Consider the following 57,671-nt stretch of genomic DNA (forward strand, 5'->3'; position numbering starts at 1 on the left):
AACGCACCATCCGAGGGGGCAGCCGCTGGTCGACTCACGCTTGGGGCATCGCAGTCGATTACGATCCGGATCGCAACCGTCTCCGCTGGGGTCGAGACCGGGCCCATTTCGCGAAGCCAGCCTATGAGAAATGGTGGCAGCTGTGGGAGGAGGAAGGCTGGGTCAGCCTAGGCCGGATCAAGAACTACGATTGGATGCACGTGCAAGCGGCCAAGCGCTGAGAGCCAGCCTAGCCCCGGGCGCCCAAGGCTTGGAACAAGCGGACGCTCGCATCGAACTGCAATCCCCGAATCTGGGCGGCTCTCCGTTCGGCATCCAATTCCTCTCTCAGGGCATCGAGCACTTCGATGGAATCGACCTTGCCCTCGCGGTAACGCGTTAGGGATAGCTGGGAAGCGCGGGTCGAGGCCTTCACGGCCCGCCGCTGCGCCGCATACTCGGCCGCCAGGGCCTGCCGGTCGACCAGGGCGTCTTCCACCTCCTGCAAGGCCACGAGCATCGTTTGTTCATAGTTCGAAATGGCTTCCTCGTGAGCCGCTCGGCGCTCTTGGAGATTGGCGCGGAGTCGGCCTCCTTGGAAAAAAGGCAGGGTGACTTCCGGGCCCAGGGTGAAGGTGCGGCTACTCCATTCCAGAAATTCATCCGTGCTGATGCTGGAGAGCCCACCGGAGCCAATCAGATTGAAGCGTGGAAAGAAATCTCGCCGAGCGACTTCCACGCGAGCTTCAGCCGCCTGGATTTGCGCGAGAGCCTGCGCGACGTCAGGACGCGCGCTCAGCGTCTCGAAGGGCAGGCCGGTTTGGATCCGGGGCAGCACCCTCGGCGGGGGAGCACTTGCCAGCGAAAAGTCGCTGGGCGCTTGGCCGGAAAGAACGGCCAAGGCATTCGCGAGGCGACGGCGTCCTCCCTGCACTTGGAACTTCTCGGCTTGCCGTGTGGCGAGTTCAGCCTCGGCCCGTGCCACCTCCAAGTCCGTGGCCCGTCCTGTCGCCTGGCGATTTTGCGCGATCTCAAGGCTTTCTTGCCGGGTCTGGATGGCGTTTTTTAAAATGCGCTCCTCCTGGTCCAAGAAGCGAAGGGCAAAGTAATTTCGTGCGAGCTGGCTCTGAAGCGATAAGCGCAAGTCCGCGGTGGCCGCTTCCACCGAGAAGGCATCGGCCTGGGCCGCTTGGCTCAGTTTGCGGACCCTTCCCCAAAGGTCGATTTCCCAGCTGAGGGCGGCGCCGCCCTGGTATTGGGTGAGCGGGTTGGGCCCGAATTGGGCGTTGGGATCGGCTTCCGAGAGTCGATTCCGACTGAGGCTTCCTTCACCCGAAAGACTGGGAAAGAGATCCGCCCTCGCCACGCCCAAAGCCGCATAGGCTTGCTCGATCCTCGCGAGGCTGGCCCGGAGGTCGAGGTTGCGGGTGCTCACTCCCTCGACCAGCTCATTTAGATGGGCATCCTGATAGAGCGTCCACCACTGATCGGGCAAATGGCGGGCCCCTTGGGCCCTCGTTTCTTTCCAGTGAACCGGGGCTTGGAAGTCGGAAGTTTCCAAGGGAGCCAGCAACTGGCAGCCACTCAAGCAGGGCAGAAGGAGAAGGGCGGCGAAAGCTTTCATGATTTCAGGCAGTGCGATACTTGCGAGCGACCACCAGCCGGTAAAGCGCCGGAGTGAAGACGGCCGCCAAAAGAGTGGCCCCGCCCACTCCTCCCGCCAGCACGATGGCAAGCGGTGGCCAGAATTGGCCTCCTATCAGCAGCAAGAGCGGTAGGAAACTCCCGATGGTGGTGAGCGTGGTGCTCACGAGGTGTCGGCCGATTCCCATGATCTGCCGAGTCATGGCATCGATCTCTCCTCGCTTCGCCTGGGGGTCGGCGTAGAGGGCGGCCAGGGCCACGATGTTGTCATTGAAAGTCAGACCGACCAATCCGATGCAACCTAAAATGGTGTTGAAGCTGACCGGAAAATCCATGACCCAAGTGGCCAGTAGCCCATAGCCCACCGCCAAAGGAGCCGTCAGCAGAAGGATGCCCGCCACGCGGACACTCCGGAAGGAAAGAATGAGAATCGCGATCGTGAGCGTGACAATGACCGGCAGATAGAGCTGCAAATTGCCAAGGGCCTCCGCTTGGTTCTCGGATTCCCCGCCCACTTGGAGGCGATACCCGGCCGGTGGCTGGAAGCCGGATTCCTCCAGCTCTTGCAGGACCTGCTGGGTGATCTCGATCGGAAGGGCTCCCACCTGGGAATAGCCCCGCACGAAGTTGACCCGTTCTCCATTGAAGCGCGTGATCGCTCCCGCTTCGGGGCGCAGTTCAAAGCCTCCTACCGTGCGAAGCGGGACCGGCTCGCCCTCGTCATTGATCAAACGCAGGTCGGCCACTCCATCGATTTCCCGCCGTCGCTCGCTCGGCACCCGCACCCGAATGGGCAGTTCCTCGACCGCCTCGATCAAGCTCCCCCCTTGCAGGCCTTCCAAGTGGGTTTGCAACTGGTCGGCAATCGATTGCAGGCTGAGACCCGCTGTGAGAGCGCGCTCTTCCTGCGCATTGAACCACAGTTTGGGCTCCCCTCGTTTCAGGGTGGATTCCACGTGGAGGATATCGGGATGCTCTCCGAGACGTCGCTGGACCTCATCGCCCAGCGCTTGGAGGGTGGCGATGTCGGGGCCGAGAAGGCGAATCTCCACATCCGCAGGAGCCGGTGGCCCTTGGGCGAACTTGCTGACCCGGACGAGCGCTTCGGGGAAGGCTTCGTCGAGTCGTTTTTGCAAGCTAGGCACCAGTCGATCGACCGATTCAAAGGAATCTGCCTTGATGGCGGCCATGGCGTAGTTCGGCGAGTTGTCCCGATTCTCAATCAGATTGTAGTAGACGGGAGGGAAGGTCGCTCCGGCCAACCAATGGACATGTTCGATTCCCGCTTCCTCGCGAATGAGAGCCTCCATCTCGGCCGTGACCGCCACCGTCCGTTCGAGAGACGTGACAGTCGGAAGATCAAATTGCACCGTGAACATATCGCGGTCGGTCCGCGGGAAAAATTGGCTGCCGAGACCAGCCGCCGCCATGAAGCCCAGAATCGGGACGGAGATCCCAATCAAAAGGCCTAGCCAAGGACGCTGGATGGACTGCCGGATGAGGCCTTGCATGGCGCGCGTGAACCAGGGCGCGCTCACCCCCTCGCGCAGCCAACGCCACCTTCGTCTCCCACCGCCCGTCTTGGGGAGAGACGAGAACAGACCCGCCATGGCAGCGATTAAGGTTAGCGAAATCACGAAGGAGAGACTGATGGCTAAGATGACGCTGTTCCCGATCGAGCCCACAAAGTCGCCCGCATTGCCCGGCAACAAGAGAATGGGGAGGAAGGCCAAAACCGAAGTCAGGGTCGAGGACAGCAGGGGCACGAAAAGATGCTCGATGGCCGCGATGACCGCCTCCCGGCGGCTCTTTCCTTTCTCGAGGTATTTGCGGACCTCGTCGGTGATGACAATGGCGGTATCGATCAAGAGCCCCAGGGCGATGATCATGCCGAAAATCGACATCTGATGCAGCTTCCCTCCTTGGAGCGAAAGCGCGAAGAGCACCGCCGCGGCCGTCAGGGGGAGAGCCGTGCTCACGATGAGCGAGCGCCGCCAACCCATTGTCAAAAGAATCACCACCAGCACCACGCCTGCGCCCAAAAAGAGATTGCCCACCAAGTCGCTCAAGCGGGCCTCGGTGTAGACATTCTGCCGGTAGAGCACCTCGGCTGAGATCCGACCGCCGAGATTGGCTTGGAAGTCGGCCAAGACTTGGTCGGCCGCCCCATCCCACTGGTCCACCCGCCCCCCGTCCTCCACCCGGGCCGCCACCAAGATGGCTCGTTGCCCGTCGGCAAAGGCCACCTGTTCGGGAGGATCCGTCCAGGAACGGGTCACTTGGGCGATGTCCGCTAGCCGGATGGTGCGCGACTGGTCCTCACTCTGGAAAACGATGACCTCCCGCACCCGCGCCAGAGAATCCAAGCGCCCATCCACCTCCACCAAAAGGTTGGCGGCCCCTCCTCGCACCAAGCCCGCTGGGACCTTGACATCGGCTCGACGAAGCGCCTCGGCCACGTCGCGGGAGGTCAACTGCCGTTGAGCCAACTCCTCCGGTTGGATTTCCACCGTGATCTCCTCAGAGGGCTTGCCGTAAACTCGCACCAGTTGCGTCCCGCTCACCCCGCGGAGCCGATCAGCCAAATCCTCGGCCCGCCGAGCCAAAATCCCCAACTGCTCCTCCCCTTTGGCCGCCTCGGCCCAGCGCAGTGCCACCAGGAGCGTGTAGGCCACCGTACTCCGCTTGTTGTCGAAGTCGGGCGGCAGAACTTCAGAGGGAAACTCCTGGGCGGCGGCGTCGACGGCATCGCGGATCTCCGAAGCGATCGGTTCCACCATGTCACTTTGAACCGCGTCCTTGTATTCGATCGTGATGAGCGAGATGCCCGAGCGGGAGGTCGACTGGATTTCTTTGATTTGAGAAATCTCTTCCAGTTCGGACTCGATTTTCTCGGTCACCAGGGCCTCGACCCGGTCGGCCGAGGCTCCTGGAAAGACCGTCAAGACCTGCGCGCTTCGATTGGTGATGACCGGGTCTTCCAAGCGAGGCAGCCCATTAATGGCTGAGAGCCCCGCCACCAAGGTCACCGCAATCCCCAGCGCCAGGAGATAGCGATTATCGAAAAAAATCGCAGTCAGCTTGTTGGAGGCGCCCGCACTCATGACCCGGCCGAAGAAAGCGAACTTTCAGATTGCCTCTCCACGCGGGCGATTTTGACCCGCTGCCCCGGCGCCAACTTGTGAAGGCCTGCCGCCAAAACCTGATCGCCGGTCTGGAGCGGCCCCCGCACGAAGACCTGGTCTGCATACTCGTAGATCAGCTCGATATCGACCGGCTCCAAGCGATGAGCGCCCTCGGCGGCCTCCGGGTCGGGAACGACCAAAAAACAGCCCCACAGTCCACGATTCCCTTCGGTCAGCGCATCCCGGGGCAGAAAGAACCCCTCGCCCGCTACCTCCTCTCGCTGCCGGACAGTCAGGATATCCCCGTCTCGCGCTCTCAGCCCCTCCTGCGCCAGCGACGCGATGACATCGATGGTCTGCGTGCGGGGATCACGTTGTGGCAAGACGCGCAGGATGGGCAAGTCCACCTCCGTTCCATCGGGAAGCTCTGCCCGGAGCGAAGGCCCGCTTCGCCAATCCGCTTCTTGCGCCACCGGCAGGGCGATGCGCGCTTCCAATTGGCCGGTTTCCAGCAGCTCCAAAACAGCTTGATTCGGCGACAGGATGCTCCCCTCATCGGCGGCCCTCTCCACGATGACCCCGGCGTAGGGCGCCCGTAAGACACTCTTTCGGAGATCGACCTCGACGCTGGCCAACTGGGCCTCAATCCGGCGCACCGCCGCCCGCGCAGAATCCCGCTCTTCCAGCGAAGACTCCAGCTCTTGCGCTGCCACCGCGCCGCTCTTGACCAAGCGGGCGTCTCGCTCCCAGACACCCTCAGTGAAGTCTTTCCGAGCGGTCGCCTCCACCAGGGAAGCCAACAGTTCATCGCGACTTGCTTCCAAACGCTCTTGGTCGATGGCCGCCAAAGTCTGCCCCTCTTGCACCGCCTCGCCCTCCTCGACCTCCACCGAAAGAAGGGTTCCCGAGATCTCGAAGCCGAGGGAAGTGCGCCGCCTGGCCTCGACCACCCCTACGTATTTATTCACCACCGGAAAACTCTTCGCTTGCACCAGTTCCACCACCGCCACGGGATTGAGCCGCATGGTCGGAACCTCTTCTCCCTCGTCCGCTGGCCCGGAACAACCCCCTGCCAAGAGGGCTCCCAAGAAAAAAATGGATCGGAGTGACTTCATTTTACTTTTTGACTGTGAGTAACTTAGAACAAAAAAGGAGAACCGTTAGGAGCGGAGCGCGATCTGAGAAAAATCGGAAAGCTCGCTCTGAATGCGTTCCTTGGTGGCCTCGTAATCATGCTCCTCCGCGGAAGGCCCCCAGCCCACGCCATCGAGATAGCGGCAATAGTTATCGAAGAGATACCGGAGAGGCTCTCGGGCATATTTTTCGGAAAAAGACCCCTCCTCAGCGATCAGAAACGCACCTTTGGAAAGACTAATCAGGCCCCAGACAATCTGGTCCGGCTGGGGAGCATCCTTTGCTAGCTCGCCCTGAGCCGCAGCGTCTTCGGCCACCGCCACCGCCAGCTCAAAACACCGGTCAAAAGTCTGGAAGAAGTAGGCCTGCCGTTCCTCTGAACACTTCGACCAGATCGAGGGCGAGCGCACCAGCTGCACCAGCGGGAAACCGTGCGGAAAATTTTGCGCCAGCATGCGATCCGCCATGGCGAAGGCCGTAATGCGCTCTCGGGTCAGCCCTTTGAAGTCATGGGCCGCTTTGAAGGATTCCCAGCGGAGCGTGGCGTGATAGTTGACCACCCCCAAAACGAGATCTTCCTTGCTCTTGAAGTGATGATAAAGCGTAGCTTTGGAGTATTCCACTTGCTCCGCCAACTCGTCCAAATTCAGACCGAGGTAGCCATGGGAGGCCAGCAGACCATCCGCCGCCTTGACCACCATCTCCTCGCGAGCAAGAAATTCGCGCTCTTTTCTCTCAGAAATGCCCATTTTGACTCGCGGTTGATTTCTGACTACGAGTTAGACCGGCTTTCCAGATGCCCGCCGAATGCTTTCGAAGCGATCTCCCTCCCCGCTCTCTGGAACAGGGCCTGCCCCCAGGATGAAGCTTGCGTGAAGAGGGCGGGCACGGCATGCTTTTCTCATGAGAATGCTCTCCTTGTCCTTCCTGGCGCTCGCGGTGACGGCCTCCTCCCAAGAGCTGCCGACCCTCTCTTGGGAAAGTGAACAAAACGCGGGTGTCCCCCTCGCGGAAGGCCCCGAGCAGACTGTCCGGCTGCGGGTCAACCAATCGGCCATCACGATCGCCCTCGCGGCCCCGGTTTCGGTGGCCGAACTGGCCCCGGCGGAGTTTGAGGATGGCCAAGTGCCTGCCCAGGCCGTGACCGCGGCCTTTGGCTGGTGGGCCGGTCTCGGCCAAGCATACTACGCCACCTGGGAGAGCCCCATCCTGACCGTCTACCTCCAGGAAATCCAAGAGCTGGGCGAGGAACTCCCCGCCGAGCAACTTTTGCAGATCAAAGTGGATCAACGGGGCCAAGCGACCGTCCTGGACGACAAGTAGCCGCTCTCTAAATCCTTCCTCGACCCCCTCCGCGTCTCGGGTGTAGAGACAGACATGGCTCGTGTTCTCCCCCTGTTTTTCCTGACCTGCTCGCTCTTTCTGGCGGCTTGCGAGAAGAAGGAACCGCCCCCTGCGGCGCCGTCTCAGGAAACCAGCCTTCCCCGGCCCCCTGATCGCCCCCCTTTCCACCAGGAACTCTTCCTGGAAGCCGCCCTCAACGGCAACCTGGCCGTCATCGAAGAAGGTCTCCGACGTGGGAACCAGTTGGAAGCCGAGGGGGAAGGCCAGCGCACCGTCCTCATGCAGGCCTCCTTCAACGGCCACAGCGAAGTCGTTCGCCTGCTCCTGAAGGCGGGGGCCAACGTCGCTCACCGGGACGCCGCCCGCCGGACCTCGCTCATGTATGCCTGCACGGGCGACAACATGGACACCATTCGCCTCCTTCTTCGGCATGGGGCCGAGGTCAATGCCGTGGATGGCGAGGAGCAATTCAGTCCTCTCATGTATGCCGCAGCCGAAGGTCTCGCGAGCGTGGTCTCCCTGCTCTTGGAAAAGGGAGCGGACCCGGAGCATCGCGACCGCGATGGCGATACGGCTGCCGATTTCGCCAGACGAGCCGGGCATCTCGCAGTCGCCAAATTGATCGAAGAAGCGGCTGGTTGAATGGGCTGCCCGCCACCCCTCATGGCCTCCTTCCCGGAAATCCCCACTCCGCCCCAGCTCTTTCGTCAATTTGACGAAGGACGCATCGCTCACGAAGAGCTTCTCGCCAAGCTGCGGGAGCACGCCCTTCTCTTGATCGAAGAAATGGAGGAGAATCACGCCCATCCCCTGCGCGCCTTCTTCGATGCGCAACTGGCTCGGCACGCAGCCGCGGTCCTTCGGCGCAAGCACGGCGAGCCCGCCGTTCGTGAAATCCTGGCCGCCTTGGCTCAGCTGGAAGGCTTCCCCCCGGCGCACCTCCTTTGGAATGCGGAGGATCGCAGCGTCCCGCTTCCCACGCTTTTGCGCCAACGCCAAGAACCCGTCTTCCGCATCCTTCACCTGGAAGCCAAGGCCCAATTGGCGTCCATCGAAGTTGAGTGGGGTCGTTCTTCTCGCAAACACAGCACGCGGGAGCGCTTCGAGCTCCGGCGCGACTGGGAAGGCCGTCTTCGCGTGGTCCGACGGAATCCTGCTTGAAAGCTCGCCCTCCGCAAGCCAACCTCTCGCGCCTTGGCCCTCTCGCCGCCAAGCGATCACCTGCAAGCCGAACTTTCTCATGGGACGCGCCTTCGAATACCGCCGCAAATCCAAAGAAGCCCGCTGGGACAAAATGTCGAAGGTCTTCCCGAAATTGGCCAAGAGCATCACCATCGCGGTCAAGGAAGGCGGCGGCCCCGACCCGGAGTCGAACTCCAAGCTCCGTCTCGCGATCGCCAACGCCAAGGCAGAGAACATGCCCAAAGACAATGTTGACAAGGCCATTGCCCGGGCCACGGGCAAGGACGCCGCCGAAATCGTCGAAATCCACTATGAAGGCAAAGGCCCGCATGGGAGCATGCTCTGGGTCGAGTGCGCCGCCGACAACACCAACCGAACCGTGGCCAGCCTCAAAACCATCCTCAACAAGAACGGTGGCGAAATGGTCAACTCAGGGGCCCTCAGTTTCCTCTTCACCCGGAAAGCCGTGGTGGAATTCCAAACCACTAGCGAAATGGATTTGGAAGAAGTGGAATTGGAACTCATCGATCACGGGCTGGAAGACTTTGTCGAGCACCAAGGCCTCGTCACCGTGACCGGAGAATTCACCGCCTTCGGCGCTCTGACCGAAGCGGTGGAAAAGCTGGGAATCACGACCACCAAAACCAGCCTCAAAATGCTCCCGACCTCGCCCATCGAATTGAGCGAGGCCCAGATGGAAGAGGTGGAGAGCCTGATCGACAAGCTGGAAGACGACGAGGACGTGCAGGCCGTCTACACCAACATCGCGTAAGCCCACGCCTCCGCCTCATACCAAGCTGCAGAATTGGCTGGTAGAATGGCCGAGTGGATTTCGGGCCAGACCAAGGCGCGACGAGGGCGCGGTGCAAGCACCGTAACCGAGGAGCAACGCTGGGCTGGCTCGAAAGACACCGGCTCTCCCTTCCCCGCGCTTCAGCGCCTCTTCCCCACAACACCTTCCCTCCATTCTTCCAGTGAATTCTGGAGGTTGGTATCAGAAAAGCCTCTCGGGATACTCTCCGGAATCGATGAGCTTTTGGATGCTAGCGATCACCTGTGGTCGATCCTCTTGGTAGGTCACGCCGAACCATGGGCTCTCTGTTTTCCGCACTCGAACTTCCGCCTTCCCATCCTGGATGAACTTGTCCACCTCCGCCGGGACATACCACTCGCTCGTGAGCTCCCCGCCTCTGGCCCGCAAAAACTCCACGAAAGAACGCTCCAGGAGCTGGAAGAAGCTGGGACGGAAAAGCCAGAAATTCATGGAAGCGAGCTCCTCTCCCGTGAGAGCGCACTCCTGGCCCTCCTCCTCATTGTAGACCCCTCCTTCTTTCGCCACGATCTTGGTCATCTCCTTAACCGAGGTGAGAAAGCCCCGCTCGTTGGCACGACAGATCCCACGGGCGACCGAGCCATACTCCGACAAGGTGTTTTTCAGTTGGAATCCCACCATTCCATACTGGGCCTTCTCGGACTCATCCCGCTCTTGGGACAGCTCTGCCACCGCCACTTCAAAAGCCTTCCGCCCATAAAAGTCATCCGCGTTCAGCATGGCAAAGGGTTCCTGGATCAGCTCACGTGCAGCCAAAACCGCATGCGCCGTGCCCCAAGGCTTCTCTCGACCTTCTGGCACAGCAAAGCCCGCCGGCACATCTTCCAGAGTTTGGAAAGCGAAGTCCACCGGGACCCGCCCTTCATACTTGGCTGTCACCTTCTCGCGAAAGGCCTGCTCAAAGTCCCGGCGGATCACAAAAACCACCTTCCCGAAGCCGGCCCGCCGAGCATCGAAGACCGAGTAGTCCATCATGACCTCACCATGCGGCCCCATGGCGTCGAGCTGCTTGAGCCCGCCATAGCGGCTTCCCATGCCAGCAGCCAAAAGGAGGAGAGTAGGCTTCACCGGGGCTGCCTACCCATCCTGGGGCAGGCACGCAAGATTCAAGTGAAACCAAGATCCCCTCCCCTCCGGCGCTTGGCCCCTGATACCAAGCTGCAGAATTGGCTGGTAGAATGGCCGAGTGGATTTCGGGCCAGACCAAGGCGCGACGAGGGCGCGGTGCAGGCACCGTAACCGAAGAGCAACGCAGGGCTGGCTCGAAAGACACCGGCTCTTCCTTCCCTGCGCTTCAGCGCCTCTTCCCCATAACACCTCCCCTCCATTCTTCCAGTGAATTCTGGAGGTTGGTATTAGAAGACCGCTTCCCACTCGGCCGGTCGGAAGCCCGAAAGAGCCGTTTTCCCTTGAATCACAAAAGGGCGTTTCACGAGGTTTCCGTGCGTCGAAAGCGCCTCCAAGATTTCCGCCTCGCTGGCCTGGGAAAAGGTTGCTTTCCAGCCATCGCGATAATCCTGGCTCGAGGTATTGGTGATCTTGCGCCAATTTCCGGCAGCCGCCACCAGGCCCACTCGCAGTTCGGCCACGCTCGGGGGCGTTTCTCGAATAGGGATTTCCTCGAAATCGACTCCCCGTGCCTCCAACCACTTCTTCGCCTTGCCGCAGGTCGAACACTTGGCGTAGCCATAGAGTTTCCAACTCATCCCGCAGCCAAGCAAGGATGCACTGAGACCACAAGATTTTTCATTGTGACCAAGGAGGGCTTTCGCTAGCTGTCGAAGTGGCTTCCAAAATCGGCATTCTCGACTCCGGGGTCGGCGGGCTCTCGGTCCTGCGGGAAATCCGGAAGAAGCTTCCTGGAAATCCACTGGTCTACGTGGGCGATTCCGCCTGGTGCCCCTATGGCCCGAAGGCTCCCTTGACCATCCAAAAACGCGTCTTCTCGATCGTCGATTTTTTGATCGCCCAAGGATGCGACCTGCTGGTGGTCGCCTGCAACTCCGCCACCCTCTCCGCAGTGGAGGCTCTCCGGGCCTCCTACCTCCTGCCTTTCGTCGGGATGGAACCTGCCATCAAACCGGGAGTGGCCGCTACCAAAAGCGGGGTCATCGGCGTTTTGGCGACCGAAGCCTCGCTGGCCGGGGAACGGTATCATCAACTCGTCCACCAACACGGCCCAGGCGTGCGCATTCTCACGCGACCCGCGCCCGAATTTGTCGAGCTCGTGGAAGCGGGCCTCCTGGCGGGCAGCCAAGTCGAGAGCGCCGTCCACCAACACCTGGACCCGCTCTTACATGAGGGAGCCGACACCCTCGTCTTAGGCTGCACCCACTATCCTTTTTTGCGACCTGTCATGCAAGCGATCGCGGGAAACCACCTCACCATCCTGGACACCGGCCAAGCGGTCGCCGAACAGACCGCGCGGCTCGCCAAGCCGGGTGCCGGGCAGGCCTCGGAAATCGTCTTCTACACCACCGCCGACCCCCCGGAAATGAATCGTCTTCTCCCCCTCCTCTTGCCAGAAATGCCGCCACCCCCTCCCGCACGCCTCCTCGCACTCTAAGGGCCACTCTAGGGGCACTTCGCATCATGGTCTCAGTAGTTGTGAGACTCTTGAAGTCGCTTCACGGCATCAAAGTGCGGATCGAAAAGATCCTTCCAAGCCTCGGCCGAAAGAAGTCCCCGGTGGTGGAAGAAAATCACTTGGGCCAGGCGCCTCCCGAGTGAGGACTCCAAAAAAGAAAGCAGGGGAAAGCCCGGCCTCTCCATTTGGTCCCAGGCCCATCGGAGCAGCCCCTTGAAGCGAAAGTGCGGAACTTCTTTTTGCAGACGCTCTCCCGGAAGGGCGCCCCTTCCTTCCAAGTGATCGGCTGCCAGAATTCCAGCCCGTCGGCCGATTTCGATCGCTGGGTGGATTCCACCGCCCGTCAGGGGGGAGACCAGGCCGGCGGCGTCTCCCAGGAGGCAAACTCTCCCTGCGAAGCGACGACGCAAGGGGCCGCCGCAGGGAATTCGTCCGCCTCGGCGACCGACCTCTTCCGCCTCCCGCAGGTCAAAAACCTCACCTACCGTCTCCCAGAATGGCTGCCATTTTGGCGGCCTGCCACTTTGGCTAGCCAGGCCCACTTGGCACACCTGCCCCACCCCTGGAACGACCCAGCCGATGTAGCCTGGCGCCAGCTTTTGGTCGACAAAGACGTGCAGGAATCGGGGATCGACGCCCCGGACGCCTTGCAGCTCGACTTCCACTCCCAAGAGATGCCGACGATTTGAACTCAACCCAAAAAACTTGGCCACACTCGACCGCTCCCCATCTGCGCCCATCAGGAGCTGGGCTCGCAGCTTGCCGTGGCGGGTTTCCAGTCGGACTCCCTTCGAGTCCTGCTGCCCTCGAATGACCGTCTCGCCGCACCGGACCTCGGCCCCGACCGCCAAAGCGCGCGCTTCCATCCAACGGAGGACAGCCGGCGTGTCGGTCGCAAAAAAAGCATAACCCCGCCTCGCCAGCTCGATCGACTTGCCCTGGGGCAGCCAAATCTTGACTCCTTCGATCCGTCGCAAAAGCGCAGACGGGATGTCCAATTGGTCGGCCACTTCCTTGACCAAAATGCCGGTCGTCCGCACGCCCCTCCCCACCTCTTTTTTTCTCTCCAAGACCACGGTCTCCAGGCCCCGGGCCGCGGCCGCTTGGGCACAGGCCAATCCAGAAAAACTTCCTCCAACTATGGCGAGGTGGCACGGTTCACGAAGAATCATCTCTTCGGTGAGACCACCCCTTGGGCAAGCCGTTCAAAGAAGCTGGAATTTTTTGCCCGATTTTCCATTGCAGGGAAAGCGGCCTTCCAACGAATGTAGCACCTCATGCAACTCAAATCCCTCCTCCCCCTCCTTCTCAGCGTCCCTCTTCTCGGCCAAGCGCAGGAGATCGAAACCTTGCTGGCCGGGGTTCGCATCGTCTACCAGGATATGGCGGACGACTTCAAGAATTTCCGCACCTTCAATGCTCAGAACGGCCTGGCTTTCTCGATCGGTCTTCGCGGGACCGGGTCGACGCGCTTGATCGATTTTGAAAAGGAGACCTCGACGATCCATTTGCTGACCTCGGATCAGGCCGAGCCGATCGCTCTTCAACCCGGCTTTCCTTCCCGCTTTTCCGATGACGCGCGAGCCGCCCGGATTGAATTCAAGAGCGACGCGCTGCCGCCCGCTGAGGCCTCTTTTTATCGTCTGGAGGGGTCGATCTCTCTTCTGGTCGCCCAAGATCAAGAAACCATCTTGAGCGCAGCCACGCCCTTTGAGAAAGGATCGACGGTCTCCTTGGGCGAGGATCTGGTCTTCAAAATCGAAAAGCTGGGCAAACCGCAATGGGGCGAAATGCCGGTCCAAGTCTCCCTCCAAATTGCTCGCGACATCCCCGAAATCGCCGCCTTCCGCTTCTTCGATGGAACGGGCAAGAAGCTCGAAATGAAAGAGGCCGGTAGCAGCCGGATGGGGATGTTCAACAAGGTCACTGTCACGCGCACTTTCAATCTCGCCGAGAAGCCCGAAGCCCTCATCGTGGAGGTCGATGTTTGGCAAAATTTGCAAAAGCAGGAAGTCCCCGTGGCCCTGGCCGTGCCGTTTCCGACCCCATGAGGCCCTTGCTCCTGCTCTTGGCAGCCCCGGTCGCCGCCTCCGCCTTCACCGGGACCGTGGTCCTGGAGCAAAGCGTGGCCGGTCAAGAAGCGGAAATGGTGCGCGAGTTTGCTCCCTCCAAGATCACCCTCCACTTCGGCCAGGACGCCTTCCGCCAGGATGAAGTGGGCGGCCTCAATGAGGGCAGTTATCTTCTGCAAAAAGGCTTTCCCAGCGCCCTCAAGCTGAAACACGCCGAGCGGACATCCGTCCTCGGGAAAGCCAGCCCTCTGGCAAGGCCCGCCAGCGCGGGAGGGGAGTCCCTGCCACCTGCCCCCACGGAGTTGGAAGCGACCGAGGAGGTCATCGAGGTGGCCGGCTACCCTGCTCGCAAATTCCGCGTTGTGAGCGCCCCGGAAATTCGCGAAGACGCGGTCGCCTACGTTTGGATCAGTCAAGAGGTGGAGTGGCCGGCCACCGCCTGGGCCTTTGAATTTGAGGTCAGTCGCGTCCTCACCCCCACCTTGCTCAACCTCTCAGTGGAGTCGGGCACCATTCTGAAACTTGAAGTGACCGAAGACCACACCACCCTGACCACCGTGGTGACCTCGCTGGAGGAGAAGGAGCTGGCTCCTTCTCTTTTCCAGAAGCCTCTCGACTACACCGGAGCAGACTTCCCACCCCGATCAGAAAAGTCGCCCCCCCTGGACCCCTCTCAAGAGGCTTGGGGGGAACTCGATGCCGAAAGGGTCAATGGCCTGAAGATGACCATGATCCTGATGCCCGCTGGCGAATTTGTCATGGGGAGCCCGGCCGAGGAACCCCAGCGCAAAGAGAATGAGGCGCTGGTGGCCGTAGCGCTCACGCGCCCCTTTTACCTCTCGGCCACCGAGGTGACCCAAAGCCAGTGGCGGGAGGTCATGGGCAGCGAATCACCCTCCAAAAGTGTGGGCGATTCCCTCCCAGTCGAAAGCGTGTCTTGGGAGCAAGCCGTGAACTTCTGCCAAACGCTCTCCGCTTTGGAAGGCTGGACCTATCGTTTGCCGACGGAAGCGGAATGGGAATACGCCGCCCGGGCAGGGCAGACCTTCGACTTTGCTTCCATGGACACGGCCCAATTCAGAGACTGGCTCAAGGAACGAGCCTGGTTCTACGACAATGCCCAGTTCAAAACTCGCGAGGTCGCCCAGCTGCGAGCCAACCCCTGGGGCCTCTACGACATGCTGGGGAATGTGGCCGAATGGACCTCTTCCGGCTACCAAAAGACTTCTCCCGCGGGCCCGCTTCAGGATCCGCTCGGGGCGGATTCGGATCACAAAGTCGTCCGAGGGGGCGATTGGGTGGCGAGCTTTGACTGGATCCGACCGGCCGCTCGCAGCAGTCGCTTGCAAAGCGAGCCCAAGGCCACCATTGGATTCCGAGTGGCCAGCGATCCCCGGCCGATCGAGTGATTCAAGTCCAGCCGAGCAGGTCCTGCACCGCCTCCCGCTCGCTCTCGAGTTCGGCAACCGAAGCTCGAATTTTTTCCTGGGAAAACGCGTTCAGCTCGATCCCTTCCACCACCTGCCAGACGCCATCGGCTGGGACCGCGATGGGGAGTCCCACCACCAGGCCAGGCTCGATGCCATAGCTCCCGTCCGAGACCACCGCCACGCTCGTCCAATCTCCCTCCGGCGTGCCCAAGGTGAGAGACCGGACGGTATCGATGATGGCCGAAGCGGCGGAAGCGGCCGAGGAAGCCCCGCGGGCCTCAATGATGGCGGCCCCTCGCTTTTGCACCGTGGGCAAAAAGGTCTCCTGGAGCCAAGTCTCGTCCCCAATGACCTCGGCCGCGCTCACGCCCGCGATCCGCGCATGGTAGAAATCAGGGTATTGGGTGGCGGAATGATTGCCCCAAATCGCCAAATGGCTGACGGCGCTCACAGGACGGCCGGCTTTGGCGGCCAACTGGGACTTGGCACGATTCTCATCCAAGCGGGTCATGGCAAACCAGCGATCGGCCGGCAAGCGCTTGGCCTGTTTTTGGGCGATGAGACAGTTCGTGTTGCAGGGATTGCCCACTACGAGAACCCGACAATCATCGGCCGCGTTCTCGTCGATGGCCCGGCCCTGCCCGGTGAAGATGCCGCCATTGATGACCAAAAGATCTCCCCGCTCCATCCCTGCCTGACGGGGCACGCTACCAATGAGCCAGGCCCAGTTGGCGTCCGCGAATCCTTCTGCCAGCTCGCTCGTGGCGACGATTTCCTGAACCAGAGGGAAGGCCCCATCCTCCAGCTCCATCACGACACCCTGGAGGGCCTTCATCCTGGGCTCGATTTCAATCAACCGCAGGCGGACTGGCTGGTCCGGCCCGAAGACCGCCCCGGAAGCCAAGCGGAACAAAAGCGCGTAGCCGATTTGGCCGGCCGCGCCGGTGACAGAAATGGTGAGGGGTGCGGGGCTCATTCGCTCCTTCGATAAGAACTTTCGGGAGCCCCAGCAAGGTCATTTTTGCGCAGGCCGCAGCCTTTTCATGGCAGGCCGAGGATTTGCTCAATCCGCAAGCACCACAGGTGGATGACCACTTTCATGGCTTCCTGGATGCGGGCCGTTGGCTGAACGGGAATGAGAATTTCCACGTCAGCCAGGCCCGAGGCTTGGCCGCCATCGCGACCAACCACAGCCACCGTTTTCAAGCCCATTTCGCGAGCCTGGGCCAGAGCGCGAAGGACATTCAGCGAATTCCCACTGGTCGAAAACCCCACCAGAACATCCCCCGCTTTGCCCAAGCCCGCCACTTGGCGCGCAAAGACTTCCTCGAAAGCGTAATCGTTGGCCACGGCCGTCAGCATCGAGCCATCCAAAGAGAGTGGGAAGGCCGCCAAACTCCGCCGATCCTGATCAAAGCGACAGAGCAGCTCCGTCGTGAAGTGCGCGCTATCGACGGCACTCCCGCCGTTGCCACAGGCCAGGATCTTTCCACCTCGGTCCAAGCTCTCGCCCATCAGTTGGGCGGCGGCTTCGATCTGCTCTTTGAGTTCCTTGAGAGAGGCGATGGCGGCCAAAGCCTCGTCGATGGCCTGATCGAGAGTTTCCAAATGGTTCATGATTTGCACTGGGGAAGGCCGCGCCCTGTTTCTTCCACCAGCCTCCGCAAGCTGGCGCCCATGTTTGTCCAATGAGGGTTGCGCAGAAAATCCCGCACCGTCGGGCGCAGCCGCGTCGACCAGTTCTCATCGGCCGACATGCCGGGGACATTGAATCGATCCGTCGAACTCAGGAAATCCGTCATCATGATGACGGCATAGCGGGCGTTGGAGGCGAACAAGCCGCGAATCAGCTGCTGGCGGACTTCTTCATCGAAGCGCGGCACGATGTCCCCCTGCCATTCGCACCCAGCGAATCGGGCCAAGGCATGCAGCTCCCGGGCGGAGTCCTCCGCCCCTTCCTCCTCGTCCAGGATCTGTTTGCGGTGGTTTTCCCAGATGGCCTTGAGCGGCGGGTGGTCGTGGGTCGCGTAAGTCGTGAAAGAGATTTCCGGGTAGTCCTGGCCGGGGCAGACCTGCCCCTCTTCGCCATATTCCCACTGCGGAATCTTCATTCCTGGAATTCCTAAGGTCTCCAAGCTGGGACGGACATAGGGGGGCACCATCCCGAGGTCTTCCGCCACGATCTCCGCCTGGCCTGCCGCCTCCTGGATCACCCGAAGAAAGCGCTCCCCCTGAGAACGATTGGCGGCGCAGCGCTCTTGGCTGTCGTCGGCCTGGGGCCAAAAACCAGGCACGCGACCGCCATTCTCCGTCGCGGCTTCCTCCCAAGAAAGATCCAGGAAATGTTCATTTCGCTCGGGCCGCCAAGGGAAGCGGTAAATGCGGTAGAAGCCGAGCGCGTGATCGATTCGGAAGATATCAAAGATATCCGTCAGCTTGCCTATGCGCCGTCGCCACCAGGCAAAGCCTTGGTCCTCCATGACCTCCCATCGATAAAGCGGAATGCCCCAATTTTGTCCCCATTTTTGGGTGAAACGATCCTCTTTGAAATAAGCCTCGGGGGGCGCGCCGCCGCTCCATTCCAAGTCGAAGAGCTCGGGCTGGGCAAAGACGTCCGCACTGTAATAGCTCACTCCAAAGGGCACATCTCCCATCAAGCGGACGCCCGCCTGCTCCGCATAACGGCGAACGGCCCGCCACTGTCGACTGGCCACCCATTGCACATAGGCGAAGAAGTCGAGTCGCGCGCGAAGCTCCTGGCGATCCGCCACGAACTCTCTCGCTCGCGCGATGGTGCCGTACTCCTCCGGCCATTGGTCCCAGGCGGCCGACCCCTCTTCTCGCTCCATCAAGCAGCGGAAAAGACAATAGTCGGCCAGCCAGGCTTGCTCCTCTTTCTGAAAGAGGGCGAAGGATTGGCCGCGATCGCTTTCCTGCCCGAGGTGCTTCTCCTGGAAGTGCCGAAAGGCTCGATCCAGAAGACTCAACTTGAGTCGGCGAACCCGCTCATACCGCACCGAGCCGGAGCGAAGTTCCAGCAAGTTCTCGCCCACGATCACTTCCGAAAAAGCCTCCTCCGTCAGGTCGGGGAGAGCACCCGGAGACAAATCGAGGGTCAGAGGATCGAGCGCCACCGCACTGATAGCGTTGTAGGGGCTATTGTCGGCCCCCGTCTCCGTGATCGGCAAAAACTGAAGAACGCCGATTTGCGTCTCGGCCGCCCAGTCGATGAACTGCTGGACGCCACTGGTATCACCGATCCCCAGATCGTAACGCCGGCGAATGGCAAAGACCGGGACGAGGACGCCCGCAGCTTTGGAGGGGGATGGGGTCATGTTCAGTTCAGGGAGGGAGTGGTGGCAAAGGCGCAAGCCTTTGCCGCTGCTGCATACGTCCTTGCCGGAAAAAATCCAATCTTCTCTCGCCCGCCTTCCCCCCGGCAAGCGAACTGCTTTTGCTGCGCCGCCCTCACCATGTCGTTTTTCTCCTCGCCCCTGGCCCCACCGCTCGCGATCGGAAGCCCTCTCCCGGAAAAAAACGTCACCCTCCACGACGGCACGCAAGCCTCGCTCGTCAGCTTGGCCGGGGGGCCGCGGACTCTCTTCTACTTCTTCCCCAAAGCCGGCACCCCGGTTTGCACCGCCCAGGCCTGCTCCTTTCGCGATGAAGCGCAAGACTTGGCCGATTTGGAATTGACGGTTCTAGGCATCAGCGGGGACTCTCCCGCGGCCTTGGCCCGCTTCCGGGAAAAACGAAGCCTTCCCTTCTCGCTTATTTCGGACGAGGAGGGCGAGCTCGCGAGCGCTTTTGGAGTGTCCCGTCTCCTTGGCTGGCCGGCGCGAAAAAGCTTTCTCTTTCAAGGTGGCCACTTGGTATGGAAGGACACCCAACCCTCCCCCGGCAAACAAGTCGCAAAGATTCGCCAGGCCATCTTGATGAACCCGTGATCGACAAAGCCCTCGGCCCATGACACCCTTTCCAAACACAGAGCGTAGAGCAGTCAGATGATCAACGACATGATGCAACCAAAGCGAGTGAACATCATCGGAGCCGGTCCGGGGGGGCTGGCTTCGGCGATGCTCTTGGCCAAAGCCGGACTAGACGTGCACGTGTTTGAAAAACAGCCACGAGTCGGCGGACGGACCTCCGCCATCGAAAAGGATGGCTTCCGCTTCGACATGGGGCCGACCTTCTTCATGTATCCGGAGATTTTGGCGGAGATCTTTTCTTCCTGCGGCTTCTCGCTCGACAAAGAGATTGAACTCAAATCTCTCGATCCCTTTTACCGTCTGATTTTTGAAAAGGGCGGGCAGATCGAAGCCACGCCCGACGTCGAAAACATGCGACGCCAAATCGCGGCCATCTCGCCCGTCGATGCCGATCAATTCCCCAAGTTCTTGGAAGACAACCGGGAGAAGTTCAAAGCCTTCAAGCCCGTCCTGCAAAAGCCGTTTAGTCGGCTGACTGACCTCCTCGATCCCAATCTCCTCAAAAGCGTCCCCCGGCTCCGTCCCGGCACCTCGGTCGACACCGACCTGCGCCGTTTCTTTGAAGATGATCGAGTCCGGGTCGCCTTTAGTTTCCAGTCAAAATACCTCGGGATGTCGCCCTTCCGCTGTCCCAGCCTCTTCACGATTCTCTCCTTCCTGGAATATGAGTACGGCGTCCATCACCCCATCGGAGGCTGTGCCGCCATTTCCGAGGGCATGGCGCGCTGCGCCCGGCGCCTCGGCGCCACCATTCATCTGGGCGAGGAAGTGACCGGGCTGACCTTCTCGGGTCGCACCTTGACCGGAGTTCAGACTGCCGATGGGGAGCACAGCGCGGATGCCACCATCATCAACGCCGACTTCGCCCACGCCATGCGGAAGCTTGTTCCGGACGCGCTCCGGAAACGTTGGAGCAATCGCTCGATCGATCGCAAGAAATTCTCTTGCTCGACCTTCATGATGTATCTCGGGATCGAGGGCAGCTACTCTCATCTCCACCACCACAACATCTTCATCGCCGAAGACTACGCCAAAAATCTCCGGGAGATTGAGGACGAACACACCCTCTCCGAAGACCCCTCTTTCTATGTGCAAAATCCCGGCGTGACCGACCCCACGCTCGCCCCCGAGGGCATGAGCACCCTCTACGTGCTCGCTCCAGTCTCTCACCAGCACGGCAATATTGATTGGACGGAAGCCAAGGTTCCATTCCGCCAAAAAATCATCGAGCAAATGGAGAAAATGGGGATCAGCGGATTAGAGTCCCGCATTCGAAGCGAGACCATCTACACCCCAGACGATTGGCAAGCCCAACAGAGCATCCACATGGGCGCGACCTTCAATCTAGCCCACAACTTCGGCCAAATGCTCAACCTGCGACCGCGCAATCGCTTCGAAGATCTCGGACAGACCTACTTGGTCGGCGGCGGCACTCATCCCGGCAGCGGTCTTCCGGTCATCTTTGAATCCGCGCGCATCAGCTCCAGCCTCCTCCTGAAGGATCTCGGCGTGGCCAGCGATTGGATTCGCGGCGGGCGCCCGGAGGAACTCCTGGGTCTGGAGCCGAAGGTCGGCTTCGCCAGCTGACCACGCCTCCGCATGCTTCCCTCTTCCAAACCCTCGCCCCTCCCCGCGACCGAGGCCCCCAAGGAAAGGAAGACATCGCAGAACTTACAGCGAATCCGAAACGGACTGGCCCGGAAACGCGAGGAACTCATCGACGCCATCGCCGCAGGCCCCCTCGGCCAGGGCCGAAACCGCGGAGAAATCCTGGCCTCCGAGATCATTCCCACCCTGGAGTGCTGTCAGTTTCTCGAGAAGGAAGCGGCCAAACTGCTCCGGGCTCGCAAGATTCCGGCGCGCAAACGCCCTCTCTGGCTAGCTGGCACCAAGTTGACCATTCACCGGGAACCCTTCGGCCGGGTTCTCATCATCGGGCCCGCCAACTACCCCTTCTTTCTCCCGATTTCTCACGCCTTGCATGCCCTGGCAGCCGGTAACACCGTCCTCATCAAACCCGCACCAGGCTGCGAACAGGTGGCCGTCCTTTTTGCCGAAATCGTGGGTCATCCCGACACAGTGCGGGTTACCTCCTCGGACCTTTCCGAGGTGGCGGCTTGCTTGGAAAAAGGAATCGACCTGCTGGTCTTCACGGGGGGCACGACCGCAGGGCTGGCCGTCTCGGGGTTGGCCTCGCGCTACGGGGTTCCCGTCATCTCGGAATTGTCGGGCTGCGATGCGTGCTTTGTTTTTGAAAAAGAGAAACTGGAGTTAGCTGCACGCTCTCTAGTATTCGGCCTGCGCTTCAATGCCAGCGCCACCTGCATCGCTCCGCGAAGAGTCTTTGTGGAGCATGCCCTGGAAGAAGAGCTCCTGAATCGCATGAAAGAGGCGCTCACTGGTCTCCAAATCCCTTTGGCGGACAAAACCAGAGACGCTCTTCTCAAGTTCCTCCAGCGGGCCGAAGGAGCCGGAGCCGACCTCGTTTCGGGATCGATTCGCGAAGACGCACAGTGCGCCCCTTACCTCCTCCGTCTGCCAAAAGAAGGCCTCTCGGTCTGGCAAGAAGATCTCTTCGCGCCCCTCGTCACGGTCACTTCCTGCGCCGATGTAAGCGAGGCTTTGCGACTGGATGGCGAATGCCCCTACGCGCTCGGAGCCACCATTTTTGGAAGCTCCCGCGAAACCCGGCGGCTGAGCGAAGGGGTCAATGCCGGAACGATTCTTTTGAACGACATGATCGCGCCCACCGCCGACCCCTGGTTGCCGTTCGGGGCCAGGGGCCGGAGTGGCTCGGGCGTCACGCGCGGGGCCGAAGGTCTTCTTGCCATGACCCGTCCCAAGGCCATTGTTGAGCGTAGAGGGGGAAGTCAAATGTATTACCAACCCACCGGCCGCCAAGAGCACGGGCTGCTGGATGAACTCGTAGAAATTTTTCACACCCAAGCCACTCCCCGTTGGTCGCGCCTTGGGCTTCTCCTGAGAAAGGCCCTGGAAATTTCCCGCTCCCACTAACCCATTGATTCCATGACAGAAAAAATCGCAGTCGTCGGCTCCGGTCTCGGAGGATTGGCAGCCGCCGCCACTCTCGCCGCGCGCGGCCATCAGGTCACCGTTCTTGAAAAAAATTCCTGGCTGGGAGGGAAAGCGGCGCAACTCGAGCAGGATGGGTTTCGCTTTGATATGGGGCCTACCATTTTGACCGTGCCTTCGGTTCTCTTCCGAATTTTTGCGGAAGCCCAAAAGGACATCAAAGACTACCTCGACCTCGTCCGGCTCGACCCCCAATGGCGCTGCTTTTATGAAGATGGCTCCGTGCTCGACTTGCAGGAAGACGTGGAAAAAATGAGCGCCGTCATTCGCGACTACTCGCCCAACCCCGAGGACGGCGAACGCTACGGGCGTTTCGTGGAACTCTCCGAGAAGCTGAACGAAATTTCCCAAAAATACTTCTTTTGGCGCTCGGTGGGCGGGGTGGCGGACACCCTCAACGTCAAAGAAATCCTCAAGCCCTGGGTCCTCAAGGACCTCATCGATATGCGGATGGGCAAAAGCGTTTCCGAGACCATTCGAGCCAACATGAAGGACGAGCGCGTGGCCCAAATGCTCGATCACTTCACGCAGTATGTCGGCTCGAGTCCAGAAGCGTCTCCCGCGGTCCTTTGTGGCATCGCCCACATGCAGGTCGATGAAGGGGTTTGGTATCCCATGGGGGGAACGCGCGCCGTCCCCGAAGCCTTGGTCCAACTCGGCCAAGACTTGGGCGTGGACTACCGCACGGAGGTGGAGGTGACCGACATCCGGACCCACGGCGGCCAGGTCCAGGGAGTCATCGATAGCGCGGGCCGGTTCGAAGCCTTTGACACGGTGGTCTCGAACTCCGACGCCATCCGCACCTACCGGGAACTGGTCGGCGGACGCGCTGGGCAAGATGCCAAGCTCTCGAGCTTTGAGCCAGCCTGTTCCGGGGTCGTGCTCTACCTCGGACTCAAGGAACGCTACCCACACCTCGCCCATCACAACTTCGTCTTCTCCCGCGACCCAGAAGAGGAATTCGAAGCCATTTACGACCAAGGCCAACCCGCCCCCGACCCCACCGCCTACGTCTGCGCTCCCGCCGTGACCGAACCAGGCGTGGCGCCCGAGGGAGGGGATGCGCTCTACGTGCTCGTGCACACGCCTTACCTGCGAAAGGACCACAACTGGGAGAAGATGTTGCCGGAATATCGGAAGGTCATTTTGGAAAAGCTCCGCCGGACGGCTGGCCTCGAGGACATCGAAGACCGCATCGTGACCGAGTCTCATCTCACCCCACAGAGTATTCACGATCGCTACCGCGTGCTCAATGGTGCCATCTATGGGGTGGCCAGCCATGGACGTTGGTTTGGGGCCTTCAAGCCAGCCAACCGCTCTCGTAAAGTAGGCGGTCTCTACTTGGCGGGCGGGGCCGCTCACCCTGGCCCTGGCATGCCCATGGTCATGATGTCAGGCTGGATCGCTGCGGACTGTGTCGACCAAGATAAAAAAGGAGGCCAGACCCGCCCACCGGCCAAGGCCGCCTGAGGTGAGCACCGCGCTCCCTGCGAGAAAGGCTTGGAAGGTCCGCTTCTTCCAGGCCTACCTTTCTTGGTATCTTGGGAGGAACTTCAATGGGATCCGCCAACTCGGCCCCCCTCCCTCTTTCGATCCCGAAAACGAAAGCCTCGTCCTCTACGCCAACCACCCTTCCTGGTGGGACCCCCTGCTCTTCCTCTTCCTGGTGGAGCATCATTTTCCTGGGGTGCCGGTCTATGGGCCGATTGATGCCGAGGCCCTCGAGCGCTATGGCATTTTCCAAGGACTCGGGTTCTTTGGCGTCGACCAACACAGCCCCGCAAGCCTGCGTAGCTTTCTGCGAACGGGGCAGGCTATCTTGAGCCAACCGGGGCGTTTGCTGGTCCTGACCCCCGAGGGAAACTTCGCCGACCCCCGGGTCCGCCCCCTCGAATTCCAGGTCGGTCTGGAGCAACTCGCCCGTCGAGCGCCCGAACATGTCCGTCTGGCCCCTCTCGCCTTGGAACTGGTTCACTGGGAGGAGCGGCTTCCGGAAGCCTGCTACCGGATCGGTCCAGCGGAGCCTCCCCAAGCGCGATGCAATTGGAAGCCGGCCCTCACTCAGACGCTCGATGAACTCCAGCAAGCCACCCAAAAGCGGGACCCCAGCCTTTTCCTCACCTCCCAAGAGGGCAAAAGCGGTCTGGGAGGGCTCTACGGGCTCTGGCGGAGGCTGATCCGTGGCGACCGCGATCTTCGCCACGGAAGTGTCAAAGCCACGCAGAATGACCGGCCAGCCTAAACGTAGCGATCCCCGATGTGCTGGGGAAGAAAGTAGTCGTGGAGAAGCCGGTCCACTTCGAGGAGGCCATCTCGATTGACGCGAATCTCCTTCTCATCTTGTTCGAAGTAGCCTTCGGCCACGAATCGATCTGTCACGTGACCAAACTTCTCGGCCACCGAGACCCCGAATTTCCGCTCGAAGTAGGCCCGTTCCACCTTGCCCAGCTTGAGTTGCAAGATGAATTCACGGATCAGCTGTTCTTCGCGATTGGTCTCGTAAGCCCGGAAGATGGGCAACTCGTCACCTCTCTCGATCAATTCCATGTAGGGATCGACGTTCGCCTGATTCTGGTAGTGGAGGCCCGCCAGGTGACCAAAAGAAGCCACGCCCAAGGCCAGCAAATCCGCCCCTCCCCAGAGGGCGTCCCGGTAGACGAACTGCACCTTCTTCGGATTTTTCACGACCGTGTAGCCGCTGGTCACGGTGTAGCCAGCGGCCTCAAACTGTTCGAAAGCATACTTGACCCATTTCCGCTTGGTATCCCAGTCCGCCACGGGTGCCGTGATTTGCCCACTCTCCTTCATCTGTTTGTAGATGGTGGTGTTGTAGGGGATTTCCATCTGGTAGATGGTCACGCACTCGGGATCGAGGTCGATGGCCTGCTGGACGGTTTTCGCCCAATTCTCGTCGGTCTCGTCGATCATACCCGCGATGAGGTCGATGTTGATCTGCGGGAAGCCGATCTTTTTGGCATACTCGTAAGCGCGGAAGATCTCGCGCGATCGGTGAGCCCGGCCGTTCAGGCCTAGAATATGGTCATCAAAGTTCTCGATGCCCATACTGAGCCGCGTCACCCCCATATCTCGAATGGCATCCAACTTCTTCTCGCGAAGCGTGCCCGGCTCCGCCTCGAAAGCCACCTCCCGAGCCTCGTCCCAAGGGATCGCTGCCTTCATGGCTGAGGTCAGCCGTGCCAGCTGTTTTTCAGAAAGGTAGCTGGGTGTGCCGCCACCGAAGTAGACAAAGTCGGCTTTGCGACCTTGGATGTAGGGTCGGCTGGCGTAGCGCTCAAGCTCGGCCAATCCGGCGTCCAGGTAGTCGTTGATCTCGGAGGCCTTCTTGTCGGTGTAGACGCGGAAGTAGCAAAAATGACAGCGCTTGCGGCAAAAAGGAACGTGGAAATACACCCCGAGTGGGGTGTCGCTCGGCGCGGGACGTTTCAGAATGGCTTCCGCTTTGGCCGCCTGCTCTTTCTGCCAATAGGCAAAAGGCGGGTAGTTGGAAACAAAGTAGTTCCCAACGGTCGTCTTTTTATCCTCGGTGGCGGTTTCGGTCGGCATGGCTGAGCTTTTGACCTCTACGGTTGCTGAATGGGAAGCTAGTCGCCTTTTTCTCGGAAGCCGAATAAGGTCCCATCCTCGGTCCCGATGACAAGCGTTCCCCGGGAGAGCGCGGGGGAGGCCGTCACGTCCCCTCCCACCTCGTAGGACCACTGGGATTGACCCGTTGCTTGATCGAGCGCAAAGAGCTTGCCGGCGGCTGTCCCGAAGATCACCAGCTCCCCTGCCAAGAGGGCCGAGGAGTCGACCTGGCCCCCCGCGGAAAACTCCCAAACCTTCTCGCCTGTGACGGCGTCCAAGCGATACATCCGCCGGTCCCGACCCCCCACGAAGACCGATTCCTCCGTGATGGCCGGGCAGGAGAAAAAAGGGAAATTCCGCTCGCCAAAGCGCCAGCGAATCTCCCCGGTCTCCGCCTCCAAGCCCACCACTTCATTGCCATAATACCCGAAGGCCGCGAGGCCATGGGCCGCCCCCACGGAATTGGCAATCGGGGCATCAAACTCCACCTTCCGAGTGATCGATCCACTGGAGACATCCGCGTAGTAGATGAAGCCATCACAGCCCCCGAAAAGCACCTCCGACCCCAAAATGGTAGGCGTCCCATTAACCCGGTCCCCGGTCTCCAATTCCCAAACCACCTCACCGGTCATGGCATCCAGCGCTCTGAGATAGGCATCGTAGCAGCCCACCAAAAAGAGGGTCGATTCCTCCGCCCTCACGGCCACGTTCACTCCGCCGAAGACCTCGCCGCTGAGCGAAGTTCTCCAAATCAACTCGCCCGTCTCGGCCCGGAGAGCGATGACCTCCCCGTCCAAGTTCCCGAAGCAGACCAGGTCCCCGGCCAGGGCAGCCGTCCCTTCGATATCGGACCCGCTATCGAACTCCCAGAGAACCTTCCCATCTTCTAGGGCCAGGCAGTAGAAAACTCCATTGGTGGCACCGACAAAGACTTTCCCGTCCGCAATGACCGCACTGGCCAAGACGGCCACCCGTCGCTCCCCGCCCAGTTGCTTCGACCAGGCTAGCTCCAAGGGCGCTGCAAGGGTTTCGGGGGAGACGCCGCTCAGATGGGCGTTTCCGCGAAACACCAACCAATCGCTCTCCACCTTTTCCTCAACCGCCTCGACCGCCTCGACTTCCCCGCGGGGCGCCTTCTCCGAAGAGCAAGCCATCAGGCTGACCACAGCAGTGAAAAAAAACCAACGCATCTCAGTAGACCAGACGGTAGAGGCTCTCGAAATCTTCCGCTTTCAGGGGAAGAGGATTGAATTTTCCCGTCCATTGCTCGCTCGCTTGCTCGGCCAAACGCGGTAGATCGCTTTCGGGAACCCGCAAGTTTCGCAAGCGCCGCTCCAGCCCGGTCTGCCCCAGCCACCCATCCAATCGCTCTCCCAAGTCCCCCGAGGGAGCCAGGGTGCGGTAGACCTCGGCCGCCGTCTCCTCGGCCGCGTTGCGCCTGACCACGGCCGGGAGCATCAGCCCGACAGCGTGGCCATGCACGATCCCGTAGTTGGCGGTCAAGGGGTTGGCCGTGGCATGGGCGGCTCCCAGCATACTGTTTTCAATCGCCACCCCCGCGAGGGCGGCCCCGAGTTGGGCTTGGGCCAAGCTGGCGAGGTCTCGGCGACCCTCCTCCAAACAGGCTACCAGGGCCTTTTCCAAAGCCCGGAAAGCCGCGTAGGAGTAGGCTCGCGAGATCTCGCTGGCCTTGGTCGAGACGGCGGACTCCACGGCATGGGAAAGAGCATCGACGAGCGTCACCAGGAAAACCGATTCCGGCTGAGACAAGGTGAGTTCAGGGTCCAAAAGCACCACTTGGGCTGCGGCCTTCGGATCACCGCAAGCCATTTTGACGTGGGTCTCCCGATCAGAAATGAGAGCGAAGCTTTGGCACTCACTGCCCGTGCCGGTGGTGGTGGGAACCGCGATGAAAGGCCGCATGGCCTTCTTCGCTTTCCCCGTGCCCCAATAGTCATGAATGCGCCCTCCATTGGTCAGAAGAAAATTGGCTCCCTTGGCGGTGTCCAAGCTGCTCCCTCCCCCCAGGCCCACGAAAAGGTCCGTCTCCGCCCGCCGGGCCACCTCCGTCACCCGCTCGACCAGTTCATCGGTTGGGTTTTCCTCCACCTCATCGAAAAGCTCGACCTGCAATCCCGCGTCTTTCAGAATCTGGAGGGCTCGCCCGGCATGACCCGCCTCGCGGACTCCGGGATCGGTGATGAGCAGCACCCGTCTGCCATGAGCCCTTGCCTCGGACCCCAGCCGCCTCAGGACACCCGCCCCTTGGATCACGAGCCCATTAGGCGCATGGGCGAAACGGCCCACGAAATCGGAGGGGGGAGGCGCGAGGTCAGGGTTTTCCATGTGAATGCCTAAGCATTCGCAAAGGCTACCGTACGCCTTTCAAAAAGAAACTCGAAGAGATTGCCTTCGTGGGGTTGGTCCCAGCTGATGTGGCAGGTGGCGTGGGGGCCGATGTTCAAGCGACTGATGGCGGGGTAAGCCAAGAGATCGTCAATCCACTCCCGATCTTCCGTGAGAGCCGTCACCACCAGGGAGGGCCCAATTTGTTCCAGCATCTGCTCCTGCGGAAGCTCGACCACCGCGCAGTAGGGGAATAGAAACTCGGTGTTGGCCAAAGGATGATCGAGAGAATCGCAGCGAACGACCGTGGGCTGCAGATACGTCATATGATCGCGCTCGATCAAGCGAGGCGTGCTCCGCAAGGCCACACTGACATCCCGAGCCCCCGGCGCCTTCAATCCCTCATCGACCATTCCGCTAATGGCCTCGCCAAACCTGGGATTGGCAAAGCCAGAAAGCCGCGCGCTCTCGTCGTCCAAGGCTTTTGGTTCCATCGCTAGCAGCCGCTGGGCGAGGGCTTCCGCCAGGGCATCGGCATGGCGTGGCACCACAATGGTGGAAGCATTGATGCAACTGCGGCCGCTGTTAGCCGAGACCGATTCCTCCAAAAGGCCTAAGTGCTTTTCCCAATCGTCGATCTGGTCCTGGCCGAAGAGCACTTTGCTCCGACCTGTCCCATGCACTTCGACCCGAGGGTCTCCCGCATGTTTCGCCACGGTGCGGTCATCACCAAAGAGCATCACTCGCCCCACCCGCCGGATGATGGCGTTCGACCCCTCATGATCGGTCGGGTAAAAACCAAAGGCCTCCTTCGGCACGCCCGACGCGATCATCGCCTGAATGATCCTCCAAGGGGTCCAGGGCTCTTCCCGACCCGGCTTCAAAATGACGGGGATCTGCATGGCAATGGAAGGGATCCAGAGGGCATTGACGGCTGGGGAATTGCTCGGGAGGATGACCGCGAGCGCGTCGGTCGAAGGCACAAAGCTGACCGGCAATCCATTTTGCTGCCCGTATCCTTGATCGAGAGCCCCTGGGGTGATCCCACGACTGAGACCCTGGAGAATCGTTTCCACCTCGTCGAAAACAATCTTGAGGCGACCCATGTTTCGTCGCACCAAGGCCACCGGAAGACCACTGGTGGCGGAAAGCTGTCGCACGTAGTCATCGGGCGATTGCTCGTCATGCAAGCCCAGCGGCAGGGTGTCGTGCAAAAAACGCTCCCCTGCCTCCTTCACCATCCCGAGAAGTTCTCGACAAGGAATCCGCCGAAGGGCCTTGCGAGCGGCCTTGAGGTCGAGCATGTCCCGCTTGACCAAGCCTGAGTTGGCAAAGTGGACTTTGACTGCCTCGCCCTTGTTGCCAATCGACTGGATCGACTGCACCTCCAGGCTCTCGTAGGCCTCGCCTTGGGCTCCAATCCGGAGCACGGGAATTTCTGGAACGCTCATTAGTACACTCCTTCGATCACTTTTTTCTCCATCGCCCCAAAGGGCCGCACGTCCCCCACCCCATCCCAAGGATACAATTCGCAAGGCTTCCGGCGGATGGCTTCATCTCTTTCCAAGAACCGGGGCATGAAGAATTCCTTCGTGAGCGTGGTCAGCTCGACTCGACCGTATTCGCCATAGTCGCGCGTTTCTTCGGTTGCCTCGGGATTGACAATGCGAAGGGTGGCGCGGGGTTGCGGTGCATAATAGGTGATACTGTAACCCTCTTCTTTGGTGACGGGCTTACTGGCCGCCAAGCCCATGAGGGTGTTTCCATAAGTCGGAACAAAACGCGTTTCATTCTCGCACACCTCTTCCACCAAAAAGCGGACCATCTGGGGTGTCATGGTGGTGCCACCACAGAAGACCCCGCGGATGCCGCGCCCGGGGATCGAGACCCTCTCGGCCAAGCTTTCCAGCAACTTGGGCGTGGTGAAGAGACAAGAGATATCGCGGTGCTTCAGCAGCTCGACAGCCTGGTCGATGACGTGTCTCTGGTAGCGCTCCACCTGATCGATGTCACCGCGTTGGATGACTTTTTTGACCCAACGAGGATCGAGATCCACGAAGTAGCAACTCCCGCCCCGGAAGTTGGCCAAGTGCTCGATGGCCAGGCGGAGTCGACGCGGTCCGGTTGGCCCCACCATCAACCAATTGCCCCCGCGAGGGAAGGACGCTTCATCCAAGGTCCCAGAAAACTGCTCGTAATCGTGTTTGTAATCGTCCCAGCCAATCCGCTGCTTGGGAAGACCGGTCGTGCCGCCGGTTTCAAAGATATTGAAGGGTCGCTTGCCAAAACCCTTGGGCACAAATCGCTCGTTTTTCTCGTCCCTCAGCCACTCGTCTTGGAAGTGATCGAACTTCACTAAGTCGGCCACGCTTTGGATCTCTTCCCGAGGATCCCAGCCGGAAGCCTGTTTCCAATCGAGCCAAAACGGACAGCCCGTCTCCTCCGAGAAATGCCAATTCAGGATTTCCTGAAGGTGAGATTGCAATCTTTGGTCCGCTCCTTGGGCGGGGGTGGGGGCTTGGGCTTCGATCATGGTGGGCACGGGAGGTTCTACGACCCTGCCGGGGGCCGAGGAACCGCTTCTTTCTCGCGGCCAAGGACAAAACGCAATGGGAGACTCCCTCCTTCCGAGTCGGGCCTCTTTTCTAGTCTTCTTCTCAATCGCGGAAAAGCGTGGCCTCCCGCTCCACCAAACGAACCGTCGACCAAATGGCCAAGGCCGAGAACCCCAGGAGCGAGACGAAGGTCAGGGCGACATGCCCCCCCACCAGCGAGCCCGACATCCCTTCTCGCAAAACCACGGCTGCATTGAAGACTGGAATGAGGGCCGTCAGCACGTTGAGCTCTGTTCCTGGCAGCATCGCCACCACCAAGCCCAAGGCCAAGGCCATCAGGATGGGGCTCAAATATCCTTGGGCCTCTTTGGGACTACGGGCAAAAAAGGAACAACCGAGCAGCAAACTGGCCAAGACCAGAGAAACGGGAATCAAGAGAGCAATGGCCAAGGCCACATTGCTCACCTGGAGGAGACTGCCGAAGTATTCTGGATTGTTGGCGGCTCCCCCCAGAAAGGCCAACCCGCCTAAGCTGAGAATCGAGAGCAGCGAGGAACAAAGCCCCGCCAACATCACCAGCCCCAGCTTTCCGACCAAAACGCTCCGCTGGTCCATCGGCGTGGAGAGAAGCGTTTCCAAGGTGCCCCGTTCCTTTTCTCCGGCCCCTTGGTCCACGGCGGTCGACATGCAGCCCGTCAGACAAAGAAAAAAGAGAAAGTAAGCCAGGACCCCGCCCAGTTGCTCGCCGGACTCCTCCCGCACCTCCGCCACGTTTTCCAGCGTGAGATCGATCGGTTCCACCGCACTGGGCAGAAGACCCAGCGCACGAAATCGATCGGCTTCCTCCGCTTCTTGATAGCGCTTGAGCAGGTCACGAATCCGCCGCGCCTGGAGCGTGCCCTCCGCCGTTTCTTTATAGAGAAGGCTGATCTTGCCGGTCCCACCCTGGGCTTGCGCGCGCTCGAATTGCTCATCGAAGAGGAGAGCCGCAGGCACCTCCTCCGCCTGAACTTGTCTCCGCAAGTCCGCCTCTTCCTCCGCTGGGGTGAAGGAGATGCCGTCATACTCCTCGACAAAGGCATTCAGCTCGACGGCCTTCTCACCCGGAAGCACCGGGACCGCCAAGGCGCGGCCTTTCACTTCGCTCATTTGCAAGGAGGAGAAATAGCCCATCACCAAAACAATGAGCGGGTAGAAAAAGACCGGCAGGATGAAGGTCACCAAGACCGTCCGCCGATCGCGCAACGCTTCGCGCAGCTCCTTTCGGAAGACGGTCCACGCTCCCTTCATACTGCGTCCCCCAAAAGCCGAATGAATTCGTCCTGGAGACTGGGCGCTTGGCGACCGCTCTCCAAATCCTCGAACTTGCCGGCGAAGACCTTTTCGCCCTCGTGAATGACCACCACGTCGTCCGCCAACTGCGCCACCTCTTCCATCAAGTGAGTCGAAAAAAGCACCGTTTTGCCTTGTTCACGACATTCTCGCACCAGCGCGATGACATTGCGCGAGGTAAGCACGTCCAGTCCCACGGTCACTTCGTCGAAAACCATGACCTCTGGATCGTGCAGCAAAATCCGGGCGATGGAGACCTTTTGCTTCATGCCCATCGACAAGCGTGCAATCGGCCGATCTTGAAACGACCCGATCCCAAAGCGCTCTATCAGCTGGCGAGCGCGTTCCTCGCAGCGATCCGGCGCCAAGCCATAGAGACCGCCAAAGTAACGAAGTGTCTCAAGAGGGCTGAGATGACGGTAGAGCGAGGTCGTCCCGGTGAGAAAACCAATCTTGCGCCGGACCGCCACCGCCTCCTCGACCGAGTCCAAGCCCGTAATTTCCACCCGCCCCTCGCTCGGTCGCAGGAGCGTGGCCACCATCCGCAGGGCGGTCGTCTTGCCAGAGCCGTTCGGGCCCAGGAGGGCGCAGATCCGGCCGGGATGGCATTGGAAACTGAGCGCACGGACCGCGGTCAACTCCTCCCGTGTTTTGGGCGACCACCACTTCGACCGTTCGGCGGGGAAGCGTTTGGTCACACCATCGAAGACAATCATGTCGCCCTCCTTATGGAAGAGAGCTCCTCGAAGGTCAAGGATTTGACCGGATGGCGTTTTCCTTCCTCCGCAGGGCGGTCGCCCGTCTTGAAACGGAAAACAGAGTCTGGGCGTAACCACTAGAAAGCCCCGTCCTGTAACCAACTTGAAGCCCTCTCCCTTTCGTCTTAGGCTTACCGCATGTTCCTACTCTCCACCGATATCGATGGAACCGTGTATGAGCCGCGCGACAATGGCCAACTCTTCGGAGACTACTGGGCCAAATTGCAAGGGCGACTGACCCCCGCCCCGCGCTTGGTTTACAACACCGGGCGTTCTCTCGCCGACACCCGTCGACTCATCGAACACAGCCATTTGCCCGACCCCGAATGGATTATCTCCGGCGTAGGTTCCACCATCGCTCAAAGAGGTGCCTCGGGTCCCTTTGCCCCCTGGTCGGAACACCTCTCTCCCGGTTGGGAACAGGCCGCCATCCACGACTACATCGGCCAGCAAGACCTGGCCCAAGCCCAACCCGCCGAGTGCCAATCTTCTTTCAAATCGAGTTGGTTTTGGGAAAACGCCTCCCCGGAAGCGCTGGCACAGTTGGAGCAAGGGCTGCGTGCCCAGGGTTGGGAGGCCCAGCTGGTCTACTCCTCCCAACGAGACCTCGATATCCTGCCGAAGCGAGCCAACAAGGGAAACGCGCTTCGCTTTTTGGCTCAGGAGTTGGTTGTTTCACTTAGGGAAGTCATCGTGGCCGGCGATTCTGGGAATGATCTCTCTATGATCGAAATCCCCGAAGTCTTTGGGATCATTGTGAACAATGCCGAGTCCTCTCTCCGGGAAGCCTCTTTTGCTAGCCCGCGCTATTTGGCCTCGGAGGAAAGCGCCCTCGGCGTTCAGGAAGGCTTGGAGTCTTTCTTGGAAAAACCCCCGCTCCCCCGCCCCGCCGCGGCCGACCCATGCTGAAAGACCTTTATCTTGTCCATCTCTCGATCCACGGGCTCATTCGCGGGACCAACCTGGAGCTGGGTCGCGATGCCGACACCGGTGGCCAGTGCAAGTATGTCCTGGAACTGGTCAAGGCCTTGGCAGAACATCCTTCCACCGGGCAAGTGGATCTTTTCACCCGCCAAATCATCGATCCCAAAGTCAGCGCCGACTACAAGAGGCCCGAGGAAAAAATCGCCAAAAACGCTTTCGTCAAGAGAGTCCCGGCCGGCCCCAAACGCTACCTTCGCAAAGAGACCCTTTGGCGGCACTTGGATGAATTTGTCGATCAATGCCTGGCCCGCTTTCGGGAAGCCGGACGTCTCCCGGACGTCATCCATGGTCACTACGCCGATGCCGGTTATGTCGGCAGCCAGTTGGCGTCCCTCTTAGGGTGTCCCTTCATCTTCACGGGGCATTCACTAGGTCGCACGAAAAAGGCGCGCCTCCTGGTGGGGAAAGCCGATCCCCAGCGGATCGAAAAACGCTACAATCTCGGGGCCCGCTTGGAAGCCGAGGAAATGGCCCTCGACGCGGCCTCTTTTGTCTGCACGAGCACGACCCAGGAAGTCGAAGAACAGTATTCGGTCTATGAAAATTACGATCCCGCTCGCATGCGGGTCATCCCGCCCGGCGTCGATGTGGATCGTTTTGCCAAGCCCGTCCCTCCCCCGCTGCGAGAGCGAGTGGTCGCCAAACTGGGTCGTTTTCTGCGAGCGCCGGATCGACCCGCCATCCTGGCCATCGCCCGCGCCGACGAGAAGAAGAACCTCAGCTCTCTGGTGAAAGCCTACGGCCAAAACCAAGGCCTTCAAGAAAAGGCCAACCTGGTCATCGTGGCTGGCAATCGCGAGTCGCTCTCCGAACTGAACGCCGGAGCGCGCCGAGTCTGGACGGAGCTCCTCCAACTCATCGATGACTTTGATCTCCATGGCCGAGTCGCCATCCCCAAACAGCACGAACCCGATGAGATCCCGGCCTTCTATCAGTTTGCCGAGCAAACGGGTGGTCTCTTCGTCAATCCCGCCCTCACCGAACCCTTCGGACTCACCTTGATCGAGGCCGCCTCGGCCGGGACCCCCGTCGTGGCCACCCATGATGGCGGACCGCAAGACATCCTCGCCAACTGTCAAAATGGTCTCCTCGTGGACCCCACCAACATCCCGGAAATCTCCCAAGCCCTCAGCCAAGCGCTCTCTGACCAGAAACAATGGCGCACTTGGTCGGCGTCTGGCAAGGAGGGCGTCCGCCGCCACTACTCCTGGCCCGGGCATGTCGAACGCTACCTCAAAGAAGCAGAAGGCTTTCTCAAGGAAATCACCGAGCCCAATCTCATCCTCCAAAAGCAGCGAACTGGCCTGCCTCTGACCGATCGCATTGTCTTCACCGGCCTGTCCGATGACTTCCTGGAAGGCGATGCCGAAGCCCTCGCCAGCGCGCGAGAAATCCTCGAGTCGGACGTGCCCAAATTGGGCTTCGGGATTGCCAGCGGACGCGACCTGAAGTCAGCCATTTCCCTCCTCCGGGAACTCGGCCTCCCGCAACCGGACGTCTACATAACGCAGTTAGGCGCAGACATTCACTATGGGTCCCGCAAAGTGCTGGACAAAAAATGGCACCAACATCTTTCCTATCGCTGGGACGCCGAGGGGATTCGGCAGCTCCTGGAGGGCGTGCCCGGGATCCGCTTGCAGACTGAAAAGGGTCGCCAGCATCCCTTTAAGATCTCTTACCACTACGAAACCGAGGTCGCCGACTCCCGTCGCGCCCTCCAAAGGCTGCTTCGCGAGGCCAACCTGGCGGCCAAGGTCATCCTTTCCCAAGACAGCCTGCTCGATATCATACCGATTCGCTCCGGCAAAGGTCTGGCCATTCGCCATGTGGCTTGGCGTTGGGGCATTCCGGCCGACAATGTGCTTTTTTATGCCCGCCGAGGCAGCGACTACGAAGCGCTTTCTGGTCAGTTCTTGGGAGTCCTCGGCTCTGACCACTCCCCGGAACTCAAACCGACCGCCCACCTCCCCCGGGTCTACGCCTCGCCCTACCCCAACTTCCGCGGCCTCCTCGACGGCATCCGCGCTTACCAGTTCGACACCCGGATCCGTGTCCCCAAAAGCGCTCAAGGCCTTGAGCCCGTCGGCGGCCAGGAACAAGAGTCCGCCTTGCAACCCGACGTCGTCGTTCATTTCGACAAAGAAGAATAACCCCCCGATCCCCCGCGCCTGAAATGAGCCAAGAAGCCCCACCCCTCCTCGCTGGTCTCGAAGCGGGCGGCACCAAGATGGTGTGCGCCGTGGCCCAGACCCCCGAGGAAATCCTGCGGGAAACCCGCATTCCCACCACCCAGCCGGAGGAAACCCTCTCGGCGGTAGCCGCCTTCTTTCGGGAAGCCACCCAAGACTTCGGCCCCTTGGCCTCCCTTGGCATCGGCTCCTTTGGCCCCGCCAACGTGCATGCCCGCTCCCCAGGTTTTGGAGAAATTCTCACGACTCCCAAGGAAGGCTGGACGGGAGTGAATATGATCCAGCGAGTCCAAGAGCAGTTGGCTGAACCGGTCCCGATCGCCTTCGACACCGACGTGAACGCGGCCGCCATCGGGGAGGCCAGTTTCGGCGCCGGTCGCGGTCATCGCTATGTCTGCTATGTCACCGTCGGCACGGGCATCGGCGGCGGATTTCTCATGGATGGGCAGCCCTTGCACGGGCGGATGCATCCAGAAATCGGCCACATGGCCATGCCGAATCTGGATCTCGAATACGGGAAAGACACCAATGTTTGCCCCTTTCACCTCTCCTGTTTGGAAGGTCGTGCCAGCGGTACCGCGCTCAACACCCGCTGGGGCCAGCATGGGAGCGAGCTGCCCGAGGACCATCCCGCCTGGGAACTGCATGCCCGCTATCTCTCGCTGGCCGCCATGAATCTGACGGCCGCTTGGTCGCCCGACGTCATTCTCTTTGGCGGAGGAGTCTTCCAACAGGCGGGCTTGATCGACCGCATTCGCAGCACCTTTGAGAAGGATACCGGAGGCTATTGGTCGCTCCCGCCCCTCGATGTCTACCTGCAAACCCCCGAGCTCGGCCAGCAGGCCGGCATCGTGGGAGCCCTGGTCATGGCCCAGCGAGCGGTCACCCCATTCTAACGCGGTTATGAGTTCCCCTCACCAAGCCAGCGATCGACAGATCCGGGTCACCCTGGAGCGGCTTCTGGCCAAGCTTCAGGAGCGGTTTCCCGTGGAAAGCCAGACGCCCGATTGGGAAGTCTTTGAGCTGCGTTTGCGGGATCACTTTCCAGCCCTTTTCGGACGTCTCCTGACCCTCTACGGGGGGCACTTTGATTTCTTCTACCACCTCTTGAATCTCGCCGAAACCATGGTGCGGCTGTGGGTGGAGCGGCCAGCCGAATTGCGCAGCATGGACGCCATTCGGGAGGGGGATCCCACTTGGTATCAGTCGGGGCGACTGGTCGGGGCCATGGCCTACGTCGACCTCTTCTCGGGCGATCTCCAGGGACTCCGGGAGCAAATCCCCTATCTCCAGTCTCTCGGCATCACCTACCTCCACCTCATGCCTCTCTACCAAACGCCGGAGGGCGACGATGATGGGGGCTACGCCGTCAGCAGCTACCGTGAAGTGGACGCCCAACTCGGGACGCGAGCCGACCTGGAGGAGCTCACAAACGAACTCCGGCAGCACGGCATCAGCCTGGTCCTCGACTTTGTCTTCAATCACACCTCCGACCAGCACCACTGGGCCCGCCGAGCCCGCGAAGGGGATGAGACCTTTCAGGACTACTACCTCATGTTCGACTCCCGGCGGGAGCCCGACGAATATGAGCAACACCTCCGCTCCATCTTCCCGGATGATCGGCCGGGCTGTTTCACCTATATCAATCGACTCAAAAAATGGGTCTGGACCACCTTCCACACCTACCAGTGGGATCTCAATTACCGCAATCCCGAGGTCTTCATCGCCATGGTGGAAGAAATGCTCTTTTTGAATAACCTAGGCGTGGAAGTCTTGCGTATGGACGCAGTGCCTTTTGTTTGGAAGCAAAAAGGCACCAACTGCGAGAACCTGCCCGAAGCCCATTTGGTGATTGAGGCCTTCAATGCCATCACCCGGGTCGTCGCTCCCGGTGTCATCTTCAAATCCGAGGCCATCGTGGCCCCCGATCAAATCTCCGAATACATCGCGACCGACCAATGCCAGTTGTCCTACAATCCCCTCATGATGTCGCTCCTCTGGGAGGGACTGGCCACTCGGAGCGCCAAGCTCTTGCGGCATTCGCTGCAAAAGCGACTCGACATCGCGACTGGCTGTTCCTGGGTCAACTACGTCCGAAGCCACGACGACATCGGCTGGGGCTTTGACAATCGCGATGCCGAAGAGCAGGAGATCGACCCGCATGGGCACCGGCACTTTCTCACCCAATTCTTCGCAGGTCGTCACGAATCCACCTTCTCGGATGGAGACACCTTCCAAGAAGACCCTCGCACGGGGGACGCCCGCATCGTCGGGACGACCGCTTCCCTCTGCGGCTTGGGCCTGGCCATGGCCGCGGCCGACGAACGGGAAATCAAACTCGCCCTGGATCGCATCCTTCTCCTCTACAGCATCACCTTCACCATCGGGGGGATTCCCCTGATTTACCTGGGGGATGAGATCGGGATGCTCAACGATCCAAGCTACCGGGAAGATCTTGATAAAGAAGGCGACTCTCGTTGGCTGCATCGGCCTTACTTTGACTGGGACAAGGCCGCCCAGCGCCATGTCGCCGGCACGCCGGAAAATCTGCTCTTCCAAGGATTCCTGAAACTGAATCAAATCCGCATGAACAACTCCGCGCTCGCCCAAGGCGAGACCGAAGTCATTCATACCGAGAATGACCACGTCCTTGGTTGGTTCCGCACCAACTCCGAGCAATCCGTCCTCTGTCTGGGAAATTTCAGCGATCGCACTCAATCGATCGCCGCCACCCGTCTCCGGCAACTCGGTCTCCGTAAAGCCTTGGTCGATATCGTGGCCGGCAAGCACATCCTGGCATCCAAGCGGCTTGAATTGGAGCCTCTTCAGTTCATGGTCCTTTTGACCCAAGGCGGATGAACCCCTTTCCCAGTCCTCCCATGGCACGCTTTCTCTCACTGCTTTTGCCCTCCTTTCTTCTGGGAGACCTGGCGGTGGCCGATGCCATGTCCTTGCCAGCGGTTGAGGCACAAGAGGATGGAACCTTTCTCTTGGGGGAAATTCACTTCGATCCTGGCACCCGCGAGATCCGGCTCCCAGCCCGCACAGGCGAGAGTGACGCGCCCTTGGAGTATGCCTTGGTCAGCGTGCGGGGAAAAGTGCATGAAACGCTCCTGGTGACAGCGGTTCCCCCTTCTCATCTGCAAACGGCCTTGCTCCTCTGTCACTACCAACCTTCGACCGTCATTCTGGAGAGGCCTCGTCTCGACAATCGAGGGAATCCCGTGCGGCCCCTCGAAGAAGATGAGCGCCAAGGACCCCGGGCCGCCCCGCCCTTTGAATCCCAAATGAAAATCCGTCTCGAGTGGTCGGATGAAAGCGGCCAGCTTCAAAGCTACCCGCTCTCGGAGCTCATTCAAAATCAGCTGACCGAGGCCGTCATCCCAGACAGCCCCTGGATCTTCACCGGCTCCCGTTTTTTTGAAGGCGGCTACATGGCGGACATCACTGGTTCCATCATGGCGACCTACCTTGATGCCGACGCCCTCCTCAATCTCTCGTGGGGAGGAAATCAGGATGACGAAAATTGGTTTCCGCGTCGCGACCTCCTCCCCCCCTTGACCGTCAAAGCGACCCTCGTTCTCACCCCCTTGGCCCTTCCCGAAGAATCCTGAACAGAGCCACCGCAGCCAGAACGCCTCTCTTCGACACCCCATGAAAGTTCTCTTCTTGCTCCCCCTGGTGGCCTGCCTGGCCCTTCCCGCCCAAGCAGATCGTTCCCTCCAGCGCGAGGTGGAAAGAGCCATAAGCCGGGGAGTCGACTACTTCCTTGAGACCCAAAATGAGGACGGCTCTTGGGGCGATCCCAAGGTCCCTGGACTGACCGCCCTCGCTCTCAGTTCCTTGCTCCTGGATCCGTCCCGAGACCCCCAAGCCCCTCTGGCTACTCCTCTCCGACGCGGTCTCGATTACTTGGTCCGCTGCCAAAACGAAGACGGCTCCATCTTCGTGGAAGGCTACGCCAACTACAACACCGCCCTCAGCATCATGGCCTTCCTCGCCAGCCGGGACCAAAACTACCAGCCCGCCATCTTGAAAGCACGGCGCTACCTGGTGAATCTGCAAGCGGACGAACGAATCCAGGGAGAAACCGATGATGCTTGGGATGGTGGCGTGGGCTACGGCTCGAAGCCGATTCCCGACCTCTCCAATACTCACCTCGCTCTGGAGGCGCTCTACTACTCCCGCCATCTGGTGGAGGAACGACCCGACGCTCCCCGCCTCAACTGGGAAGCGGCCCTGACCTTCGTCAGTCGCTGCCAAAACCTCCCCGCCACCAACGATCAGGAATGGGCTAGCGATGATCCTGACCAAAGAGGCGGCTTCATCTATGACCCGGATCAGAGCAAAGCAGGCGACTACCCACGCCCCGGCCTCCCCGATGGCAAGCGCTCCTACGGCAGCATGACCTACGCCGGCCTCCTCAGCTTCCTCTACGCGGAAGTGGATCGGAACGACGAGAGGGTGCTGGCGGCCGTCGACTGGCTCCGAAAAAACTTCACCGTAGAAGAAAACCCCGGCATGGGACTCCAAGGCCTCTTTTACTACTACCACACCATGGCCAAAGCCCTCCACGCCGCGGGCATTGAAGGATTCGAGACGGATGAAAACCAGCAAATCGCTTGGCGGGAGGAATTGGCTCTCCAGCTTTTCAATCTTCAAAAGAGCGATGGCAGTTGGGCCAACACCAACGGACGCTGGTGGGAAAAAGACCCCCAACTCGTGACCAGCTACGCGCTCCTGGCCTTGGTGCAAATTCACGCTGGGCTTTGACCGGCACCCCAGTGGATGCCTCAAGCGGTCTCAGCTTGCGGCACCGAAACTCGACTCGCTTCAGCGATAGCGCTCCGGCACTTTCATATCGGTGATTCGCCAGCGCCCCCTCTCCCAAGTCATCCAAGTGGTTGTCCCATCCACGATGACTTGAAAGCGAGTCGGACTCACGAAGAAGGCCTTCTCCACTTGGGGTTGGAGGACTCCCTTTTGCGATATTCGATAGAGCTTGGGAAAGCCCTCCGGCGTGATGAGGGTGGTAATGAAATGGTCTTTGGTCCGATTGGCCAGCCCTTCTAAGGCGCGACCAAACCTGCCGAGCAGTGATTCCTCTTCAGAGGGCGGCGGCAGGGCCTCCTCACTGACCAACTGAGAGCGCAGAGACGCGCGCACGGCCGGGAAATCCACCATCCGCTCGAGGGCCGCGCTGTCCTTCTTTTCGAGCGCCTGTTGGAAGGCCAGCAAGGTCAGGTAGGGATACGCCAGATAGGCCCCTGGCAGCAGCAAAAAAAGCCAGGTCCATCTCCGGCGACGGTTTCTTCGTTTTCCCATGCCTCCCCAAACAGCTTCTTTAGAGTTTTTTCACCAGCACGTGAGCATTCCGACTGCTCTCTTGGGCCAAGCGTCGGCGCTTTTCAGGCAGAGCTTCCAGGCCTGCGAGCGCAAATCCGTGCCGCTCAAAAAAGTCCTTGGCCCCTACGCTCAGTGCCGCCAGGCGTGAGAGGCCCGCCTCCCGCGCTTCCTTTTCCGCAAATCGGAGCAAGGCCCGGCCGTAGCCTCGGTTCTCGTGACTCTTTTTGATGTAGAGGCAAGCCACCTCCCCTATCCCCTCGTCGATCGACTTATGGAGAGCGGCGCTCCCCACCACATTGCCATCGATCTCGACCACAAAGTAGTCCTCGATCCGACGCAACACATCCTCCTGTGTGCGTCGCACCAGGGTGTCATTCTCCACGGAGCGATGAATGAGAGCCAGAAGCTCGGGAACATCACTTTCTCGCAACGGGCGGATGCCTAGATACTCATCGGCGTGAATCATCATGCCGATTCCCTCGTTGCTGAAAAGCTCGGCCAAGAGCGCCTCGTTCTGCATGCCATCCACAAAATGCACCCGAGAGACCCCACGTTCACAAGCCAAGGCCGCCAGGCGCAGCCGCGAGGTGAGCGGCTCCTTTGCCTGCTTGGCCATCTCCAAGGCCTCCTCCACCGAGAGCTGAGGCAAGCGCCCTCGCTCGTCCGCGTCCAAGACGGGCTCGCGACTCAGATAGAGAATCTTGTGGGCCTGGAGGGCCACCGCCACATCGGCTGCCACCTGGTCCGAATTCAGTCGCAGACTTTGCCCCTGGTGGTCGGCTGCCAAAGGGGGGATCACCGGAATCATCCCCTGGTCCAGAAAAGTCCGCAAGGCGAGCGCGTCCACTTTGCCGACTTTGCCAGTGCGTTGGTAATCGATTCCTTTGACCACCCCCAGCGGATGGGCCGTCAGGACATTGGCCATCACGGCCCGCAGTTTGACGATTTGCAGCCCTTGTAAAAGGCGATTGGAAAGACGGGGGATGGCGTCGGAGGCCAATTCCATCGTCTCCAGATCGGTCGGTCCGGTCCCGTCCGCATTGGAAAGCGTCTGGCCCCGTTCTTCCGCCAACCGCGCCATTTGCCAGCCCGCGCCATGAACCAAGACCACGCGCATATTGAGCGAATGGAGAACCGCCAAATCCAACAGCACATTGGAAAAGTTCTCCGAAGCCGCCACCCCACCATCCAAGGCCACCACAAAGGTCTGGTCCCGAAAGTAGGGGACATACTGAAGAATGCCTCGAAGATCGCCGAAGTTCATGGTGTCCGCGGGAGCCTACACCCCGCGCTTGCTCCCATACAAGCGAACATGCAGTCGGTCAGAAAAGCGGTAGCCATGCTGGAGACACAGCTCACTGACCCACTCGGATTTCTCGTCGAGCGCCTCCAGCATCGTGCCTTCTGGCATAAGGAAAATCCGCTCCGCCTCCAAGCCCAACTCACTGCGGAGTTTCTCCACTTCCGAAAAATCCGCTTCGCTCGCGATGACAAACTTGAAATCCGCCTTCCGGCTTTCCGCGAAGAAACGCAAAGCCCTCTCCCGTTGCCGAACCTCTTCCCGGTTGCCAGAGTTCGCCAGTTTTGGGGAGACCGCATAGTAGTCAGCCCGCCCTTCGGTGACCTCGCTCGGTCGGATGGTGCCGTTGGTCTCAAACTCCACCCGGAAATCCCCCCCCAGCAGGGGCCAAAGCTGTCCTAACTCGCTTTGTTGCACGAGAGGCTCTCCTCCGGTGAAAATCAGATTGCGACATCCGTAAGAACGAATTCGGCTCGCCAAGTCTGCCACGCTCATCTCGTAGCTCTCTTTTTCCTGATCGAACTCTTTCCAATTCCAAGTGTAAGCGGTGTCACACCAGCTGCAGTGCAAGTTGCAGCCGGAAAGGCGGACGAACACGCTCGGGCGACCGGTATGCCGCCCTTCCCCTTGGAGAGAATGGAAGATTTCTGGGCCATCGCCGCATCGCGCTAGCTTCATTCTTCGGCAGATTCTTCGGGAGCGGCGTCCTTCATCTCGTCGATCTCATCGACGGCCTCATCGGCCACCACGGGAGCGATGTCTTGTAGCTTCTCGCCTTCAGAAAGGGTCACCAACTTGACTCCTTGGGCATTGCGACCGGTCTCCCGAATATCCGCCACTCTGATGCGAATGCTTTGGCCGCCATTGGTCATGAGCATGAGTTCTTCCTCCTGGCCCACGGCGACGGCTCCCACCACCGGGCCCGTTTTGTCGGTGCATTTCATGGTGATGATGCCTTTGCCGCCTCGAGATTGCGCCCGGTATTCGCTGAAATCGGTTCGCTTCCCAATGCCATTCTCCGAAGCTACCAAAAGCTTGGACTCCTCTGAAACCAAGGCCAACCCAATGACACGATCTTCCCCCACTGGTCGAATGCCTTGCACCCCCGCAGTGGCGCGTCCCATCGGTCGGGCCTGCTCCTCGTGAAAGCGAAGACTGAATCCTCCACTCGTGATCAAAACCACTTCGTTGCTCCCACTAGTCAGTTGCACCCCGATCAATTCATTCCCTTCCTCCAACTTGATGGCGATGATCCCGTCTTTGCGGTAGTTTTTGAAGTCATACAGACTGGTCTTTTTGACCTTCCCGCTCCGCGTGGCGAACAAGACGTTCCCGCCGTCTTCGGAAAAGGTCACGTCTTCCCCTTCCTCGTTGGTGCGATATTCCAAACGTAGAACGGCCGCCACACTCTCTTCCGGCTGCAAGTTCAGGACATTGCGGATACTCCTTCCCCGCGCGGAGCGAGGCGCCTCCGGGATTTCATAGACCCGCTCCACATAGACCCGCCCCCTATTGGTGAAAAACATGAGGTAGTCATGCGCTTGGGCTGAGAAAAGACGTTCCACAAAATCCTGCTCCTCGGGATCGTCAGCCTTGCGGGTGGTCATCCCCTTGACCCCCTTGCCTCCCCTGCCCTGGACGCGGTATTCACTCCCGAGGGTCCGCTTGACGTAACCGCGGTGGCTGAGCGTCACGATGAAGCCATCGTTTGCGATGAGGTCTTCCATCGCGATTTCTCCCTCATCCGGGAGAATCGGGCAGCGGCGGGGCGTGGCATACTTCTCTTTGATCTCGAGCAACTCCGCTTTGATGATTGCCAGCACCCGGGACTCTTTCGCGAGGATGTCCAGGTAGTCTTTGATTTCCTCGAGAACCCCGTCGTAGTCCGCTTTGATCTTATCCTGCTCGAGCGCTGTCAGTTGGTAGAGCCGGAGTTCGAGGATGGCATTGACCTGACGATCGGTGAAAAGGTAGCGCTCTCCTTGAATGCTGGGTTGGCCGCGGAGAAGCACACCTAGCTGCTCGGCGGTTTCGGAAGAAAAGGTATAGGCTTTGACCTTCTCGCGGGCTTCATCGCGGTTGCGGGACTCCCGGATGATCCGGATGAAGTCATCGAGGTGGCCCAGCGCCAACAAATAGGCCTCGAGATTCTCGGCCCGATCTTCGGCCTTGCCCAGGAGATGGCGAGTCCGGCGGATGATGACTTCGCGGCGGTGATCGATGAAGGCGTCCACCGCATCCATGACCGAAAGCTGCTTCGGACGGCGCTCATGAATCGCCAGCATATTGACCCCGAAAGAGGTCTCCATGGCAGTCAATTTGAAAAGCTGGTTCACCACCACCTGCGGGCGGGCGTCCCGTTTGAGGGTGATCTCGATGCGGGTTTCCTCGTCCGAGAGGTCTCGCATACCGGCGATCTCCGTCAGGATCTTCTCTTTCACCAACTCGGCGATCCGCTGCTGGAGAACCGCGCGGTTCACCCCATGGGGCACTTGGCGGATGGTGATGGTGGCTGCCCCCGAGGTCGACTCCTCCACCTCCATGACACCGCGCATTTTCACGCTCCCACGTCCGGTGCGGAAGTAGTGATCGATTCCCTTGTAACCTCGGATTTCACAGGCGGTCGGGAAATCGGGGCCCAGGATGTGGGTCTTGAGCTCTTCGACCGTGAGGCTGGGATTTTCGATGCGAGCGCACACCCCATCGATGACTTCCCCAAGATTGTGGGAGGGAATATTCGTGGCCATGCCCACGGCAATGCCCGTGCCCCCATTCACCAGAAGATTGGGGATGGACGCGGGGAGCACGACCGGCTCGACCGAGTGCTCATCGTAGGTGGTCTGCATATCGACGGTTTCCTTATCGATATCCGTCATCATGGCCGAACCCAAAGGCGCCATTCTTGCCTCGGTATACCGCATGGCCGCAGGGGCATCCCCTTCCACCGAGCCGAAATTGCCTTGCCCGTCCACCAAGCGTTCCCGCATGGTCCAGGGTTGCGCCATATTGACCAAGGTGGTGTAGATGGCCGCATCCCCATGGGGATGGTATTTCCCCATGGTGTCCCCCACGATCCGCGCGCATTTCAGGTGCGCCTTGGACGCCGTGAGCGAGAGGTCATGATGCATCGCATACAGGATGCGACGTTGTGATGGCTTCAGCCCGTCTCGCGCATCTGGAAGAGCGCGAGAAATGATGACGGACATCGAATAGTCCAAAAAGGACTTCGACATCTCGTCGGCGACGTTGATGGATTTTACGATCTCCTGTGACATTTCAATCTCCTCTTACTCCCCTCTTTGCTCACACATCCAGATTCTGGACATTGAGCGCATTGTCTTCGATGAAACGCTTCCGCGGTTCCACGATATCACCCATAAGAATATCAAACATCTTATCCGCTTCGATCTGGTTTTCCTCGTCTAAGCGGACCCGAAGCAGTTTGCGTTGTTCGGGGTCCATGGTGGTCGAGTAAAGCTCCTTGGCATTCATTTCACCCAGCCCCTTGAAGCGTTGGATGCGCATGCCCTTGCGGCCAATTTCCAAGACGCGATCCAGAATTTCGAAGAGATTGAACACTGGAAGGGTCTCCGCCTCTGCTCCCCCTCCCTCGGCCAGTTCGTAAATCGGCTGGTCGTCGGAAAAGAAGGGCTCCGTCTCAACCCCAAACTCCCGCAAGCGCTCCAAAAGCTTCTCTAGGGCGGCCGCCTCGTGCAGCTCATACTTCACGGCCCGCCGTGGCATACTGCCATACTCTTGTCGGAACGTTTCCACTTCTTCGTCGCTCAATTCTTCCTGGAAGAGCTGCAAATCGCGGTTGTCTTCTGCAAAGAGCAAGAGGTCCCGCTCGTGAAGGAAATATTTGATTTCCTCGGCATTGCCCTCTCGGATGCGGACCAAGTATTCCGGCAAGTGAGTCCCGTCCGCGGCCGCTAGGAACTCCCGGAAATCGCCTCCATGGCCCTCCAGGGTCCTGGTGTAACGCTTCATCTGCGCCAGCACCTCCAAAACACTTGCCAGCAAATCAGGGTCGACCTGACTCTCTGTTCCAGGTTTTCGGAGATAAATGTCATCCGACCCCAAAGAGATCAGAATTCGATTGAGATCGGCATCGTCCGCGACATACTCCTCCCGCTTTTTGCGGGTCACTTTGTAGAGAGGAGGCTGGGCGATGTAGAGGTAGCCCTCCCGGACCAGCTCGGGCATGTGGCGACAGAAAAAAGTCAGCAAGAGCGTGCGGATGTGTGAGCCATCGACATCCGCATCCGTCATGATGATGACCTTGTGGTAACGCACTTTCTCGATGTTGAAAGCTCCCTCCTGGTCGCCTTCTCCAATGCCCGCTCCAATGGCCGTAATCATGGCTTGGATTTCCTTGTTCTGGAGAGCGCGATGCAATCTTGCCTTCTCCACATTGATCACTTTGCCCCGAAGCGGGAGAATCGCTTGCGTGGTGCGGTTGCGACCCGACTTGGCCGAGCCGCCCGCAGAATCGCCCTCCACGATGTAAATTTCGGATTTGGAGGGATCGCGTTCGGAGCAGTCAGCCAGCTTGCCAGGCAAGCCCCCTCCTGAGAGCACCGACTTCCGGACCGTCTCGCGAGCTTTGCGCGCGGCCTCCCGCGCCCGGGCTGCGTTGACCGCCTTATCGATAATGGTCTTCGCGAGATTGGGGTTCTCCTCAAAGTGGGTTTGGAGCCCCTCATAGACGATGGAGCTGACCACGCCTTCGATCTCCGCATTGACCAATTTGTCCTTGGTTTGGGAACTGAACCGAGGGTTGGGCATCTTGATGCTGATGACGCACACCAAGCCCTCGCGGACATCATCCCCGCTGAGCGCCGGATCCTTGTCTTTGAGAATCTTATTGGATTTGGCGTATTGATTGATGGACCGGGTGAGAGCCCCCCGGAAGCCTGTCAGGTGGGTCCCACCGTCCGCATTGGGAATGCTATTGGCATAGCAAAGAATTTGATCCTGGTAGCTGTCGTTGTATTGGAAAACGACGTCTGCGAAGACATCGTCTTTGGTGATTTTCCCATCGTAGTCGACCTCCACCTCACGCTTGCCGCGTAGGACCACTGGATCAGGGTGAACCAGAGTCTTGTTCTCGCCCAGTTGAGCCACAAACTCTTCGATTCCTTTGGCATAGTAGAAGGTCGACTTGGCTTCTGACTCCGGTCGCTCATCCGCCAACTCGATCGTAAGGCCCGGATTGAGGAAAGCGAGTTCCCGCAGCCGCTTGGCCAAGCGATCGAACTCAAACTCGATCGAGTCAGTGAAAATGGTCGCGTCCGGGAAAAAGGTGATGATGGTGCCGGTCTGGCCTTTAGGGACCTTGCCGACGACTTCCAAGGGCTTCGAGGTTTTGCCGCGCTCGAAGGTGATGGAGTGGACTTTTTCATCGCGGTGCACCTCGGCCTTGAACCAATCGGAGAGGGCGTTGACGCACTTGGCGCCGACTCCGTGCAGTCCCCCGGAGTATTTGTAGGCTCCCTGCCCGAATTTGCCGCCCGCATGGAGACTGGTCAGGACGAGTTCGACGGCCGGGATGCCGAACTTGGGATGGATGTCGACCGGGATGCCTCGCCCGTCGTCGGTGATGGTGATCGACCCATCCACATTGATGGTCACCGTGACGAGCTGACAATACCCCGCCAGGTGCTCATCGATCGAGTTGTCGAGCACCTCAAAAACGCAGTGATGGAGCCCCCGGAGATCGGGATCGCCAATATACATCCCCGGCCGCTTGCGGACCGCCTCCAGGCCTTCCAGCTTGTCGATCTGGGAGGCGTCGTAACCCTGGTCGACTTTCTCTAGTTTGTTCTCTTCGTCTCTCTCCGGTGCGTCCTTCGGTGTCTGATCAGCCATTGAAATTGTATGAGGTCCTTCTCAATCTCCAACACTCCGTTTCCGATCATTTTCGGCTCGTTTCGCGGGGGTAAAGACTGAACGAGAGTGAACGACAGGATCGCCTCTTGGTCAACGAATTGGGGCTTGGAAATTTGGGGTTTTTCCGGTTCCGTGAGCCTTCGTTCTAGGCAAAAGGGGTAAAAGGCGCAAAAACGTTTGACAATGATGGCCGACCCCACTAAGCCGCGGCTGTGCTAGAGAAAATCATCGGCAACAAGCAGGACGACTCGAAAAATCCGGACACCTTGCTCCAGACGACTCGTCCCTCCGCACCATCTCCATCCTCCACCTCCAGCTACCGCGCGCCTACCGGCAACTCTGAAACCACTCGTTCCACTATGACTGCCACCAAAAACATCCTCTCGAGCGACGTCGAAATCAAAGGTTCGCTCAAGTTTTCCAACGATCTCGTAATCGATGGCGTGATTGAAGGAGAAATCATCTCCGATGGGAACCTGACGGTGGGCGAAAACGCTGACGTCAAAGGGGAAATCAAGGTCAAGAGCGTGAGCGTTTTCGGCAAGGTCGAAGGCAACGTCACTGTGACCGACCGCTGTGAGCTCAAGTCGAACTCCGAATTGAATGGTGACGTCCAGGCTTCGGTCCTCTCGATCGAAGAAGGAGCTGCCTTTACGGGTCGCTCTACCGTAGGAGCGGCCGCCAAGAAGGCCGCCGCGGCGGCCTCCTCAAGCGCTCCCAAACCGGTCGGTTCCGCGAGCTAAGCCTTTCAGATCTAATCTCTTTTCGGAAAAGCGCTGGTGGGCTCTCCCCCAGCGCTTTTCCTTTGTAGGGCCAAGGGTCTTGATTCGTAAAGACTTCCAGCTACCGTCTTTCCCCCGTTTCTGCCTTCCCAGCCCGCTTTGCCTACATGGTCCTGAATCAACTCGATCTTCGACAGGAAATCCTCCGTCTTAAAGACGAGCGGAAGGCGGTCTTGCTGGCTCACAACTACCAGATCGGACCCATCCAAGACTTGGCTGACTACGTGGGAGACTCTCTTGGTCTTTCCTACCGGGCCAAAGAGGCGGATGCCGACGTCATCGTCTTCTGTGGGGTCCACTTTATGGCGGAAACCGCCAAAATCGTCAACCCAGCCAAGACGGTGGTCATTCCCGAGGTGGAGGCAGGCTGCTCGCTCGAGGAATCCTGCCCCGCCCCCGAGTTGGAGGCCTTTCTCCAGGAGCACCAGGACCAGGATTATTACGTCGTCGCCTACATCAATTGCAGCGCCGGAGTGAAGGCGCTCTCCGACGTCATCGTCACGAGCGGCAACGCGCTCAAAATTGTCCAGAAGATCCCCGAGGAGCGCAATATCCTCTTCGTGCCCGACCAAAATCTAGGCGCCTGGGTCATGGAAAAAACCGGTCGGAAAATGACTCTCTGGGAGGGTTCTTGCTATGTGCATGTGGAATTCACCCGTGACAGCATCCAACTAATCAAGGACCAGCACCCGGACGCCTCAGTGGTCGCTCATCCCGAATGCACCTACGCCGTCCGGCTTCTCGCAGATGAGGTTTGCAGCACGGAAAAGATGATCGACTACTGCCGGGATTCCCCTCAAAAGAATATTATCGTGGTGACCGAGTCCGGCATGCTCCATCGCATCCGCAAGGAGGTTCCGGAGAAGAATCTTATCGCCGGCCCCACCGACAATTGCGCCTGCGCCGACTGCCGCTTCATGAAAATGAACACCGTCGAAAAACTCCACGCCTGCCTCGAGGATCTCCGTCCTCAGGTGGAAATCCCCGAAGAGATTCGAAGGAAGGCCGAGGCCCCCATTCTCCGCATGTTGGAATGGAGCCGCTGATAGCAAGCTGGTAGAGAAAAGAATTCTCAGGCGGGCAAGAAGAAGAGAGGGACAGCGCGTCGATTGCCTGTGTCATCGTCTCTTCGGTAGTGTGCCAGAACCGCCCCCCGGCTGAGCACGTCGATCGATTGAACAAACCAAAACCAGCGACTGGATTCCGGCCGATTGGTTTTAAGCGACGGCTGCTTCTGGCTTGCTTTCCTTCTTCGCTTCCTTGGCCTCCTCTTCGATGGCGTCGATCAGATCTTCTTCGGGCTTGAAGTCGCCCGCGTGGTAGGAACTCCGAACGAGAGGGCCAGAGGCCACATGACGGAACCCCTTGTGGAGAGCGACCTCTTTCAGCTCATCAAATTTCTCCGGCCTGACATACTCGACTACCGGGAGGTGCTTTTGGCTGGGTCGGAGATATTGGCCCATCGTCAAGACAGTGACCTGATGCGCGAGCAAATCGTCCATTACCTTGAGAATCTCGTCGTCCTTCTCGCCCAGCCCCAGCATGATTCCGCTTTTGGTGGCGACCTTGCCGCCTGCCATTTCTTTCGCTTTGCGCAGGACGGTCAAGGAACGTTGGTATTTGGCGCGACTGCGCACCAAGGGCGTCAAGCGCTCTACTGTCTCGAGGTTGTGATTGAAAATATGGGGGCGGGCTTCCATAACTTTTTCGAGGGCCCAATCCCGGTCATTGAAGTCGGGCACCAGGACTTCAATGATGATTCCCGGATTGACGAATCGAACCGCCTCGATGGTTTGGGCAAAGTGTTCCGCCCCTCCGTCTTTGACGTCATCTCGGGCCACAGCTGTGATGACGACGTGTCGCAGACGCATCCGGCGAGTGGCTTCAGCCACGCGGATCGGCTCGTCTTCTTCCAGAGCCATGGGGCGCGCGGTTTTGACGGCGCAGAAGCCGCAGGCCCGGGTGCAGCGGTCTCCCGCGATCATGAAGGTCGCAGTGCCTTGGCCCCAGCACTCCCAACGGTTGGGGCACTGGGCTTCTTCGCAGACTGTGTGGAGGCGAAGATCGGACACCAGTCCCTTGGTCGACCAAAAAACCGGGTTGTTCGGAAGGCGGACTTTGATCCAGTCAGGCTTTTTCTCCTGATGGAGTCCGGGATCAATTCGACAAGACATTCAGTGTAAAGGGTAGCCAGAAGTGAGGTGGGTGCAATCATTCTCGCTCCAGGGACCGCCGATTGGCAAAAGCCCGCAAAAGCGTCAAGTCATCGGCCGATTCCAAGCCTCCCCCTGCGGGCATGCCCTGCGCCAAACGTGTCACAGTGACGGGCTCCGGCGCGAGCAACTCGAAGAGGTAGTTGGCGGTCGCCTCTCCTTCTACGTCCGAGCCGGTCGCCAAAATCACCTCGCTCACTCCGCCTTCGCGAATGCGCTCGACCAAGGTTGGAATCCGCAACTCCTCTGGCCCGATGTGATCCAGAGGCGAGAGCTTCCCACCCAGGCAATGATAGGAGCCCTTGAAAGCGCCCGTCCGCTCCATGGCAATGACATCCGAAGCCCTTTCCACCACGCAGAGAGTGCTGCTTTCTTGGGGGCGCTCCGAACAATTGAGGCATTCTTCCCGACCCTGAAAAAACCCGCACCGCGGACAAATCGCAATGACCTCGGCCGCCTCGGAAAAGGCGCGCGTCATTTCCAAAACATCCGCTCGCTGGCTATCCAAGAGCCACAAGGCCATCCGCTCGGCACTCTTGGGGCCCACCCCCGGAAGATTCCGAAAGGCCGCGATGACCTGGGACACTTCCCGTGGATACTCGATCCGGGCCACGCCTCAAGGCTCCATTCTAGGAGCTTCCGCACGGTTGTAGGATTCCACCACCCAGCGGCTAAGGGTGCCCTCAGGATCTTCAATGGCCGCGCGATCGATGACAAACTCTTCCCGCCCCGTGTTCTTTTGGATCAACTTGAGGCCGAACTGGTAGTCCTTGAACAAGTGTTCCCCCAGCTGCATGGCGCTGAGGTTGTCAGAGAGGGCCTTTTCCGACAACACTTCGACCGCGTCGTCTTGAAAAAGAAGCTTCACTCCATATTTTTCCTCAAATTTGCGGGCATAGATTTCCATTTCTTCGCGGACTTTGCCAAGGCAGACCTCCGCCCCTTTGCGGCGATACTCCTCAATCGCTTCGTGCGGATTCTCTACAAACCAACGGTTGATCAAAATCTCGTTCACCGAAGTCCCCGGCAGCTCGAATTTGTAGTCGCGCAAAAGCCGCTCGCAAACCGTCACCAATCCACGGGCCCCCGTGTTCTCCCCCACGGCGCGCTCCGCGATCAGATGAAGCGCCTCCTCATCGAAGACCGCACTGATTCCGTAAGCGGAAAACTCTCGTTCGTATTGCCGAATCAAACTCCCTTCGGAAGTCTTCATGATTTCGAACAAATCTCGGGCCTTGAGCGGATCGCAAACCACCCTCACTGGCAGTCGGCCGATGAATTCCGCCTCAAAGCCATAATCGATAAAATCCTGAGTGCTGGAATGGCGAAAGACCTCAGAGGCCTCCGGCCCCGTCGAAGTGCGAGCCCCAAAGCCGATCTCTCCGCTGCGCAAACGCTTGGTCACGATCTCATTGAGACCGGAAAAGGCTCCACTCACGATGAAGAGAATGTGCCGCGTGTTGATGGTGTCTTTCTTTGACTTGGCGCCGCCGCGCTGCATCTCCATCATGGCCTGCATCTGCGATTGGATGTCCATGGGATTGCGCAAAGCGACCTCGGTCTCTTCCATGAGCTTGAGCAAGGTGGTCTGCACCCCTCGCCCGCTGACATCACGGGCGCCTTGGCTGGCTTGGGAAGCCAGCTTGTCGACCTCATCAATGTAGATGATTCCATATTCGGCGAGGTCGACGTCTCCGTTGGCCTTTTTGACCAAATCCCTCACCAGGTCATCGACGTCTGCCCCCACGTAGCCGGTTTCGCTGAATTTCGTGGCATCGGCTTTCACAAAAGGAACGCCGATCAGCTCGGCGATGTGCTTCACCAAGTAGGTCTTGCCCACCCCGGTCGGCCCCAAGATGATGACGTTCTGCTTGTGAAATTCGATCTCCCGGGCCGCTTCAGGGTCCTCCTCCTCCATCTTACGGACGATCTTCGCATGATTGTAGTGATCGCAGACAGCGATGCTGAGCGCCTTCTTGGCGTCATCCTGGCGGATGACAAAGCGATCGAGGTGCGCTTTGACATCGCGTGGGCGGAGACTGAAATCAAAAATGTTGTAACCCTCTTCTTCTTCGACTGGTGGAGGACTCTTGGCTTCTTTGGTCGCAGAGGATGGCGGTCCTCCAGCAAAGGAAAACACATTGCCCCCAAAGTTGCTCTTAAGAAACTCCTGCAGCTTGCGGCTCATTTCTTCGGGATCGGGGCGATCGGTTTTTTTATCGTCGTCGGACATCCTCACTTCCTCAGGTTACTTGAAAACGGGAGCCACGGTTGCCCAGCGGTCTCGAAATTCCGGGTCATCCAAGGCCAACAACTGCGCTTCCAACAAGGCACCCTGCACTCCATGAGCCAGCAGGAAGCTGACATGAGCGGCCCGAAGCTGGAGCAGCTCCTCGGAGGAGGGGATTCGCCGAATGATGTCTTGACTCATGGCGGCCCAGTGGGCAGCCGGAACTTTCTCCACCGGAAAAGAGAGGCTTCGACCGGATAGAATGAACCGTAGTTCCCCTTCCTCGATCCGGACTCCCTCCATCCCCTCCGCGGCGATGGCTGTCTCACTCTTCATGAGTCGACCGCTATACCCATAACGCTTGAGAGACCCTTCCATGCCTTCGAGATAACCACCTGCTTCTTGAAAGAAGGACTCCAAGGTCGCCAGGGCAGCCTGGGCCTCTCGGCTTTCCGCTTCTCCCGCCTGCAAGACAGCCAAGGCCTCCCCCAGCCCCCAGTTTTCGGCATACGCAGCCACCGCCGCTTCCCAGGGATCTCGCAAGCCGGCCAATTCCTCCCGAACGGCTCTCGCCATGCGAGAGGCCTCCTTCTCGTTGGCGGCCTTTTGTTGTTCTTTGAGAGCCGACTCGAACGCAGACAAGGTCTCCCCAAGCTTCCGAGGAGCCGCTCCCTTGGTCAGCAATCGATTGTAAGCCGTCTTGAGCGCCGCGAACTCTTCCAGCGCCTCTTCCGGAGAAGCGGACAACTCGGCCTCCTCCCACTCCTCCAGGGTAACCGCGTCTTTGAGGTAAGGTTCTGCCAGGGCTTGAAATTTCCCGACCCAGGAATCGCTTCCCCCAAAGTCCGCTTCCGCAAAGGCAGCCAAAAAGGCTTCTCCTCGGAGAAATTGCTCCGCCTCCCAGCAATGGAGCCCGAGAGCGAGGAAAGCAAAACGGCGCAGGGAATCTGCTGGCAAAGAAGCGACGAGGTCCGGGTCCGGCAAGCCCCCTTCCAGAAGCTGTCGCTGGGTCCAATCCAAGAGGTCATAAAGACGGGCGTCCATGGCGGCTCCCGACTGGTTCACCGAGCGCAGCAGTTCGAGGTGCTTCATGGCGCCATCGCCGTCCCCGGACAGGTAAGCCGCCAGGGCCGCGTTCAAGGCCGCCCGGGCGGGAATCGGAGCGGAAGCTTCTTCGTCCCGGGCCAATTCTAAGGCTGCCTTTTCTGCCTCCTCGAACTGGCCGGCTAGCAAAAGCTCTTGGCTTTCAAGAAACTGGGCCCCGACCGCTCCGGAACGCTCGCGATCGACTGCCAGACGGGATTCACCCGAAGGGCCAGCCTGCCCTGGGCCTTCCTCCTTCTTCCCGCCTTGCACCAGAAGGACCGTCGCGAGGGCCCCGAGCAAGGCCACGCCCGCCAAGACCGGCAGCAGAGGAAAAGGACGCGCGGGCGCCTGGGACGGGGTGGCAGTCGTCGCCTCTTGGCCGCCGCCAGTGGAAGCGGCACTCAGCTGACCGCGCCCGCTTTGCTGGATGGCGCGGCGGGCCTCTCGGTAGCTTTGGTAGCGACCGTCAGGCGACCAAGCCATCATCTTCTCAATCGCTTTGGCCAAGATCAGAGGGACCGCTCGACGTTTCTCCCGGACCCGCGCAGGCTTCTTCTTGGCCTCGCGCAGCGCGCTGATGGAGTCGCTTCCCTCCTGGTGAGGAGGCTCTCCGGTCACCGCATGAAACAGCGTCGCCCCCAGGCTAAAAAGATCCGAGCGAAAGTCCTCTGGTTCGCCCTCCAGTTTCTCGGGCGGGACATAAAAGGGAGTCGCCCACAGCTCCTCCTGCTGGTCTTCTTCGGTGGCCGCCAGGAGAGCGAAACCGAAGTCCACGATCTTGGCCGAACCATCCGCTGCCATGAGAATATTGCCTGGCTTGATGTCGCGATGAATCAGGCCCTTTTCGTGAGCCGCGTTCAAGCCATCGATGAGATCGACCGCGATTGGAACCAGCTCCTTGGCCTCCAAGTGGCCTTTCTCTTCAATCAAATCATGGAGCGTCCCGCCGTCGATCAACTCCATCGCCACATAGTGCTTCCCGTCCGCTGACCCCGCCGAATAGACCTGGACCACGTTGGGGTGGCTGATGGAGGCGGTGATCCGAGCCTCCTTCTCGAGCTGGGTGACCCAGGACTCGTTTTTCGCGAACTCCGCCGAGAGGACCTTGAGCGCCAGCGTCCGCCCCAGGGTCTCGTCCTCGGCCAAGTAGACCTTGCTCAATCCCCCTTCCCCCAAAAGCGACTTCAAACGGTAGGGTCCCAACTGGGTGCGGGCCGTGAAGGCGTAGTCGCATTGAGGGCAAACAATGTCCTCCAAAAGATCGCAGGCACTCAAGTCCAGCTCACATTGACAAGCCGGGCAGATTTCCAGCAGGGGAGAATTCGACATAGGACGAGGTGGCTATAAAAGGGAGAGCGGCCTCCTGCAATGATTCTCCCTCTAAAAAAAGGCGGCTGTCCCCCACTCGAGAGGGGGTGGCGGAGCGGACGGGACTCGAACCCGCGACCTCCGGCGTGACAGGCCGGCGCTCTAACCAACTGAGCTACCGCTCCTTTCCGGATCGCCCGAAAAGCGAGAGCGCGATGTATAGCGGCGGGCAGAAATGCTCGCAACCGCTTTTTTGATAGCCGCTCGCCCCGTCTCATACCAAGCTGCAGAATTGGCTGGTAGAATGGCCGAGTGGATTTCGGGCCAGACCAAGGCGCGGTGAGGGCGCGGTGCAGGCACCGTAACCGAGGAGCAACGCAGGGCTGGCTCGAAAGACACCGGCTCTCCCTTCCCCGCGCTTCAGCGCCTCTTCCTCACAACACCTCCCCTCCATTCTTCCAGTGAATTCTGGAGGTTGGTATCAGGCTCAGAAAGTAAAGGTCGTCCGCACACCCGCCATGGCCGGGGTGCCGATCGATCCGACCCCTCCGGGCAAGGTCACATTGCGATTGGTGAAATACTCCTCATCGGTCAAATTCTCACCGAAAAGGACGACCTCGAAGGCCTCCTGGGCGAAGCCCACTTGCGCGCTCACCAGGGCATAAGCTGGCTCCTCAGCCAGCGGTGTTTCCAAATCATCATACCAAGTGTCCCCCACTCCCCGCAGGCCAACCCGGGCAAAAACGCCGGAGGGGTGCTGGTAGCGGATTCCGAGGTAGGCGTCGAAGGCCGGGGCATAGGGCACTCGATTGCCCGTCAGGTCCGCGCCCGTGACCGGGTCACGATAACTCTCAAACTCGGTCTGATTCACCCCGACCGACAACTCAAACCCGAGGCCATCGAGAGCATTCCCTTGGTTGAAAGGAGTGAAATCCACTTGCAGCTCGGCCCCGAGCGAACTGACTTCTTCCGCGTTGGCAATGAAGTAATCCGTGGCGCTGAATTGGCGCTCCACCTGATAGTCCTCGACCCAGTAATGATAAGCGGTCAGGCCGGCTCGCAGCCGACCGTCGAGCAGCGTCCCCTGCACGCCGAATTCCACAAACCAATTCCGTTCGGTATCGAATTCAGCCAAAGCCTCCGAATTCGCAAAAGCGCTGTAGCCACCCAGTTTGTGCGCCACGCCAAAATTGCTGAAGACCGTCCACTCCTCGGAAGCTTCCAGAGTGAAGCCCGCTTTGGGACTGAACTCGGCAAAATCTTGCTCGGTCGCCAGATCGGGAATGCGGAAAGGAAGGAGAGGACTCGTTTTGGAGCGGTTGAGCGCCTTGTCGGCCAAGTCCACGCGGGCACC

Annotated in this window: 48 protein-coding genes and 1 tRNA gene (2 of these 49 running past the window's edge); 21 read left to right on the forward strand and 28 right to left on the reverse strand. The window is 59.8% G+C overall.

The window, feature by feature from the left end:
* Positions 1 to 221 carry the end of a M15 family metallopeptidase gene (locus AAF555_00280; GenBank protein ID MEM6909993.1) on the forward strand. Its footprint begins 598 nt before the window's first position, so only the last 221 of its 819 coding nucleotides appear in the window; the start codon falls outside the window, past its left edge; the stop codon is at positions 219 to 221.
* Positions 222 to 229: 8 nt separating this feature from the next.
* Here AAF555_00280 and AAF555_00285 read toward each other — a convergent pair whose 3' ends face one another.
* The 4 genes from AAF555_00285 to AAF555_00300 are packed head-to-tail and all read right to left on the reverse strand — an operon-like array spanning position 230 to position 6,631.
* Positions 230 to 1,603: an efflux transporter outer membrane subunit gene (locus AAF555_00285; protein MEM6909994.1), complete on the reverse strand. Its 1,374-nt coding sequence runs from the start codon at positions 1,601 to 1,603 to the stop codon at positions 230 to 232.
* Between the two features lie 4 nt (positions 1,604 to 1,607).
* Positions 1,608 to 4,727, reverse strand: a complete 3,120-nt coding sequence (locus AAF555_00290; protein ID MEM6909995.1) for an efflux RND transporter permease subunit — start codon at positions 4,725 to 4,727, stop codon at positions 1,608 to 1,610.
* Entirely contained in the window at positions 4,724 to 5,863 is a 1,140-nt protein-coding gene (locus AAF555_00295) for an efflux RND transporter periplasmic adaptor subunit (GenBank protein MEM6909996.1), read from the reverse strand. Before AAF555_00295 ends, AAF555_00290 begins: the two co-directional genes overlap by 4 nt.
* A gap of 45 nt (positions 5,864 to 5,908) precedes the next feature.
* Positions 5,909 to 6,631, reverse strand: coding sequence for a TetR/AcrR family transcriptional regulator (locus AAF555_00300; protein MEM6909997.1), 723 nt, complete (start codon positions 6,629 to 6,631; stop codon positions 5,909 to 5,911).
* 154 nt (positions 6,632 to 6,785) lie between these two features.
* On the opposite strand from AAF555_00300, the gene AAF555_00305 reads away from it, so the two are divergent.
* From AAF555_00305 to AAF555_00320, 4 genes are all read left to right on the forward strand, one after another.
* Positions 6,786 to 7,205: a hypothetical protein gene (locus AAF555_00305; protein MEM6909998.1), complete on the forward strand. Its 420-nt coding sequence runs from the start codon at positions 6,786 to 6,788 to the stop codon at positions 7,203 to 7,205.
* Positions 7,206 to 7,259: 54 nt separating this feature from the next.
* Positions 7,260 to 7,868, forward strand: coding sequence for an ankyrin repeat domain-containing protein (locus AAF555_00310; GenBank protein MEM6909999.1), 609 nt, complete (start codon positions 7,260 to 7,262; stop codon positions 7,866 to 7,868).
* Positions 7,869 to 7,889: 21 nt separating this feature from the next.
* On the forward strand, positions 7,890 to 8,387 hold the full coding sequence (locus AAF555_00315; protein ID MEM6910000.1) for a hypothetical protein: 498 nt from the start codon (positions 7,890 to 7,892) through the stop codon (positions 8,385 to 8,387).
* A gap of 79 nt (positions 8,388 to 8,466) precedes the next feature.
* Positions 8,467 to 9,180 carry a YebC/PmpR family DNA-binding transcriptional regulator gene (locus AAF555_00320; protein MEM6910001.1) on the forward strand — a complete coding sequence of 238 codons (714 nt, stop codon included), beginning with the start codon at positions 8,467 to 8,469 and terminating at the stop codon, positions 9,178 to 9,180.
* 222 nt (positions 9,181 to 9,402) lie between these two features.
* Here AAF555_00320 and AAF555_00325 read toward each other — a convergent pair whose 3' ends face one another.
* Both AAF555_00325 and AAF555_00330 read right to left on the reverse strand, forming a co-directional pair.
* The gene (locus tag AAF555_00325; protein MEM6910002.1) at positions 9,403 to 10,308 is read right to left on the reverse strand and encodes a sugar phosphate nucleotidyltransferase; all 906 of its coding nucleotides are present in this window, start codon (positions 10,306 to 10,308) and stop codon (positions 9,403 to 9,405) included.
* A gap of 287 nt (positions 10,309 to 10,595) precedes the next feature.
* The gene (locus AAF555_00330) at positions 10,596 to 10,946 is read right to left on the reverse strand and encodes a Spx/MgsR family RNA polymerase-binding regulatory protein (protein MEM6910003.1); all 351 of its coding nucleotides are present in this window, start codon (positions 10,944 to 10,946) and stop codon (positions 10,596 to 10,598) included.
* Positions 10,947 to 11,023: 77 nt separating this feature from the next.
* Here AAF555_00330 and murI point away from each other — a divergent pair, with 77 nt between their 5' ends.
* Positions 11,024 to 11,806, forward strand: coding sequence for a glutamate racemase (gene murI / locus AAF555_00335; GenBank protein MEM6910004.1), 783 nt, complete (start codon positions 11,024 to 11,026; stop codon positions 11,804 to 11,806).
* Positions 11,807 to 11,838: 32 nt separating this feature from the next.
* Here the strand turns inward: murI and AAF555_00340 are convergent, their stop codons facing one another.
* Entirely contained in the window at positions 11,839 to 12,999 is a 1,161-nt protein-coding gene (locus tag AAF555_00340) for an NAD(P)/FAD-dependent oxidoreductase (protein ID MEM6910005.1), read from the reverse strand.
* A gap of 105 nt (positions 13,000 to 13,104) precedes the next feature.
* Between AAF555_00340 and AAF555_00345 the strand changes: the two genes are divergently transcribed.
* Positions 13,105 to 13,878, forward strand: coding sequence for a hypothetical protein (locus AAF555_00345; protein MEM6910006.1), 774 nt, complete (start codon positions 13,105 to 13,107; stop codon positions 13,876 to 13,878).
* Positions 13,875 to 15,308, forward strand: a complete 1,434-nt coding sequence (locus AAF555_00350) for an SUMF1/EgtB/PvdO family nonheme iron enzyme (protein ID MEM6910007.1) — start codon at positions 13,875 to 13,877, stop codon at positions 15,306 to 15,308. Before AAF555_00345 ends, AAF555_00350 begins: the two co-directional genes overlap by 4 nt.
* A 1-nt stretch (position 15,309) precedes the next feature.
* Here AAF555_00350 and AAF555_00355 read toward each other — a convergent pair whose 3' ends face one another.
* The 3 genes from AAF555_00355 to AAF555_00365 all read right to left on the reverse strand — a co-directional run bounded on the left by AAF555_00355 (position 15,310) and on the right by AAF555_00365 (position 18,664).
* On the reverse strand, positions 15,310 to 16,305 hold the full coding sequence (locus AAF555_00355) for a malate dehydrogenase (GenBank protein ID MEM6910008.1): 996 nt from the start codon (positions 16,303 to 16,305) through the stop codon (positions 15,310 to 15,312).
* A 65-nt stretch (positions 16,306 to 16,370) separates the two neighbouring features.
* Positions 16,371 to 16,946: an SIS domain-containing protein gene (locus AAF555_00360; GenBank protein ID MEM6910009.1), complete on the reverse strand. Its 576-nt coding sequence runs from the start codon at positions 16,944 to 16,946 to the stop codon at positions 16,371 to 16,373.
* A complete protein-coding gene (locus tag AAF555_00365) occupies positions 16,943 to 18,664 on the reverse strand; it encodes a 4-alpha-glucanotransferase (protein ID MEM6910010.1) in 1,722 nt (573 codons plus the stop codon). Before AAF555_00365 ends, AAF555_00360 begins: the two co-directional genes overlap by 4 nt.
* 138 nt (positions 18,665 to 18,802) lie before the next feature.
* On the opposite strand from AAF555_00365, the gene AAF555_00370 reads away from it, so the two are divergent.
* From AAF555_00370 to AAF555_00390, 5 genes are all read left to right on the forward strand, one after another.
* Entirely contained in the window at positions 18,803 to 19,276 is a 474-nt protein-coding gene (locus tag AAF555_00370) for a peroxiredoxin (GenBank protein ID MEM6910011.1), read from the forward strand.
* A gap of 69 nt (positions 19,277 to 19,345) precedes the next feature.
* Positions 19,346 to 20,905, forward strand: a complete 1,560-nt coding sequence (gene crtI / locus AAF555_00375) for a phytoene desaturase family protein (GenBank protein MEM6910012.1) — start codon at positions 19,346 to 19,348, stop codon at positions 20,903 to 20,905.
* Between the two features lie 12 nt (positions 20,906 to 20,917).
* Positions 20,918 to 22,333, forward strand: coding sequence for an aldehyde dehydrogenase family protein (locus AAF555_00380; GenBank protein ID MEM6910013.1), 1,416 nt, complete (start codon positions 20,918 to 20,920; stop codon positions 22,331 to 22,333).
* A gap of 12 nt (positions 22,334 to 22,345) precedes the next feature.
* Positions 22,346 to 23,881 carry a phytoene desaturase family protein gene (gene crtI, locus AAF555_00385; protein MEM6910014.1) on the forward strand — a complete coding sequence of 512 codons (1,536 nt, stop codon included), beginning with the start codon at positions 22,346 to 22,348 and terminating at the stop codon, positions 23,879 to 23,881.
* A gap of 1 nt (position 23,882) precedes the next feature.
* Entirely contained in the window at positions 23,883 to 24,653 is a 771-nt protein-coding gene (locus tag AAF555_00390; GenBank protein ID MEM6910015.1) for a lysophospholipid acyltransferase family protein, read from the forward strand.
* On the opposite strand, the gene AAF555_00395 is transcribed toward AAF555_00390, so the two are convergent.
* The 7 genes from AAF555_00395 to AAF555_00425 all read right to left on the reverse strand — a co-directional run bounded on the left by AAF555_00395 (position 24,650) and on the right by AAF555_00425 (position 32,945).
* Positions 24,650 to 25,975, reverse strand: coding sequence for a coproporphyrinogen-III oxidase family protein (locus AAF555_00395; GenBank protein ID MEM6910016.1), 1,326 nt, complete (start codon positions 25,973 to 25,975; stop codon positions 24,650 to 24,652). The genes AAF555_00390 and AAF555_00395 overlap by 4 nt on opposite strands.
* A 38-nt stretch (positions 25,976 to 26,013) precedes the next feature.
* Positions 26,014 to 27,186, reverse strand: coding sequence for a PQQ-binding-like beta-propeller repeat protein (locus AAF555_00400; protein ID MEM6910017.1), 1,173 nt, complete (start codon positions 27,184 to 27,186; stop codon positions 26,014 to 26,016).
* 1 nt (position 27,187) lies between these two features.
* A complete protein-coding gene (locus tag AAF555_00405) occupies positions 27,188 to 28,342 on the reverse strand; it encodes an iron-containing alcohol dehydrogenase (protein ID MEM6910018.1) in 1,155 nt (384 codons plus the stop codon).
* Positions 28,343 to 28,350: 8 nt separating this feature from the next.
* Complete coding sequence (locus tag AAF555_00410; protein MEM6910019.1) at positions 28,351 to 29,793, reverse strand: aldehyde dehydrogenase family protein; 1,443 nt, start codon at positions 29,791 to 29,793, stop codon at positions 28,351 to 28,353.
* A complete protein-coding gene (locus AAF555_00415) occupies positions 29,793 to 30,875 on the reverse strand; it encodes a hypothetical protein (protein ID MEM6910020.1) in 1,083 nt (360 codons plus the stop codon). The genes AAF555_00410 and AAF555_00415 overlap by 1 nt, the downstream gene beginning before the upstream one ends.
* A gap of 124 nt (positions 30,876 to 30,999) precedes the next feature.
* Entirely contained in the window at positions 31,000 to 32,187 is a 1,188-nt protein-coding gene (locus AAF555_00420; GenBank protein ID MEM6910021.1) for an ABC transporter permease, read from the reverse strand.
* Complete coding sequence (locus AAF555_00425) at positions 32,184 to 32,945, reverse strand: ATP-binding cassette domain-containing protein (protein MEM6910022.1); 762 nt, start codon at positions 32,943 to 32,945, stop codon at positions 32,184 to 32,186. Before AAF555_00425 ends, AAF555_00420 begins: the two co-directional genes overlap by 4 nt.
* A gap of 180 nt (positions 32,946 to 33,125) precedes the next feature.
* Between AAF555_00425 and AAF555_00430 the strand changes: the two genes are divergently transcribed.
* Genes AAF555_00430 through AAF555_00455 form a run of 6 tightly spaced genes read left to right on the forward strand, consistent with a single transcriptional unit; the run spans position 33,126 to position 40,933 of the window.
* Positions 33,126 to 33,896: an HAD-IIB family hydrolase gene (locus tag AAF555_00430; protein MEM6910023.1), complete on the forward strand. Its 771-nt coding sequence runs from the start codon at positions 33,126 to 33,128 to the stop codon at positions 33,894 to 33,896.
* A complete protein-coding gene (locus AAF555_00435) occupies positions 33,890 to 36,121 on the forward strand; it encodes an HAD family hydrolase (protein ID MEM6910024.1) in 2,232 nt (743 codons plus the stop codon). Before AAF555_00430 ends, AAF555_00435 begins: the two co-directional genes overlap by 7 nt.
* A gap of 23 nt (positions 36,122 to 36,144) precedes the next feature.
* Positions 36,145 to 37,056: an ROK family protein gene (locus tag AAF555_00440; GenBank protein MEM6910025.1), complete on the forward strand. Its 912-nt coding sequence runs from the start codon at positions 36,145 to 36,147 to the stop codon at positions 37,054 to 37,056.
* Positions 37,057 to 37,063: 7 nt separating this feature from the next.
* Positions 37,064 to 39,019, forward strand: a complete 1,956-nt coding sequence (locus AAF555_00445; protein ID MEM6910026.1) for an alpha-amylase family protein — start codon at positions 37,064 to 37,066, stop codon at positions 39,017 to 39,019.
* Positions 39,020 to 39,039: 20 nt separating this feature from the next.
* A complete protein-coding gene (locus AAF555_00450) occupies positions 39,040 to 39,774 on the forward strand; it encodes a YdjY domain-containing protein (protein ID MEM6910027.1) in 735 nt (244 codons plus the stop codon).
* A gap of 40 nt (positions 39,775 to 39,814) precedes the next feature.
* Positions 39,815 to 40,933 carry a cycloartenol synthase gene (locus tag AAF555_00455; GenBank protein ID MEM6910028.1) on the forward strand — a complete coding sequence of 373 codons (1,119 nt, stop codon included), beginning with the start codon at positions 39,815 to 39,817 and terminating at the stop codon, positions 40,931 to 40,933.
* Positions 40,934 to 40,993: 60 nt separating this feature from the next.
* Here the strand turns inward: AAF555_00455 and AAF555_00460 are convergent, their stop codons facing one another.
* From AAF555_00460 to gyrB, 5 genes are read right to left on the reverse strand one after another with little or no spacing between them, the layout of a single operon-like run.
* A complete protein-coding gene (locus AAF555_00460; protein MEM6910029.1) occupies positions 40,994 to 41,485 on the reverse strand; it encodes a DUF2939 domain-containing protein in 492 nt (163 codons plus the stop codon).
* Positions 41,486 to 41,504: 19 nt separating this feature from the next.
* Positions 41,505 to 42,770, reverse strand: a complete 1,266-nt coding sequence (gene argA / locus AAF555_00465; protein ID MEM6910030.1) for an amino-acid N-acetyltransferase — start codon at positions 42,768 to 42,770, stop codon at positions 41,505 to 41,507.
* Positions 42,771 to 42,785: 15 nt separating this feature from the next.
* Positions 42,786 to 43,484 (reverse strand): 7-carboxy-7-deazaguanine synthase QueE, encoded by a 699-nt coding sequence (locus AAF555_00470; protein ID MEM6910031.1) that lies wholly within the window; start codon positions 43,482 to 43,484, stop codon positions 42,786 to 42,788.
* Complete coding sequence (gene gyrA / locus AAF555_00475; protein ID MEM6910032.1) at positions 43,481 to 46,081, reverse strand: DNA gyrase subunit A; 2,601 nt, start codon at positions 46,079 to 46,081, stop codon at positions 43,481 to 43,483. The genes AAF555_00470 and gyrA overlap by 4 nt, the downstream gene beginning before the upstream one ends.
* A gap of 28 nt (positions 46,082 to 46,109) precedes the next feature.
* On the reverse strand, positions 46,110 to 48,677 hold the full coding sequence (gyrB, locus tag AAF555_00480; GenBank protein ID MEM6910033.1) for a DNA topoisomerase (ATP-hydrolyzing) subunit B: 2,568 nt from the start codon (positions 48,675 to 48,677) through the stop codon (positions 46,110 to 46,112).
* Positions 48,678 to 49,057: 380 nt separating this feature from the next.
* Here gyrB and AAF555_00485 point away from each other — a divergent pair, with 380 nt between their 5' ends.
* Both AAF555_00485 and nadA read left to right on the forward strand, forming a co-directional pair.
* Positions 49,058 to 49,441, forward strand: coding sequence for a polymer-forming cytoskeletal protein (locus AAF555_00485; GenBank protein MEM6910034.1), 384 nt, complete (start codon positions 49,058 to 49,060; stop codon positions 49,439 to 49,441).
* A gap of 146 nt (positions 49,442 to 49,587) precedes the next feature.
* Complete coding sequence (gene nadA / locus AAF555_00490; GenBank protein MEM6910035.1) at positions 49,588 to 50,526, forward strand: quinolinate synthase NadA; 939 nt, start codon at positions 49,588 to 49,590, stop codon at positions 50,524 to 50,526.
* A gap of 171 nt (positions 50,527 to 50,697) precedes the next feature.
* Here the strand turns inward: nadA and lipA are convergent, their stop codons facing one another.
* From lipA to AAF555_00520, 6 genes are all read right to left on the reverse strand, one after another.
* A complete protein-coding gene (gene lipA, locus AAF555_00495) occupies positions 50,698 to 51,654 on the reverse strand; it encodes a lipoyl synthase (GenBank protein MEM6910036.1) in 957 nt (318 codons plus the stop codon).
* 37 nt (positions 51,655 to 51,691) lie between these two features.
* The gene (gene recR / locus AAF555_00500) at positions 51,692 to 52,306 is read right to left on the reverse strand and encodes a recombination mediator RecR (protein MEM6910037.1); all 615 of its coding nucleotides are present in this window, start codon (positions 52,304 to 52,306) and stop codon (positions 51,692 to 51,694) included.
* 3 nt (positions 52,307 to 52,309) lie between these two features.
* A complete protein-coding gene (locus AAF555_00505) occupies positions 52,310 to 53,926 on the reverse strand; it encodes an AAA family ATPase (protein ID MEM6910038.1) in 1,617 nt (538 codons plus the stop codon).
* 15 nt (positions 53,927 to 53,941) lie between these two features.
* Positions 53,942 to 56,338 carry a serine/threonine-protein kinase gene (locus AAF555_00510; GenBank protein ID MEM6910039.1) on the reverse strand — a complete coding sequence of 799 codons (2,397 nt, stop codon included), beginning with the start codon at positions 56,336 to 56,338 and terminating at the stop codon, positions 53,942 to 53,944.
* 87 nt (positions 56,339 to 56,425) lie between these two features.
* Positions 56,426 to 56,502 (reverse strand) — tRNA-Asp (locus tag AAF555_00515).
* A 302-nt stretch (positions 56,503 to 56,804) separates the two neighbouring features.
* On the reverse strand, positions 56,805 to 57,671 hold the end of the coding sequence (locus AAF555_00520) for a TonB-dependent receptor plug domain-containing protein (GenBank protein ID MEM6910040.1). 1,212 nt of this gene lie beyond the right edge of the window; the window shows 867 of its 2,079 coding nt (coding positions 1,213-2,079); its start codon lies off the right edge, out of view; its stop codon occupies positions 56,805 to 56,807.

Source organism: Verrucomicrobiota bacterium, assembly GCA_039027815.1.
Classification (GTDB): domain Bacteria; phylum Verrucomicrobiota; class Verrucomicrobiia; order Verrucomicrobiales; family JBCCJK01; genus JBCCJK01.

Bases quoted from the DNA above. Each gene is read 5' to 3' on its own strand.
- AAF555_00285 (MEM6909994.1), bottom strand. From the start codon at position 1,603: ATGAAAGCTTTCGCCGCCCTTCTCCTTCTGCCCTGCTTGAGTGGCTGC.
- AAF555_00290 (MEM6909995.1), bottom strand. From the start codon at position 4,727: ATGAGTGCGGGCGCCTCCAACAAGCTGACTGCGATTTTTTTCGATAAT.
- AAF555_00295 (MEM6909996.1), bottom strand. From the start codon at position 5,863: ATGAAGTCACTCCGATCCATTTTTTTCTTGGGAGCCCTCTTGGCAGGG.
- AAF555_00300 (MEM6909997.1), bottom strand. From the start codon at position 6,631: ATGGGCATTTCTGAGAGAAAAGAGCGCGAATTTCTTGCTCGCGAGGAG.
- AAF555_00305 (MEM6909998.1), top strand. From the start codon at position 6,786: ATGAGAATGCTCTCCTTGTCCTTCCTGGCGCTCGCGGTGACGGCCTCC.
- AAF555_00310 (MEM6909999.1), top strand. From the start codon at position 7,260: ATGGCTCGTGTTCTCCCCCTGTTTTTCCTGACCTGCTCGCTCTTTCTG.
- AAF555_00315 (MEM6910000.1), top strand. From the start codon at position 7,890: ATGGCCTCCTTCCCGGAAATCCCCACTCCGCCCCAGCTCTTTCGTCAA.
- AAF555_00320 (MEM6910001.1), top strand. From the start codon at position 8,467: ATGGGACGCGCCTTCGAATACCGCCGCAAATCCAAAGAAGCCCGCTGG.
- AAF555_00330 (MEM6910003.1), bottom strand. From the start codon at position 10,946: ATGAGTTGGAAACTCTATGGCTACGCCAAGTGTTCGACCTGCGGCAAG.
- AAF555_00340 (MEM6910005.1), bottom strand. From the start codon at position 12,999: ATGATTCTTCGTGAACCGTGCCACCTCGCCATAGTTGGAGGAAGTTTT.
- AAF555_00345 (MEM6910006.1), top strand. From the start codon at position 13,105: ATGCAACTCAAATCCCTCCTCCCCCTCCTTCTCAGCGTCCCTCTTCTC.
- AAF555_00350 (MEM6910007.1), top strand. From the start codon at position 13,875: ATGAGGCCCTTGCTCCTGCTCTTGGCAGCCCCGGTCGCCGCCTCCGCC.
- AAF555_00355 (MEM6910008.1), bottom strand. From the start codon at position 16,305: ATGAGCCCCGCACCCCTCACCATTTCTGTCACCGGCGCGGCCGGCCAA.
- AAF555_00360 (MEM6910009.1), bottom strand. From the start codon at position 16,946: ATGAACCATTTGGAAACTCTCGATCAGGCCATCGACGAGGCTTTGGCC.
- AAF555_00365 (MEM6910010.1), bottom strand. From the start codon at position 18,664: ATGACCCCATCCCCCTCCAAAGCTGCGGGCGTCCTCGTCCCGGTCTTT.
- AAF555_00370 (MEM6910011.1), top strand. From the start codon at position 18,803: ATGTCGTTTTTCTCCTCGCCCCTGGCCCCACCGCTCGCGATCGGAAGC.
- crtI (MEM6910012.1), top strand. From the start codon at position 19,346: ATGATGCAACCAAAGCGAGTGAACATCATCGGAGCCGGTCCGGGGGGG.
- AAF555_00380 (MEM6910013.1), top strand. From the start codon at position 20,918: ATGCTTCCCTCTTCCAAACCCTCGCCCCTCCCCGCGACCGAGGCCCCC.
- crtI (MEM6910014.1), top strand. From the start codon at position 22,346: ATGACAGAAAAAATCGCAGTCGTCGGCTCCGGTCTCGGAGGATTGGCA.
- AAF555_00395 (MEM6910016.1), bottom strand. From the start codon at position 25,975: ATGCCGACCGAAACCGCCACCGAGGATAAAAAGACGACCGTTGGGAAC.
- AAF555_00400 (MEM6910017.1), bottom strand. From the start codon at position 27,186: ATGCGTTGGTTTTTTTTCACTGCTGTGGTCAGCCTGATGGCTTGCTCT.
- AAF555_00405 (MEM6910018.1), bottom strand. From the start codon at position 28,342: ATGGAAAACCCTGACCTCGCGCCTCCCCCCTCCGATTTCGTGGGCCGT.
- AAF555_00410 (MEM6910019.1), bottom strand. From the start codon at position 29,793: ATGAGCGTTCCAGAAATTCCCGTGCTCCGGATTGGAGCCCAAGGCGAG.
- AAF555_00415 (MEM6910020.1), bottom strand. From the start codon at position 30,875: ATGATCGAAGCCCAAGCCCCCACCCCCGCCCAAGGAGCGGACCAAAGA.
- AAF555_00420 (MEM6910021.1), bottom strand. From the start codon at position 32,187: ATGAAGGGAGCGTGGACCGTCTTCCGAAAGGAGCTGCGCGAAGCGTTG.
- AAF555_00425 (MEM6910022.1), bottom strand. From the start codon at position 32,945: ATGATTGTCTTCGATGGTGTGACCAAACGCTTCCCCGCCGAACGGTCG.
- AAF555_00430 (MEM6910023.1), top strand. From the start codon at position 33,126: ATGTTCCTACTCTCCACCGATATCGATGGAACCGTGTATGAGCCGCGC.
- AAF555_00435 (MEM6910024.1), top strand. From the start codon at position 33,890: ATGCTGAAAGACCTTTATCTTGTCCATCTCTCGATCCACGGGCTCATT.
- AAF555_00440 (MEM6910025.1), top strand. From the start codon at position 36,145: ATGAGCCAAGAAGCCCCACCCCTCCTCGCTGGTCTCGAAGCGGGCGGC.
- AAF555_00445 (MEM6910026.1), top strand. From the start codon at position 37,064: ATGAGTTCCCCTCACCAAGCCAGCGATCGACAGATCCGGGTCACCCTG.
- AAF555_00450 (MEM6910027.1), top strand. From the start codon at position 39,040: ATGGCACGCTTTCTCTCACTGCTTTTGCCCTCCTTTCTTCTGGGAGAC.
- AAF555_00455 (MEM6910028.1), top strand. From the start codon at position 39,815: ATGAAAGTTCTCTTCTTGCTCCCCCTGGTGGCCTGCCTGGCCCTTCCC.
- AAF555_00460 (MEM6910029.1), bottom strand. From the start codon at position 41,485: ATGGGAAAACGAAGAAACCGTCGCCGGAGATGGACCTGGCTTTTTTTG.
- argA (MEM6910030.1), bottom strand. From the start codon at position 42,770: ATGAACTTCGGCGATCTTCGAGGCATTCTTCAGTATGTCCCCTACTTT.
- AAF555_00470 (MEM6910031.1), bottom strand. From the start codon at position 43,484: ATGAAGCTAGCGCGATGCGGCGATGGCCCAGAAATCTTCCATTCTCTC.
- gyrA (MEM6910032.1), bottom strand. From the start codon at position 46,081: ATGTCACAGGAGATCGTAAAATCCATCAACGTCGCCGACGAGATGTCG.
- gyrB (MEM6910033.1), bottom strand. From the start codon at position 48,677: ATGGCTGATCAGACACCGAAGGACGCACCGGAGAGAGACGAAGAGAAC.
- AAF555_00485 (MEM6910034.1), top strand. From the start codon at position 49,058: ATGACTGCCACCAAAAACATCCTCTCGAGCGACGTCGAAATCAAAGGT.
- nadA (MEM6910035.1), top strand. From the start codon at position 49,588: ATGGTCCTGAATCAACTCGATCTTCGACAGGAAATCCTCCGTCTTAAA.
- lipA (MEM6910036.1), bottom strand. From the start codon at position 51,654: ATGTCTTGTCGAATTGATCCCGGACTCCATCAGGAGAAAAAGCCTGAC.
- AAF555_00505 (MEM6910038.1), bottom strand. From the start codon at position 53,926: ATGTCCGACGACGATAAAAAAACCGATCGCCCCGATCCCGAAGAAATG.
- AAF555_00510 (MEM6910039.1), bottom strand. From the start codon at position 56,338: ATGTCGAATTCTCCCCTGCTGGAAATCTGCCCGGCTTGTCAATGTGAG.